A 57,671-nucleotide genomic window follows, 5' to 3' on the forward strand; every position below is an offset into this window, starting at 1 on the left:
AGCGCTTGATCAAACAAGACTTGCGTCCACTCATCAAAATGCTGGTTATCTGATTTCAACTTGAGGAGCAAAGGATGCTCAGGATTGATTTCGAGAATGGGTTTTGTGTCTGGCGCTTGCTGTCCTGCAGCCTTGAGCATCCGTAATAAATTACCGGAGAGCTCATTCTCATCAGAAACTAAACATGCTGGAGAGTCAGTCAAGCGGAAAGTGACACGCACATCCTTGACCTTGTCTTCCAAGGCAGCTTTCATACGATCGAGCAGATCCTTGAAATTCTTTTCAGTTTCTTCATGCTCTTTCTTTTCATTCTCATCACTAAGATTGCCCAGATCAAGTCCGCCCTTAGCTACTGAAGTCATGTGCTTGCCATCAAACTCTGTAAAGAAAGAAAGCATCCATTCATCCACACGGTCAGAAAGTAGCAAAACTTCAACGCCCTTCTTGCGGAAGATTTCTAAGTGGGGGCTGTTCTTGGCAGCGTTAAATGAATCGCCAGTGACATAATAAATTTTGTCCTGACCTTCTTTCATTCTGGATATGTAGTCTGCCAATGAAACTGTTTGCTCAACTGAGTCAGAGTGCGTACTTGCAAAACGCAAGAGTTTCAAAATGCGCTCTTGGTTCACTTGATCTTCGCCAACACCCTCTTTCAGTACTTGTCCAAACTGCGCCCAGAAAGTGCGGTACTTTTCTTTTTTGGCCTCATCATCGCTATTAGCCAACTCTTCCAGCATGCTCAGCACACGCTTAGTTGAACTCTCCCGAATAACCTTCACATCACGCGACTCTTGCAGAATTTCACGAGAGACATTCAATGGCAAATCTGTTGAGTCAATCACACCAGTAACAAAACGTAGATACATAGGCATCAGTTGCTCAGCATCATCCATGATGAATACTCGCTTTACATACAACTTGATTCCACCATGTTTATTACGATCCCACAAATCAAATGGTGCCCGCGCTGGAACATACAACAGTTGTGTAAATTCGCTACGGCCCTCTACCCGATTTAATGAATAGCAGAGTGGGTTTTCATAATCATGGGATAGATGCTTGTAGAACTCGTTGTATTGCTCTTCGGTAATTTCTGATTTGGAGCGCGCCCATAAAGCACTGGACTGATTAATACTCTCAAGCTCATCCTTGATTACCTGCTCTTTTTTATCTGCATCCCACTCTTCTTTATTCATCTGAATAGGCAAAGAGATGTGATCGGAATATTTGCGAATAATTGACTTCAGCTTGTGCGTAGAAAGGAAGTCATCTTCACCATCGCGCAAATGCATAGTGATAGAAGTGCCGCGTTGTGGGCGATCGATACTTTCTACAGTGAACTCACCTGAACCATCAGATTCCCAGCGCACACCGTCAGCAGCTGGCAAACCAGCTCGACGAGTTTCTACAGTAATGCGATCGGCAACAATAAATGCTGAATAAAAACCAACACCAAACTGACCAATCAAAGCTGCATCTTTTTGCTGATCGCCAGAGAGTTTTGAGAAAAATTCTTTCGTTCCGGATCGAGCTATCGTTCCTAGATTGGCAATCACCTCATCTCGACTCATGCCAATGCCATTATCAGAAATAGTGACGGTTCTAGCGGCCTTATCAAAACTGACCTTGATCTTTAAATCAGGATCATCACCATACCAATCTGGATGCTCAATCCCCTCAAAGCGGAGCTTGTCTGAAGCATCAGACGAATTAGAAATTAACTCACGAAGAAAAATTTCCTTGTTGGAGTACAAGGAATGAATCATCAACTGCAATAATTGCTTTACTTCGGCCTGAAAGCCCAAAGTCTCTTTACTAGCAACAGTCATATAGCTACCCCCTTAATGAATACCAATCAACTAGATTGACCCTAGATGGGGTCAAAATCCAGCATTTCAAGGCTCAAAATGGGGTGGACTAGGCAGAATGGGGTTTTGGGTGCTTTTCAGCCACGGTAAGTCCGGCCTTTTTCCAGGCGCCAAAACCGCCCTCTAAGTGGCAAACACGGGGAACTCCCATTTTTTGAAGGGTTTCGGTGGCCAAGGAGGACCTCCAAGCCGAGGCGCAATAAAGCACTAAACGCTTACCCTCACCAAAAATCGGCTTGAAATAGGGGCTTTTAGGATCCACCCAAAACTCCAGCATCCCCCGGGGAGCATGAAAAGCACCGGGAATCATGCCTTCGCGCTCTAATTCCCGAACATCCCGAATGTCGACAAAAACAGTATTTTCATCATCAAGCAGGGTTTCGGCCTGATCCAAGGGCACCGTTTCAATCTGAGCCATCGCATTGGCGATTAAATCCTCATAACCCAGAATTAAACTCATATTTACCCCTATACAGATAGTGATTAATGGCAGTTAAACAAAAATCGAATTAGTTAAAACTACAGTCTGATAATATCTTCCCATGAACTTTACCCCTACAGAACTCGGTGCCAGTATTATTTTTGCGATAGCAGTACTGCACACCTTTAGCACTTCCTATTTTGAAACTCTAGCGAAAAAGTCTCGCCTGCATTCGGGCTTATGGCACCTACTTGGCGAAGTAGAAATTGTCTTTGGTTTCTGGGCAGCAGTACTACTAATTTATATCGGTTTTACGACTGGCCTTGATAGCGCCAGAGAATACGCAAGCAAGCGTAATTTCACAGAGCCGCTTTTTGTATTCGCTATCATGGTGGCTGCGGGTAGCAAGCCTATCCTGACTTTTGCAACCCACCTTCTTTATAGCTTGGGCAAGTTTTTACATGTGGCTTTACGAACTCGCGAAGCCCCCATGCTGTACTTCCTCACCTTGTTCTTAACACCATTGCTAGGTTCATTTATTACTGAGCCAGCAGCGATGACTCTTGCAGCCTTCTTATTACGTGATTTGGTTTACAAACATAAATGCTCAACCCCCTTACTCTTTGGAACCTTAGGGGTACTTTTCGTCAACGTCTCGATTGGTGGCACTCTGACCAATTTTGCTGCGCCGCCCGTACTGATGGTAGCTTCTACCTGGGGTTGGTCAAGCAGTTTCATGTTCTTCAACTTTGGCCTGGCATGTAGTGCTGCGATCTTTGTCAACTCACTAATCCTGACGCTGTTGTTCCACCGCCAGCTCGTTGAACCAGAAGAGAAAAAGATTCCTGAAAAAATTCCGTTCACCGTTACTTCAGTTCATTTGCTGTTCTTAGCGGGCATTGTTTACTTCGCACATGACCCAGTTATTTTCATGTGGCTCTTGTTATTCTTTATTGGCTACACCACTGCTTATCCAAAACATCAAAGCCCATTGATTTTGCGTGAGGCCTTATTAGTTGGATTCTTCCTTGCCGGCTTGGTAGTCTTAGGCGCCCTACAAGGTTGGTGGCTGCAACCACTCCTGGAGAAGATGAGTCCAACCGCGGTCTTCTATGGAGCGACAGCGCTTACTGCGATTACTGATAACGCGGCGCTGACTTATCTTGGCTCCCTTGTCACTGGAACCTCTCCAGAGTTCAAGCTGGCTTTGGTTGGTGGCGCGGTAGCTGGTGGCGGCTTAACCGTGATTGCTAACGCACCTAACCCAGCTGGTTTGGCGATCTTACGTAGCCACTTCCCGAATGGCGCGGTTTCTGCGCTGTATCTCTTCCTAGGCGCATTACCTCCAACGATTGTTGCTATTTTGGCTCTGCGCTTGCTGTAATTTGTTTTTTGTAAAATTTGAGCTTGGCCCCCAGTTATAAACCTGAGAACGGCGTATGAAAAAGCTCTATATCAAAACCTTCGGCTGTCAAATGAACGAGTATGACTCGGGAAAGATGGCCGATCTCCTACATGCCGATGAGGGCATGGTCATGACTGACACGCCTGAAGATGCAGATGTCGTTCTACTGAACACCTGCTCTATTCGTGAAAAAGCAGAAGATAAAGTATTTTCCGATTTAGGTCGCTTGCGTGAACTCAAAAAAACCAAACCCGATTTATTAATTGGTGTTGGAGGTTGCGTTGCCAGTCAAGAAGGTCAACAAATTATTAGCAGGGCGCCTTATGTTGATGTCGTCTTTGGTCCGCAAACATTACATCGCCTATCTGATCTGATCGCTCAACGTCGCGAAACCGGTAGATCTCAGGTAGATATTTCTTTCCCGGAGATAGAAAAGTTTGACCACCTACCTGCCTCGCGCCAAACTCGTGGTTCTGCTTACGTCTCCATCATGGAGGGTTGCTCAAAGTATTGCAGCTATTGCGTTGTTCCTTACACTCGTGGCGAAGAAGTATCGCGTCCGTTTGATGATGTATTAACTGAAGTAGCAGGCCTGGCTGCGCAAGGCGTAAAAGAAATTGTGCTGCTCGGTCAAAACGTTAACGCCTATTTGGGCAAAATGGGTGATACAGAAGAAATCGCAGACTTTGCACTCTTGATTGAATACGTTGCAGAGATTCCAGGTGTTGAAAGAATTCGCTTTACCACTAGCCATCCCAAAGAATTTACCCAGCGCTTAATTGATGTCTATGCCAAAGTTCCCAAGTTGGTGAGTCATTTACATCTTCCAGTACAACACGCATCTGACTCGGTTTTATCCGCCATGAAACGTGGCTATACCGCTCTAGAATACAAAAGCATTATTCGCAAGATGCGCGCAGTGAGGCCCGACTTGACGCTCTCTAGCGACTTCATTGTGGGCTTTCCAGGCGAGACCGATGAGGATTTTGCAAGGCTCTTGAAGATGGTGGAAGAGCTCAATTTTGATAACAGCTTTTGCTTTATTTTCAGCGCACGTCCCGGTACACCCGCTGCCAATCTGAGCGATGACACGCCTTATGAGGTCAAACTCAAGCGACTACAAACATTGCTTGCCCTAGTGGAGTCACAAGCAAATCAAATTAGTAAAAACATGTTGGGCAATACTGAGCGAGTACTCGTTGAAGGCCTAGCAAAAGATGGTGTAAATCTACAAGGTCGCGCTGCCAACAATCGCGTGATTCACTTTGCTGCACCAAATAAAGATATTGAATCACTCATAGGTGAAATGGTAGACATACGCATTACTGAAGTGCTTAACTACACTCTCCGTGGTGAGCTTATTAGCGAACTCGCTTCAACCTATACCCATTAAGATGGCAATCAAGCAAGCGACTTCCTCTAAATTGGAAATTGATATTCAATTTGCTAGTGCTCCCATTGAAGATAAAGTGCTTACGATTGCCTCTTTAGCAGCAATTAAAAAATGGGTGAAAGCCAGCACCCACCTGAGCGGCCTCGTCACCTTGCGCTTCGTTAATGCTGCTGAGGGTAAAAAGTTGAATTTTGCTTTTCGGAACAAAGATTACGCGACCAATGTGCTCACCTTTCCATATGAGCTAACTAAAAAGACATTGACTGCCGATATTATTTTTTGCCTGCCCGTAATTCAAAAAGAGGCGAGGGAACAAGCTAAGACTGCTCAGGCTCACTTAGCTCACCTCATTATTCATGGATGCTTGCATGCCCAAGGACTTGACCATGAGAGCAATGCTGAAGCAAGCAAAATGGAGAGTAAGGAAATCGCTATTCTCAAATCCTTGGGTTTTAGAAACCCTTACGCACCCGTTTAAAGCATCCTCAACACCTCGTTCACTGAATTTACATATTTTTACGATATTCTTATTACATGCCTGACCCCAATAAATCCCTTTTAGAACGCTTGGCCGATTTTTTAACGCCACAGCCAACCAGCCCAGCAGAACGTCGCCAAGAACTCATTGAGACCCTCAGAGAAGCACAGTCCGAGGGCTTGATTGATGCGGATGCCCTCTCCATGATCGAGGGTGTATTCCAAGTGGGGCAACTGTGTGCTCGCGATATTTTGATTCCTAGAGCTCAGATTGATTGGATTGATATCAACCAATCACTGCCTGAAATTATCCAGAGTGTAATTACTGCAGCCCACTCACGCTTTCCAGTGTTTGAAGGTAGTCGCGACAATGTCATTGGCACCTTGCTAGCAAAAGACTTATTGCGTCACTCCTCTGAAAAAGATTTTCAGGTACGCGATTGGCTCCGCCCCGCAGTTTTCATTCCAGAATCTAAACGTTTGAGCGTTTTACTGCGCGACTTCAAAGACAACCGAAATCACTTAGCGATTGTTGTAGATGAATACAGCGGCGTAGCTGGAGTGATCACGATTGAAGACGTGCTTGAGCAAATTGTTGGTGATATTGAAGATGAGCATGATATTGACGAAGAAGCAGACAATCTAATCTCTTTAGATAATGGCGATATTCGTGTCAAAGGCATTACGGAGTTAGAGCAATTTAATGAGGCTCTAGGCACTCAATTCCACGATGAAGATATTGAAACTATTGCCGGCTTAGTCATTCAACATCTTGGTCGAGTACCGAAGATGGGTGAACTGATTGAGATTGACGGAATTGAATTTGAGGTTCAGCGCGCCGACCCAAGACAGATACATATTCTGCTCGCAAGACAACTCCCTAAAAAACTTCCCTGAGAATTAATTTGATTGATCAGCAATCAACCAGGTTTGGTAATGGCATCAATGTGTTGCTGCTATTTTTTCTGGGAGCCTTGCTAGCCGCTGCTGCTGAGCTAACTTATGGTGGCTGGATACAAATCCCGATTCTGAGTTTGATTTGGTGGCGGATGAGCCAGCAAGCAAGACCGTCCATTAAAAATCAATTTATCTCTGGAATGTCTTTTGGTCTAGGCTACTTTGTTCTGGGCTTATGGTGGATCTATATTAGCCTGCATGATGTCGGTGGTATGCATGCAGCCGCTTCTGGTTTAGCTGTTTTCTTACTAGCAGCAGGAATGGCTTTATTTTTCTCCTGCGCCTCCCTCGCTCTCTGTTTACCTAGACGCAAGTACTTAACAGGCTTGGTGCTAGCAGCATCTTGGGTGCTAATTGAATACCTTCGTAGCGTAGTCTTAACTGGCTTTCCTTGGATGGGGCTTGCTGAAGCCCAATTCAACGGCCCCTTCGCACCGGTGGCGCCATTCTTCGGTGGCCTAGCCTGCACATTTTTAGTGGTGTGGGTCTCTTGGGAAATCAGTCAGTTAAAGAAAAATATGTTCTTTAGCAGTGCTTGCATTATTTCTACGATTGCACTTGCACAACTCGCGAGCTTGTGGACTTTCACAAGCCCAATTGGCGAGCCACTCAGTGTGCGTTTAATTCAAGGTAATTTTGAGCAAAGCCTCAAGTTCAACCCCAAATCTATTGAAGACCAGTTTAGTTTTTATACCAATGCTATTGAGAGTCAATCGGCTGATCTCATCATTACTCCAGAGACCGCATATCCTTGGCCACAAAGCAATCTTCCAACTGGATTACTGGGATCTCTCCAACAGTTTTCCACGAATACCTCTAGCAATGTTTTGCTTGGTTTGATTGGAGAGGTGGCTGGCTCTAGTAATCCGAAGTACACCAACCGGGCTCTTGGACTTTCTCCTAATGCTCCAAGCTATCAATATGACAAATCCCACTTGGTACCCTTTGGTGAATTTATTCCGCCTGGCTTTCATTGGTTCGTGAATGCTTTCCATGTTCCTATGAGCGACTTTGCACGCGGCACATTAGATCAAGCCCCCTTCACCATCATTCGTTCCGGGAAGGAATCAATTCATGCAGCAATCACGATTTGCTATGAGGACGTCTTTGGCGGGGAGCTAGCGTCCCGAATTGATCAGAGCAGTAAACCTGTTAACTTGTTGATCAATATGACTAATCTGGCTTGGTTTGGGGACTCTCAAGCACCAGCGCAGCAATTAAGACTATCCCAGCTACGATCCCTAGAGACGGGCCTCCCAGCGCTACGTGCGACAAATACGGGCATTACAGCAGCCCTTGGTCCAGACGGGAAAGTACTATCTCAGCTTGGCGAATTTACCCAAGGCACGCTCAGCCTGAAGATTCAAGCCTACTCTGGCAAAACCCCTTATGTCATTTGGGGAAATGCCCCCATTTTGGGTCTTTCTTGCCTCTTGCTCATACTGGGTCTGATTCGTCATAAACGAAACTAATCGCGATTTCATAGTTCACCTGCTTAGCCATGTAAAATCAAAGGCTTAGCCAGGTAAATCATGCTTACTTTTCAGCAAATCATTCTCAAACTCCAAGATTACTGGGACCAACAAGGTTGCGCCCTATTGCAACCTATTGACCTTGAGGTCGGTGCCGGTACATCTCATACAGCCACTTTCTTGAGGGCCATTGGCCCTGAGCCATGGAAAGCGGCTTACGTCCAACCTTCACGTAGACCAAAAGATGGTCGCTATGGAGAAAATCCAAACCGTTTGCAGCACTACTACCAGTACCAGGTGGTGCTTAAACCAGCGCCAGAAAATATTCTTGAGCTCTACTTGGGCTCGCTTGCTGCCTTAGGCCTTGATCTTCAAAAAAACGACGTCCGCTTTGTTGAGGACGATTGGGAAAACCCAACCCTGGGTGCGTGGGGCTTAGGATGGGAAGTTTGGCTTAACGGTATGGAAGTAACTCAGTTCACTTATTTCCAGCAAGTGGGTGGCATTGATTGCAAACCTGTTTTAGGCGAAATCACCTACGGCATTGAGCGCTTAGCGATGTACATCCAAAATTGCTCCAACGTATATGACCTCGTTTGGGCCGACGGCATCTCTTATGGTGATGTGTATCACCAGAATGAAGTAGAGCAATCTTGCTACAACTTTGAACACTCCAATACCGACCTCTTGTTTGCAAACTTCGCCAATTACGAGAGTGAAGCCAAGCGTTTGATGGAAGTACCTTTAGCCTTACCCGCTTACGAAATGGTACTCAAGGCTGGACACACCTTTAACTTACTGGATGCGCGCGGCGCTATTTCAGTGACTGAGCGTGCTGCTTATATCGGACGCATCCGTAACCTATCTCGTGCAGTAGCGCAGGCTTACTTTGAGTCTCGCGAGAAGTTAGGTTTCCCGATGTGCGAACGTCAATCCAAAGCCTAATCAGCTCGATCTAATTATGAGTACACCGAATTCCCTCTCTCAATCAGACAATCTTCTGATTGAAGTATTTACAGAAGAGTTGCCACCAAAATCATTACGCCGCTTAGGTGACGCCTTCAGTGATGGTATTTATTCCACACTGAAGTCCGCTGGCCTCTTAAGTGAAAATTCTGTTGCTACTGGCTTCGCTACACCGCGCCGCCTTGCTGTTCAGGTTACGAATGTCTTGAGCCAAGCGCCAGACTATCCAGTACGCGAAAAATTACTGCCAACCAGCATTGCTTTTGATGCAGAAGGCAAAGCTACTGCACCCCTACAAAAGAAATTAGCCTCTTTAGGTTACGCTGATATCAATCTCTCCACCCTGGAAAAATCAGGTGAAGGGAAAAATGAAGCGCTATATCTCAATGTCGTCGCTAAAGGCGCAGCATTAGAGCAGACTGCCCAACAAGCGCTTGAGCAAACACTCAGCAAATTACCCATCGCCAAAATGATGCACTATCAAGTGCTACAAAAAAATAGTGAATTAGCAGACGTTGAGTTTGCTCGACCAGCACACCGCATCATTGCCCTGCATGGCAAACAAGTTCTTAATATCAGCGCACTAGGAATTGACGCAGCCAATCAAACTGAAGGTCATCGCTTTTTAGCTCCTGGTCTTATTACGATCGCCTCCGCAGATCAGTATGAATCCGATCTCAGCACTAATGCCAAAGTATTGCCAAGCTTTGATAAGCGTCGTGCATTTATCGAATCTGCATTATTAAAAGCTGCTGGTACTGATTTAGTGTTAATGCCAGATAGCCTATTGGATGAAGTAACCGCTTTGGTTGAGTGGCCAGCAATTTATGAATGTCATTTTGATCAAGAGTTCTTGGAGGTTCCTCAAGAGTGCTTGATTCTGACGATGCAGACCAATCAAAAATACTTTGCATTGACTGATAAGCAAGGCAAGTTACGCAATCGCTTCCTCATTGTTTCTAATATCGAGACTGATAAGCCAGAAGCGATTATTTCTGGTAACGAACGTGTGGTACGCCCGCGCCTATCCGATGCGCGCTTTTTCTTCCAACAAGATCAAAAGCGCCCGTTAGCATCCCGTGTAGCTGATCTTGGAAAAGTGGTTTATCACAATCAGCTTGGCAATCAATTGGATCGCACTAAGCGCGTTCAAGGAATTGCAGTAGGTATTGCCAAAGCCTTATCAGCTAATGAGCCCTTAGCCAGTCGCGCCGCTGAAATTGCTAAAACCGATTTACTAACCGATATGGTTGGCGAGTTCCCAGAGCTTCAAGGCATCATGGGTCGCTACTATGCAACGCATGATGGCGAAGATACCGAAGTTGCGTCCGCTTGCAGCGAACACTACATGCCCCGCTTTGCTGGTGATGCGCTGCCACAAACTCAAATCGGCACCATTCTCGCTATTGCAGACAAGCTAGAGACATTGGTCGGCATTTGGGGTGTTGGTCTTGCACCGACAGGTGACAAAGATCCATATGCCCTGCGTCGTCACGCTTTAGGTATTTGCCGACTCTTACTGGAAAAGAATCTAAGCCTGAGCCTGCCTGAGTTAATTGATCTGGCTCGCAAACAATTTCCGCAAAAAGATGTTCAAGAAAAAGCTAAGGGCGAAGATATTTACGCCTTCATCATTGATCGTCTACGTGCTTACTTACGCGACCAATCAGTTGCTGGCAAGCCATTTACCACCGAAGAGATTGAGGCTGTATTAAGTCAGTCACCCGATCAACTCAATGATTTAATTGATCGCTTATCTGCATTGCGTGAATTTAATGCCTTAGCGGAAGCTGCTCAGTTAGCAGCTGCCAATAAACGCATCAGTAATATTCTCAAAAAGAATGTAACTACTATACCGGCAGCTTGTTCCAGCAAGCTCTTACAAGTTCCTGCTGAAATCGCCCTCCATCAGGCGCTTGAGAAACTCACCCCAACACTGAGTACCGCCTATGAGCAGCGTCAGTTCGTAGATCTATTGAAGGCACTCGTGGCTCTCAGCGCCCCGATTGATCAATTCTTTGCTGATGTGATGGTGATGGATCCAAATCCAGAGCTACGTGATAACCGACTAGCTCTCCTGCAACAACTTCACCAGAAAATGAATCTCATTGCCGATCTCGGCAAATTAGCATGAGCATCAGCTCCTCTAAACTCATCATCCTGGATCGCGATGGTGTGATCAATGAAGATCGAGATGATTATGTGAAGTCGAGCGATGAGTGGGTTCCACTGCCTGGCAGCCTTGAGGCAATTGCACTACTCAATCAAGCTGGCTATCAAATTGCTGTAGCGACGAACCAGTCTGGTTTGGCACGAGGATATTTCAACATTAATGATCTCCATGCCATGCATTCCAAGATGGATAGACTCCTCAAACCCTTGGGTGGCCATATCGACAGTATTTTCTTTTGCCCACATACCGATGCCAATGCATGCGATTGCCGCAAGCCTTTGCCGGGAATGATGAAAGAAATTGCACTACGTTATAAAAAAAATCAGAGCGACAGCCCTTTATTAGGGGTACCGATTGTTGGCGATTCCTTGCGCGACCTTCTAGCGGGCATCGCCTTAGGTGCTAGCCCGCATTTAGTCTTAACCGGCAAAGGTAATAAAACTTTGGAAAAGGGTGGCCTCCCTGAGGGGACACAGATTCATGCAGATTTGATGGCATTTGCGACCGCACTCCTGCAAGATAAGGTTTAATAGAAATATGATTTTTATTCGCTCAGCCCTATTTACGCTCTTCCTGCTAATATTCACGCCGATCTGGTCGGTACTCTGTATTCTCGTTTTTCCTTTCCTAAATCCTGAGAACCGCTATCGCTTTATCGGTCTGTGGAATAAGGTAGTGATCTGGATTTTGCAACCTCTCTGTGGCATTCGTTACGAAATTCGGGGTATGGAAAACATGATGGCAGTTTTGGATAAACCGGTTGTTGTATTGAGTAAACATCAGTCCGCCTACGAAACCATTTTTTATATTGCTAAACTTCCTAAGCAGGTCTGCTTCGTTTTCAAAAGAGAATTGCTTTGGATTCCTTTCTTTGGTTGGGCCTTGGCTTTGCTCAAGATGATTCACATTAATCGCAATAGCAAAGAAACTGCCGCCCTCTCCGTTGTTGGTCAGGGTAAAAAACGTTTGAGTGAAGGCAAATGGATTTTGTTATTTCCAGAGGGTACCAGAACACCGACCGGATCCCACCAGCCATATAGCAAAGGTGGCGCAAGACTGGCGAGTGCTACTGAGGCACTGGTAATACCCATTGCTCATAATGCAGGTCGATGCTGGCCCAAGAATAGCTTTCTAAAGCAACCTGGAACAGTCATCTTCTCAATCGGACCTGCCATCACCTCCGTCGGAAAAACAGGCGGACAACTGCATCAAGAAGTAGAGAAATGGATTGAGGCTGAAATGCGCTTGATTGATCCTAGCGCTTACCAACAAAACTAGGAACTTAGTGAGCTAAAGTTTTAGCCCACTCAATATAGCGCTCCACCGGAATATCCTGGGCACGCGCCTTTAACTCCGATTCAGATAAAGAGAGTCGATCTGCAAAAGCTGATAGGTTGGTGCGTAGCATTTTTCTTCTCTGAGAAAACGCTGCGGCCACGACCTTTTCCAAGGCATGCCACTGCGCATCACTTAAGTTGAAGTCGCGTCGCGGAATCATGCGCACGACTGCTGAATTGACTTTAGGTTGTGGGTCGAAAGCTTCTGGCGGGACTTCCAAAACCTGCTCCATATCATAGCGAGCTTGCAGCATGACAGATAGCCGGCTGAATTCAGAACCGCCAGCCTTAGAGACCATGCGCTCAACCACTTCAGCTTGGAGCATGAATACCTGCTCATCAATCGCATGGGCAGCAGAAACAAGATGAAAGAGTAATGGCGAGGAAATGTTGTAAGGCAAGTTACCAACCACCTTACACAGGCTACTATTAGCTGGACGCGCGTTTGCCCATTCGAGGAAATCAAACTTGAGTGCATCCCCCTCGATGACATTGAGACCCTTGAGACTCTCTTGATTCCAGTACGAGACTAAGTCTCTATCAATCTCTAGAAGGTCTAAATGATCTAGGTTGTTTAATAAAGGTATTGTCAGTGCGCCAAGGCCAGGACCGATCTCAATCACATGCATATTTTCACTAGGATTGATTGCAGCAATAATGGAATAAATTACTCCAGAATCCTGCAGAAAATTTTGGCCAAATCGTTTACGAGCGCGATGCGTCATGTTTTTAAATTCTTTACATTGATAGCCAATTGGTAGGCCAAGCGTAGTGCCTCTAACATGCTGCCTGAATCTGCCAGACCCTTACCAGCAAGGTCTAGAGCTGTGCCATGATCTACTGAAGTCCGGATAATCGGCAAGCCTAAGGTGATATTCACTCCACCACCAAAGCTCACAAACTTAAAAGGCGCCAAACCTTGATCGTGATACATCGCAATAAACGCATCTACGCTATCTAAGGTTTTAGCATCAAACATCGTATCACCTGGATAAGGTCCGCTTACCTGAATGCCTAGATTTTTAGCAACTTTGATAGCAGGTTCAATCACATCAATTTCTTCACGACCGAGGTAGCCTGATTCACCCGCATGAGGATTAAGTCCTGCCACCCGAATCACAGGCTTAGCAATGCCAAATTTTGTCTGCAAGTCCTGATCGACAATCTGAATCGTTTCTAAAAGATACTGTTGATTTAACGCTTTGGGAACTTCTCTCAAAGGTAAATGGGTTGTAACTAAAGCCACTCGGAGGTCGCGACTTTTCTGCAAACCTAAAAAACCTGATGGTAATGTTGCGCATAACATCATTACAACATGCTCTTGATGGCAAAGCTGAGCTAGATATTCAGTATGTCCAGTAAATAAGTCGTCACTTGAAACATTGCCTTCGTTGATAACACTCTTTTGTATAGGCGCGGTTACCATCGCATCAAAACGGCCTTCAAGACATCCCTTAACGGCGGCATCCAGAATATTTAGGACATACTGAGCGTTTTTAGGATTGAGCTGGCCTGCTATTGCTGGGGTAGCTAAAGCAATTGACTCCACACTCAGGCGGTTCGATAACTCTTGAGGAATCTTAGTCGCAGGGATCAAGCTGGGGTCAGCAAGCAAAGTAATCGTGCTTGCGGGCTGCTCTTGCAAGAAGGCTAAAGCAGCTGCAAGAGAAACCTCTGGACCAACCCCTGCGGGCTCTCCAGAACTAATGACTAAGTTAACGAGGGCTGGCTGCTGGATCATCTGCGTTAATGATCTTCACCGTAGCGGTGTCACGTAATTCACGCAACCAATCTTGATAAGCCTGCTCGAACTTACGCTCACGGATTGCCGCACGGGCAAATTGACGCTGCTTTTCCAGAGTTAGTTGCGCTTCACGACGCTCGAGTACCTGAATCAAATGCCAACCAAACTCGGTCTTCACCGGGTTACTCACTTCACCAATTTGCAAGCGATTCATTGCTTGATCAAACTCAGGAACTAAGTCGCCAGGACCCATCCAACCTAGATTCCCGCCATTGGCTGCTGATCCATCTTCGGAATACTTTTTAGCCAGTTCGCCAAAATCAGCAGTCTTTGTGCGAACCTGGTCACGATAACCAGCTAGTCGTCTTTCAGCATCTTGATCAGTTAACCCAGCACGACTGCGCAATAAGATATGGCGAGATAAAGTCTGCGTCACCATAATGCTTTGTGGGGTATTTGCACCTTCTTGGGGAGCAGCTTGCTGCGGCTCAGGAGCGCCGGCAACTAGCGCACGACGATCAAGGACCTTGAGTACGTGATAGCCAGCTGGGCTCCTTACTACTGCGTTAGCGAGTTGCCCACCACCTGTATTTCTCACAGCTTCATAAAATAATTGCGGCAAGCGATCTGGGGTGCGGTAGCCCAAGTCCTGAAACTTAATTTTTGGATTATCTTTTGCAGCCATCGCACCCAGCTGCAAAAAATCGACATCGCCACGTGCTTCACGTAATAAAGATTCTGCCTGCTTCTTTGCTGCAGCCTGGGCACCAGCACCTGCACTCGCATCTACTGGAATAAAAATCTGAGCCACATCTATTTCCTCTGGCTCACCTTTAGCGGCTGAAGTAGATCGTGCCACCCTCCCCCCACCGGCTACTTCGCGATTGCGATCAGTAATGAAATTATCCACCTCTGCATCAGAAATCTTAATCTTGCCTTCTACCTCGCGCTCGCGATAGCGACTAATGATTACATCATCACGCAACATTTGGCGATAGCGATCATAGGTGCTACCAGTCGCAGCAATTTTTACTTTCAGTTCAGCAACTGTTAATTTATTCTTAGCCGCTATATCACCAATAATCTTGTCGAGTTCCTTGTTGCTAACTGCAACACCTTCTTGCTCAGCATTTTGTAGTTGGATCTTTTCAACAATCAGACGCTCGAGCACGGTCTTACGTAAAGTCGCTGCGTCAGGAAGTTTGGTTCCCTGCTTTTGTAAGGCCATGATGCGATCATCAATCTCTTTACGCGTCACGTAGCCTGTATTTACGACCGCTGCAACACCATCAATATTACGAATTTTGCTATCAGCCGCAGTCTTTGAGCCATCTTGTGCAAGCGCGAACTGAGGCATAAGAGCAGTGCCAGCCAAAATCATGGCTGCAAGGGCTTGGTTAAATCGATTCCTACGCATCATTGATAGTTCTCATATATTGAAGGTGGTATAGGCTTGGTGGTAGGCATATATCCAGGAACATTTAGCTTCATGATATCAACTGGATTGCTACCAGCGCTACCAAATCCCCTAAATTCTATTTGGAATAAAACCTGGGTAGTGGTTATTTGTGAGGTATTGAGCATTTGAGAGTAAGCACCGCGTAAGGTCCAGCAATCGCGCATCCACTCCAAGGCCACTAATGTATTCAATGTTTTAGTAGTTAAGGCATCGTAACCCCAGCGCCCCAATACAGATACTTCACGAGTAATGGGCCACTGGCCTGAGAGGTTGTATTGATCAGTGGTAGTGACTGCGGTTGAAACTGGGGTAAGTTGATTGGTTGATCCAAAAACGTTTCGATAACCAAAATTCAAGCTGCGCCCAGGTGTTGGGCGCCAACTCCCCCCAACAGTTGTTTGCATTAAGCGGTTTAATTGAGTGTTGTACTGACCAAACGCATCAGCGCTAAAGTTCCCAAGCAATCTAACCGAACCAGCCCCTAGAGTGTCTGAGTAGGTTGTCGGATTTGTATTTGTAGCCCCGAGAGTCACCTTCTGCCCAGTAAAGTCCTGCCGTTGCGCAAGCGTTACTGTCGCACGTTCTGCACCAGTATTTGCCTCGATCATGCGACTGGTCATACCCATAGTCAGCTTATTGTTATCCGCAATACGGTCATTACCCACAAAGTCATTTTCAGCAAAGATCTGACTTATTCCGAAGCCCGCGTATGCTGTATCGAAAACTGGAGTGTAGGTTTGATTCTGATAGGGCGTGTAAACATAAAAAGCTCTTGGTTCCATTGTGAGCAACATGTCGCGCCCAAAGAAACCCTTTAACTCAGCAGCATCTCTTTCAAATGCCAAGCCTGAATCAAGACTGAATGTGGGTATCGTAAAGCCTTGTACAGCTGGCGCTCCTACAGGGTTATATGGAGTTGCGTTATATGTATTCGACTGAAAACTCACCTTGGGAGTGATGTAATAACCAGGAGTAATTTGTGGCAGCGCCATAGCACCCTTAATCACCGTTCGATCAGCCTCACTGTATATGCCTGGAGCAGTTGCAGCTAAGTTACCGCCAATGTTGTAAGCAAAACGCGTGTAATCCGTTGAAAATGTGGTTGTAGGCCCTGAAGGCAAGGTTATGTATTTGCCACTAGAGTCCGCCACTGTAGGGGTAAGACGATTGTTATATGTTGCCGTTACACTTGGGAGGATGTTGTAAGGAGACTGGACTGTGACCGTTGGATCAGGCTGCAATGTCTGGAAAGTCATCGCTCTTGCGGCAACCGTCCAATTACTTAAACTTCCGGTTAAGTTCTTAGTAGTACCAACCTCTTGACGAAATTGATTGGTAACTGCACCCGCAATACTTTGCGAAAAGTCGGTCGGATAAAGGTTATCTGAAACCCGCGCCACATTGGCATAACCAGTCCAAGCACCAGCAATGGGGATACCACCCATACCCAATAAATCACCACTAAAATTCTGTCTTTGCTGCCAGTCATAACGCCAACGATCAGTTCCAGTCTTACGGTCGTAAGGAAGGTAATCACCCATTAAGTTGCCAGAGTACTGCCGATCCAAAAACTGATACTTAGCGCCTAACTGCACTCCACGTTGGCCCATTACTCGAGGCAGCAATAGCAAGTCACGATTAGGCGCAATATTGGCGTAGTAAGGCGTCGTCACATCAATACCATTATTGGAGTTATAACCAGCTACCGGTGCCAAAATTCCGGAACGCCGTTGATTTGATGTTGGTGCGGTGAAGTAAGGAACATAAGCAATGGGTACATCAAAGAATCGCATGACACCGTTTGTACCAACCATTTCTTTTTGTTCGTTATCAATCTCAAGCGTACTGGCCGTGAAATACCAATCTAAGTTTTCTGGGGTGCAAGTTGTATAAGTTGCTTTATCAAATACAAATACATCTGAAGTTTCAATCGTTAATTTTTTTGCATTGCCACTTGCTCTGTTATCACGCAGTTCGTAATTCGGGGATTCCATTTCACCATTACGAGCATCTACCCGAAAACGTGCCTTTGGTCCTTTGAAAGATGCGTTACCTTTTGAAAATTCAGTATTACCCAATAAGTTAGCTATATCAGAATCAGGATCATATTTAATTTCATCCGCTTTAATCACTGCACCGTTACGACGAATTTGCGCACGTCCTTTTAAGCGCATTTCACGATCGACAATTCCATCAATCGAATCACTGGAAGTAAACGTCAATGCATTACCATCAGCGATAGGCTTACCAACCCGTAATTGATCATCCAACTTTAAGACAGTGACATCGCCACGATCGGGGATTAATACGGAGTTAGCAGAGCTACCTAATGACTGTGATGAAGGAGGTAAAGGTGCAGGTGCCTGAGCCATACTTAAGTGGGCAAATTGCGACAATGCAACCCCCATCATTACGCGTAGGGTGACAGATAAAAAAAGAGGGGCACAAAGGCCAGCGCGACGGCGATAATGACTCATAGATCCAGACCCCGCTATTATACGAATCGACCATGACTGACTCTCGCTTAGACACCCTCCGTAACTGGCTAAAAGGCCTTGAACCTAGCTGGCAATTAGATCTCCCCACTTTAGCCCCCGCCTCGGCAGATGCCAGCTTTCGGCGGTATTTCCGGATTGAGTCCAAAAACCCGGATTTTCCGACTTTGATCGTGATGGATGCCCCACCCCAACATGAACCCTTAGATGCCTTTATTAAAGTCGATTTATTACTTGAAAATGCCGGTTTAAATGTCCCGAAAATTCTAGAAAAAAATGTCGTCGAGGGCTTTCTTTTACTCAACGATCTTGGCACTAAAACTTTCCTTGCAGAGCTCAATTCTCAGAGTGCGGATCATCTCTACAAAGCTGCGACACATGCTTTAGCACAAATGCAGTTAGCGAGCAAACCCGATGTCCTGCCAAACTATGATGAAGCACTTCTACAACGCGAGCTCAATTTATTTCCTGAGTGGTATCTAGGAAAGCATTTGCAGATGGAGTTAACTGAACTTCAAATCTCTCAAATGAAGCAATCATTCGAACTCATTATTCAAAATAATCTTGCTCAAGCAAAAGTCTACGTTCATCGAGACTATCACTCACGCAATCTGATGATTACCGAAAAAAATAATCCCGGTGTTATCGATTTTCAAGATGCAGTTTATGGCCCGATTACTTACGATGCTGCCTCACTCTGGCGTGATGCATACATTGCATGGCCCGAAGAACGCGTGATAGATTGGGTCATTAAATTTTGGGAAGCTGGCCGCAAAGCAGGATTGCCAATGCCAGATGATTTTGGTCAGTTTTATCGTGACTTCGAGTGGATGGGCTTGCAGCGGCACCTCAAAATTTTGGGGATTTTTGCAAGGCTATTTCATCGCGATGGTAAAGATGGCTATCTCAAAGATATTCCATTGGTACTCGAGTACGCGATTGCAAGCGCAAATCGCTATATTGAATTAAAGCCCTTGGCACATATTTTGGAATCGACACGCTCCAAGCAGAATTAGTCATCATCAATCATGAATAAGCGCAATCTCGTTCCTTGCTTTTTACTGGCCGCAGGTCGAGGCGAACGCATGCGTCCATTAACGGATGGGTTGCCTAAACCACTCCTCACCATTAAAAATAAATCCTTACTCGCTTGGCATTTAGAAGCGCTCAGTGCAGCAAGCATTGAGAATGTAGTGATTAATCATGCTTGGCTAGGCAATAAGATTGAGCAAGCCCTAGGAAATGGCAGTCAATTTAATTTGAATATTGCCTACTCTCCAGAAACTATCGCCTTAGAAACAGCAGGCGGTATTTGTAAAGCACTCCCCTTGCTGAACCCTAGCGATTATTTCTTGGTGATTAATGGGGATGTTTTTAGCCCAAATCTACCGATTGCACAGCTTTTGGAGCAAGTTTCCAGTTTACGAAGCATGCCAAATCAACCTTTGGCACATCTTTTGATGGTTCCCAACCCAGTTCAGCACCCTGAGGGGGACTTTTATCTCAAAGGATCCCAAGTAGCTTCCGAATCCCTGGCCGATTCCGAAAAACTGACTTTTTCCGGCATCGGCATCTACCATCGAGACCTTTTTAAAGATCTGGAGTTGGATGTACCTACTAAGTTAGCCCCACTCCTCAGGGAGGCTATGGCCAAAAATCGAGTGTCTGGTGAAAAATATGCCGGTCCGTGGCACGATGTAGGTACACCTCAACGATTACAAGAGCTCAATGCAGCGCATGAATAAGTCCACTATTTACCAACAACGCCGGGTTGAACTTGCAAAGCTGATCTGCGCCAAAACTAGCGGTGGCATTGCCATCATCACTACAGCACCTGAGACTGCGCGCAATCGCGATAGCGAGTTTCCTTATCGTCACGACAGCGATTTTTTCTACCTCACTGGTTTTGAAGAGCCAGGTGCAACGCTCGTATTAAAGATTGCGGGATCAACATCACAAGCACAACTGGAATCACATCTCTTTTGCAGACCCAAAGATGCAGAGCGTGAGATTTGGGATGGCATTCGTTTAGGACCAGATGCTGCACCCTCAATCTTGGGCGTGGAATATGCCTACAGTAATCATGAGCTAGATAAAAAACTGGGTGAGTTATTGGCAGATCAAGATGCGGTCTACATTCGTCTTTCAGAAAGCGCTGAAACAGATCGTCGCTTACGTCATTGGATGAAACAAGTACGGTCTCAGGCACGTGCTGGTGTTAACCCACCATCCGAGTTTCATGATGTAGAAAGTTTGATTCATGAAATGCGTCTCTTTAAAGATGCTCATGAAATCGATATCATGCGCCGCGCCGCCCAAATTTCTGCACGCGCCCACATTCGTGCCATGCAAACCTGCAAACCTGGTATGCGTGAATATCATCTCGAAGCTGAGCTTCTTCATGAATTCCGCTATAGCGGTGCGCAAAGCGTTGCATACAACAGCATTGTTGCTGGTGGTGCCAACTCCTGCATTCTGCATTACCGCGCTGGCGATGCCGAACTGCGTAGCGGTGATCTCTGTTTGATAGATGCCGGTTGCGAGCTGGATGGCTACGCTTCAGATATTACCCGTACATTTCCAGTAAATGGTCGGTTCACAGGGCCGCAACGCGCGCTGTATGACATCACCCTAGCATCACAAGAGGCAGCAATTGCAGCAACCAAACCTGGCAATACATTTATGCAGCCACATGAGGCAGCGTTAAAGGTGCTCACTCAAGGCCTGATTGATGAGAAGCTTCTCAAGCTTGCAGAAGTAGGTTCTTTAGATAATGCAATTGAGGCTGGCGCCTATCGTCGCTTCTATATGCACCGCACCTCGCACTGGTTGGGCATGGATGTTCACGATGTCGGCTCGTATCGCGAACCACTCAGTACATCAACAGATTCCGCTGAAAAACCATGGCGCATTCTTAAATCTGGCATAGTCCTCACCATTGAGCCAGGCCTATACGTTCGCCCAGCAGATGATGTCGATGAACGCTTCTGGAATATTGGCATCCGCATTGAAGATGATGCAGTAGTGAATGACTCAGGATGTGAATTGATTTCTCGCGGCGTACCAGTCAAAGCCGATGAGATTGAAGCACTGATGAAGAATAATTAAGTTGCGAAGCATGTCAGCAAAGAGCTTCGATATTTTGATTCAAGGTGGTGGACCAGTTGGTCTAGCCTGCACAGCATGGTGCTTGCAAAAATTTCCAGAAGCTAAGATTGTCTTGCTCGATCGCAACCCTATGAATGATGCTGATTTAGCTGCTGCCGATAGCAGAGGGATAGCCTTATCACACGGTAGCAAAATCTTGCTAGACACCATTAGCGCATGGCCTACAGATTGTGCGGACATTCATCGAGTTCATGTTTCACAAGCAGGTCGTTTTGGCCGCGCTCTGATGACTCGCGAAGAGCTTGGGCAAGATGCTCTAGGTCACATCGTTCGTTATCGAGATATTCATCTCACACTGCGTCAGGCTTTAAGAGTCATTCAAACAAAGAGTCCCAATTTTGTTTGGGAGCACATCAATGCCGATACCGATACTTCACATATTCAAGCCAAATGCGTAGTGCATGCTGAAGGCGGTTTATTTAAAACCCAAGATTGGGTTGAGTCCGGCCGAGACTATGAGCAATCCGCTTTAGTCGGCTTAGTCGAGGTTGAGAATGAAGCGCCCCATCAAGCATGGGAACGCTTTACTTCCGAAGGGCCTTTAGCAGTTCTGCCGAGTCACTATGGTCGCAATATTCTGAATCTGGTTTGGTGTGGAACGCCAAACTCTTCACAAGCACGTCTTGCTTTAAGTGATGCTGATTTTCTAAAGAGCCTGCAATCCGAGTTTGGTTCGCGTATTGGTCAGTTCCTCAAAATCCAAGATCGTCGTCTATATGAGTTGGGCCTCAACTACCGTAAAGAAATTACTCAGGACAATGAAGTTTGGATTGGTAATGCCGCCCAAACTTTGCATCCCGTTGCAGGGCAAGGGCTTAACCTTGGATTAAGGGATGCCTATCTCCTGGCTGAAAAACTCAGCATCCTCTTCTCCAAATCTGAAGATCAAAAAACTGTAACGGCCATTGAGGCAACATTGCAGGACTATGCTCTAAGCCGTAAGATCGATCGATCCGCCACTATTGGTTTGACCGACTTCATGGCCAGAATCTTCACCTCCAATCTATTTCCCATTGTGGTCGGCCGTGGGTTGGCTTTATCGGCCCTCCAGTGGCTCCCGCCAGTTAAAACAGCCTTAGCCCGGCAGATGATGTTTGGCAGGCGCTAAGAGGCTTAAATAGCCTCCAAAATACAAGCATTCATCATTTGATCTAAATCATGGAATCTGCCTATTTTTTAGGCAGATTTATGCTGAGTTGTGCTAAAGTGACACCCTTTCCCAAGCTCTAGAAGCCCTCCAGAATTCAGCCCACCCCATGAAGATCGGCCCACACCTTCTCGCGAATAGATTATTTGTTGCCCCAATGGCAGGGGTAACGGATCGCCCTTTTCGCCAGCTCTGTAAAAAGCTTGGTGCCGGCTATGCCGTATCCGAAATGATTGCCTCTAACGCTTTGCTGTGGAAAAGTGAGAAAACCCAGCGTCGCGCTAATCACCAAGGTGAATTTAAGCCAATTGCAGTCCAAATCGCTGGTGCCGATCCCAAGATGATGGCGGCGGCAGCCAAACTCAATGTCGATCATGGTGCCCAGATCATTGATATTAATATGGGTTGCCCAGCTAAAAAGGTATGCAATGTTGCAGCTGGTTCTGCACTGTTAAGGGACGAGCCTTTGGTGCAGCAAATTTTGGAAGCCGTAGTTCAGGCAGTGGGCGTAGGTCCTGATGCGGTTCCTGTGACCTTAAAGATTCGGACAGGCTGGGATCGCGAACATAAAAATGCGATTGATATTGCACGTCTGGCTGAAAAATCTGGCATCTCCATGTTGACCGTACATGGTCGTACAAAAGCCGACCTTTATCACGGTGAGGCGGAGTACGAAACGATTACCGCAGTGAAGAATAGTGTTGCCATCCCAGTGGTTGCTAATGGCGATATCACTACTCCAGAAAAAGCAGCATTTGTTTTAAAAGAAACTAACGCTGATGCCATCATGATTGGTCGTGCTGCCCAAGGACGTCCCTGGATATTTCGTGAAATCAATTATTTTCTGGAAACAGGGGGCAAATTACCCACACCGCAGATCAATGAAATTCAAGAAATTATGAATGCCCATCTCATCGATCACTATGAGTTCTATGGCGAGTATGTTGGCTTACGCACAGCGCGTAAGCATATTGGCTGGTACTGCAAAGGCTTACGTGACTCCCATGCCTTCCGCCAAAGAATGAATACTGCCGATGATTGCAAAACCCAATTACAAATGGTGAATGATTTTTTCAATGAAATGAAATCCCATTCTGATCGTTTGTTATTTTTAGAAGCAGCCTAATTTAGTTTTTTATTTAATTTATCCATGACAAATAAGCACCCCATCACAGAATGCATTGAGACCCAACTCCAACGTTATTTGGATGATCTCAAAGGAACCCCTCCGTCTAACTTATATGAAATGGTTCTAGCAGTTGTTGAAAAACCGATGCTGGAGTTAGTCATGCAGCATGCAAAGCAGAATCAATCTTTGGCTGCGCAGTATCTTGGCATCAACCGCAATACGCTTCACAAGAAATTGGTTGAACACCAACTCCTGAAATAAGCTGGGCCCCATACGTAAATTCTTTATTAATTCAACCTTCTGAAAAATATGATCCGCACAGCCCTACTCTCTGTTTCCGATAAAAATGGCATTGTGCCGTTCGCTAAAGCCCTTCATGAGCAAGGTATCAAACTCATTTCTACTGGTGGTACTGCAAAGCTGTTAGCTGCAAATAATTTACCTGTAGTGGAAGTATCTTCACTCACTAAGTTCCCAGAGATGTTGGATGGCCGCGTAAAGACCTTACATCCTATGGTGCATGGTGGCTTGTTGGCTCGTCGAGACTTCCCTGAGCATATGGCTGCTTTGAAAGAACATGGTATCGATACGATCGACATGCTAGTTATTAATCTCTATCCGTTTAATGAGACCGTTGCTAAAGCCGATTGCTCATTTGAAGATGCGGTTGAAAATATTGATATTGGTGGCCCAGCCATGTTGCGTGCTGCTGCTAAGAATCATCAAGATGTGACGGTACTCATTTCACCAGAAGACTACGCGCCTGTACTTGAAGAAATGAGAGGCAATCAGAACGTGGTTTCCTATAAAACTAATTTAGCTCTAGCTAAAAAGGTATTTGCCCATACCGCTCAATACGACGGCGCGATTGCCAATTATTTATCTGCATTAGGTGATGAGCTCGATCACAAGAAACGTTCTGCCTATCCAGAAACCTTACACCTTGCCTTTGAAAAAGTACAAGAGATGCGTTATGGGGAGAACCCACACCAATCAGCTGCTTTTTATAAAGATATCCATCCAGTCGATGGTGCGCTTGCCAATTACAAGCAACTACAAGGTAAAGAACTCTCCTACAACAACATCGCTGATGCTGACTCTGCCTGGGAATGCGTCAAGAGCTTCACTGGCAGTACTGGTGGTGCCGCAGCCTGCGTCATTATTAAGCATGCCAACCCTTGCGGCGTAGCTGTTGCAGCTAACGGCCTCGAGGCTTATCAAAAAGCATTTAAAACCGACCCAAGCTCTGCCTTCGGTGGAATTATTGCCCTCAATGTGCCATGTGACGGTGCCGCAGCTGAGGCAATTTCCAAGCAGTTTGTAGAAGTATTAATTGCGCCTAGTTTTAGCGATGAAGCAAAGGCTATATTTGCTGCTAAACAAAATGTGCGTCTCTTAGAGATTCCTCTGGGCACTGCATTTAATACTTTTGACTTCAAACGCGTTGGCGGCGGATTGCTAGTTCAGTCTCCTGATGCGAAGAACGTCCTTGAAAACGAAATGCGTGTTGTAAGTAAGCGTCTTCCAACTCCAAGCGAAATGCACGACATGATGTTTGCATGGCGTGTTGCCAAGTTTGTGAAGTCAAATGCGATTGTGTATTGCGCTAAGGGCATGACTCTCGGTATTGGCGCTGGACAAATGAGCCGCGTCGATTCCGCTCGAATGGCGAGCATTAAGGCAGAGAACGCAGGTCTGAGCCTCAAAGGCTCCGCAGTTGCTAGCGATGCCTTCTTCCCATTCAGAGATGGCTTGGATGTCGTTGTAAATGGTGGTGCAAGCTGCGCCATCCAGCCTGGTGGCAGCATGCGTGATGATGAAATTATTGCAGCGGCCAATGAGCATGGCATTGCTATGATCTTTACTGGCACACGTCACTTCCGACACTAAGCACTCATGCGCTGGATAGGAATTGACCCAGGTCTACGAACAACGGGTTTTGGCGTTATTGATGTTGATGGCCAAAAGCTGAGCTACGTAGCCTCTGGGACGATTGAGAGTGGCGACCCAGCACAAGGACTCCCTGATCGCCTGGGAATCTTGTATGCAGGCATTAAAGAAGTTCTAGAGACATACCACCCAGAGCAAGCTGCTATTGAAGAAGTATTCCTGAACGTCAATCCTCGCTCTACCTTGATGCTAGGTCAGGCACGAGGTGCAGTGATTGCAGCCCTGGTATCAGACAAGCTCCCTGTTGCAGAGTTCAGCGCACTCAGAGTGAAGCAGTCCATCGTGGGAACCGGCAGAGCCACCAAACCTCAGATGCAAGAAATGGTCAAGCGTTTGCTGCGCCTAAGCCGCGCCCCTGGTACAGATGCGGCCGATGCATTAGGGGTGGCGATTTGCGCTGCGCATCATGCCCAGATTCCGAAAGCCATTACTGCCGCCCTTGCGCCCAAAAAGAGTAGCAAGAAATAACAATATAAACAGGTTAAGATCTTTATATGATTGGTCGCATTCAAGGTATTCTCGTTTCGGTTCACCCACCTCGCCTCTTGGTAGATTGCCAAGGCGTTGGTTATGAGATCGATGTACCCATGAGTACCCTGTACCAGTTACCAGAGACTAATCAAAAAATTACACTTCTCACGCACTTTCAAGTACGAGAAGATGCGCAGCAACTTTTTGGCTTTGCTACAGAAACAGAACGTGAAGCTTTTAGACAACTAATCAAAATTAGCGGTGTTGGATCGCGGACTGCCCTTGCAGTACTTTCCGGCATGAGTGTCAATGAATTAGCTCAAGCCATTGCAATGCAAGAAGCGGGACGCCTGACTCAGGTTCCTGGCATTGGGAAAAAGACTGCCGAGCGTCTTTGCCTCGAGCTCAAAGGGAAGCTAGCTCCAGATTTAGGAATTGTGGGTGGCAAGCCCCAGACAATTGAAGCCAGCAGTGAGATATTGCAGGCACTCTTGGCGCTGGGTTATTCAGAAAAAGAAGCGCATCTTGCCCTCAAACAAATACCGCCTGACACTTCTGTTTCAGATGGTATTCGCATGGGCCTCAAATACCTCTCGAAGTCTTCATAACTAAGTACTCAAACACCACTACACTTGCAGTATGGCAATCCACACCGAAGATCTCAGTTCAATTCCCGAAGATTTACCTGAAGCCAATGACCGTATCGTTAGCGGCGCGGCAGGTAATTCTGAAGCCGTCTTTGAAAGAGCCTTGCGCCCAAAACAGTTGGATGAGTATGTTGGTCAAACCAAGGCTCGCGCTCAACTAGAAATCTTTATTACTGCAACGCGAGCTAGACAAGAGGCTCTCGATCACGTACTGCTTTTTGGCCCTCCTGGCCTTGGTAAAACCACCCTAGCCCATATCATTGCTAGAGAGCTAGGCGTGAACTTGCGCCAAACTAGCGGCCCCGTTCTGGATAGGCCTGGTGATCTTGCCGCATTACTAACCAATTTAGAAGCAAACGATGTGCTCTTTATTGATGAGATTCATCGACTCTCTCCAGTAGTTGAGGAGATTCTCTATCCAGCACTAGAAGACTACAGCCTGGACATCATGATTGGTGAAGGTCCCGCAGCACGCAGCGTCAAAATTGATCTCAAGCCATTTACCTTGATCGGCGCAACTACTCGTGCCGGTATGCTCACTAATCCACTGCGTGATCGCTTTGGTATTGTGGCAAGACTGGAGTTCTACACCACTGAAGAGCTCACCAAAATTATTACGCGCTCTGCCAGCTTACTCAAAGCCGATATTGACCCAGAGGGATCGATTGAGATTGCAAAGCGCGCTAGAGGCACACCACGTATCGCCAATCGCCTACTACGTCGAGTACGTGACTATGCCGAGGTCAAGGGTACCGGCACCATTACCAAGCAAATGGCAGATGCAGCATTAAAAATGCTCGATGTGGACCCAAGTGGTTTTGATGTAATGGACAGGAAATTACTGGAAGCCATCTTGCATAAGTTTGATGGCGGGCCAGTGGGTATTGATAACTTAGCAGCCGCTATTGGCGAAGAGCGTGACACCATTGAAGATGTATTGGAGCCCTACTTGATTCAACAAGGCTATCTACAAAGAACCTCTAGGGGCAGGGTCGCAACACGTCAGGCTTATGAGCATTTTGGCCTAACGCCACCTGCTGGTGATGGCCAGATATCTTGAAATTATTCAGATAAGCTAGAAAAGTTATCAATCCTAGCTTGGTCTATTGGGGTAACTTTTACCAGTTAAATTGCTATAGGCTGCCGCAACCAAAACTAGTATTACAGAATCTATCATTATCGGAAATATTGCATACCGATAATGCATGACATTGCCAAGCACCACAATTAAAGCAATTGCAGCTGCAGGGGGGTGCAAGCAGCGCAAAATAAACATTCCTAAAATAGATAAGCTGGCTGCAAATGACATTGCCATCAGTGGATCGTCCACAAAATGAATTACTGAGATTCCGACTAAAGCAGATAGGGTGTTGCCTGCAATGACTGCCCAAGGTTGGGCCATAGGGCTCTGTGGGAGTACAAAAACCAGTAAAGCGCTGGCACCTAAAGAAGCCATAAGCCATTCATTTACACCACTGAGATCTCCAAGATATCTTGAGATAGTGAGTACAAGTAAAAGACCAGCAAATACTCCAAATACTGATCTAAAGCGCTCTAACCAAGAGACGTGTGGTTGATCACCACCAAAATAAAAAGCATATTTCTTTAAAAGATATTTAAGAGAATGTCTCATCGTGATTCATATTTTTCCCTCAAACATTAATTTCATGTATTGAGTTCTACAGTCAATTTTTTAGTACTACTTAACTAAAGTTACCTTAGCAAACTTACGCTTGCCCACCTGCACTACGTAAGTACCAGCATCAACTTTTAACTGTTTATCGGTAACTGTTGTGCCATCAATCTTTACGCCGTTTTGCTCGATGTTGCGCATCGCTTCAGACGTAGATGGTGCCAAGCCTGCAGCCTTCAAAAGGCTAGCAATCCCCATTGGAGCTTCAGTGAGACTTACTTCTGGGATGTCATCTGGTATCCCGCCTTTAGCGCGATGATTAAAGTCTTCCAAAGCTTTTTCAGCGGCAGCTTGCGAATGAAAGCGTGCGACGATTTCTTGTGCGAGCAGCACTTTGCAATCTTTAGGATTTCTACCGGCAGCTACTTCTTGCTTCATCAAGTCAATCTCCGCCATAGGACGGAATGACAGTAATGTGAAGTAATCCCACATCAAGTCATCGGAGATACTCAAAAGTTTGCCGAACATCTCACCAGCAGGCTCGCTAATGCCAATGTAATTACCTTTGGACTTACTCATCTTATCAACGCCATCCAAACCAACCAGTAGCGGCATGGTCAAAATACATTGAGGCTCTTGGCCATACTCACGTTGGAGCTCACGCCCAACTAAAAGATTAAATTTCTGATCCGTACCGCCGAGCTCTAAATCGCTCTTCAAGGCAACAGAATCGTAGCCCTGCATTAGCGGATATAAGAACTCATGTACAGAGATAGGTACACCACTGCGATAGCGTTTTGTAAAGTCATCGCGCTCTAACATTTGCGCAACGGTGTATCGCGCTGCCAATTGAATCATGCCGCGTGCACCAAGAGGGTCGCACCACTCACTGTTGTAGCGCACCTCAGTTTTAGCAGGATCAAGCACCATACTGGCCTGACGATAGTAGGTCTGCGCATTAACAGCAATTTCTTCGGCAGTCAGTGGGGGGCGCGTTGCATTACGTCCAGAGGGGTCACCAATCATGCTGGTGAAGTCACCAATCAAGAAAATCACGGTGTGACCTAAATCTTGAAGCTGACGCAATTTGTTCAAAACAACCGTATGCCCCAAATGAATATCTGGCGCAGTTGGATCTAAACCCAATTTAATACGCAAAGGTGTGCCTGTAGCCTGGCTTTTAGCTAGCTTCTGGATCCAGTCAGCCTCAACCAATAACTCGTCACAACCCCTCTTAGTCACTTCAAGGGCTGCAAAAACTTCAGGGGTCAGTGGGTATTTTTGTTCTGGTTTAGCCGTCATGCTGATTGGGTTAGCTTAGTGACTTACTTAGTCGGTTAAATTAGTATTTAAATTGCTAAAGCATAATTGTCGCATTCCTGAGAATAAAGCCCTGATACTGCATGAATAAGCCTCAATCCCTCTATATTGGCCTGATGTCTGGCACTAGCCTAGATGGGATAGATGCTGTTCTAGCGAAGATCGATGCCTCAGGGGAGGCTCGCCTTCTGGACTCCGTAAGCACCCCGTTTAGCTCGGAACTGCGTAAGGTCCTTGTTGATTTACAAAGTCCCGGCCCAAATGAAATCCACCGGGAAAATCAGGCTGCAAATGCCCTGGCAGCAGCCTATGCGGATGCGGTCAAAGAGTTGCTTGCTCAAGTCAAGCTTTCCCCTGCAGATATCAACGCCATTGGCGCACATGGTCAGACTATTCGTCACCAAGCGGATCTTGCTCATCACTTAGCTTATACGCACCAGACCCTCAACCCCGCACTTCTTGCAGAGTTAACTGGAATTGATGTCATCGCGGACTTTAGAAGTCGTGATTTGGCGGCAGGCGGTCATGGTGCACCTCTAGTGCCAGCCTTTCACGCACAGCAATTTTCCTCTAATGAAAATGTAGCCGTTCTCAATCTTGGTGGTATTGCCAATCTGACACTGCTTCCCAATAATGGGAATGTAACTGGATTTGATTGCGGTCCAGCAAACATGTTGATGGATGCGTGGATTGCTGATCAGCAAGGTCATGAATTTGATAAAGATGGTAACTGGGCTCTGCAAGGAAACTGTAATCAAGGTCTACTCGAAAGAATGTTGACTGACCCATTCTTTGCAAAATCACCCCCTAAGAGTACAGGCAGAGATGAGTTTCATCTTGATTGGCTGAAAAAATATATTGGTTCAGACAACATCAATGCCGAAGATGTACAAGCCACACTACTGCAATTAACTGTGGACTCAGCCCTGCAAGCTATAGATCGCCATGCCCCGCAAACCCAGACTCTGATTATCTGCGGTGGCGGTGCGCGCAATATCGCGCTACTCAATTTATTTAAAGCCAGAGCTGAAATCTTATTTAAAAACACACTTGAAATTTTGACCAGCGATGCGCTTGGGATTGATCCACAACTCGTAGAAGGCCTCGCGTTCGCATGGCTTGCTTGGTCTCATAAAGAAAAACGGCCAGCAAATTTGCCAGCCGTTACGGGAGCGAAGGGTCCTAGAATTCTAGGCGCTTGCTATCCTGCGTAAATAAATTGCTTTATCTCTTTAAGCAGAGAAAGAAGATCCGCAGCCACAAGTAGTTTGGGCATTTGGATTTTTGATTACGAACTGTGATCCATTGATATCTTCTTTGTAATCAATCTCAGCACCAACTAAATATTGGAAGCTCATTGAATCTACCAATAATGTCACGCCATTTTTTTCAAAGAGTGTGTCATCTTCATTTACAGCATCATCAAATGTGAAGCCATACTGAAACCCTGAGCAGCCACCACCTTGAACAAACACGCGTAGTTTTAATTCAGGATTGCCTTCTTCAGCAATCAAGTCAGCCACTTTTGCAGCAGCACTATCCGTAAACACCAATGGAACTGGTGGCTCAGCTAAATCTTGTACAGTATCTTGCGTAGCTAATTGGGTCATGATTTACTCCTAATTCAAAAGGCAATGATCTATTTTAGGCTTTTAATTCCAAGCGTGCTGAAGGGTCTTTCCCGGTAGCCACATTAAGGTGAAACGGCAATCTGGGTCAATCCAGTGGTCTCAGGCAAGCCAAACATCAGGTTCATACATTGAACACCTTGGCCTGAGGCACCCTTCACCAAATTATCTTCCACCACCAAAATGACTAAAGTATCTCCATCGCCTGGACGGTGAATGGCAATCCGCAAGCCATTGCTACCCCGCACAGACCGAGTCTCTGGATGACTGCCAGCAGGCATCACATCCACAAAAGGCTCACCTTTGTAGAAATCCTCATATAGCTTCTGGAAATCCACCTTCATACCAGCTTCAGTCAAGCGAACATACAGGGTTGAATGAATACCCCTAATCATCGGCGTCAGGTGTGGCACAAATGTCAGACCAATCTGATCGTGACCAGCAATCGCTTTTAAGCCTTGGACAATTTCTGGAAGATGGCGATGTCCTTTAACTCCATAAGCCTTGAAGTTATCTCCAGCCTCAGACATTAATGTACCGATCTCTGCCTTACGTCCAGCACCAGAAGTGCCTGACTTAGAGTCAGAAATAATATGCGTGCCATCAATCAGCTGTTTACCACCGGTAGACTTCGGTGAAAGCAATGGAGCAAGCCCAAGCTGTACAGAAGTAGGATAGCAGCCCGCTAAACCAACTACGCGAGCTTTTTTAATTTCTTCACGATTGATTTCAGCCAAACCATAAACTGCCTCCGCCAAGATTTCTGGGCAACCATGTTCCATGCCATACCACTTAGAAAATTCTTTAACGTCTTTCAAACGGAAGTCAGCAGCAAGATCCAAAATCTTCACATTGTTAGCAAGCAATTCTTTTGCTTGTGCCATAGCCACGCCATGAGGAGTTGCAAAGAACACTACGTCGCACTCATTCAACTTAGCTTCATCAGGAGTCGTAAATTTGAGATCAATTCGGCCACGTAAAGAGGGAAACATCTCAGCTACTGGCATACCAGCTTCTGTGCGAGATGTAATGGCCTGGATCTTGACTTCGGGGTGTTGCGCTAGCAGGCGCAGTAATTCCACTCCGGTATATCCAGTGCCACCTACGATACCAACTTTAATCATGTCATTCTCCAAAATGCCGACTGATGAATTTTATTCCTTGAATACCTTAATTGTAGAAACAAAAAGGGCCGCTTGCGCGACCCTTTCGATAAAACTGAAGCGACTGAAAGAAATTAGCGCTTGCTGAACTGCTTACGACGACGCGCGCCATGCAGACCAACTTTTTTACGCTCAACTTCACGAGCATCGCGAGTTACCAAACCTGCTTTAGACAGGGCTGGCTTCAAGGCGTTGTCGTAGTCGATCAATGCACGAGTAACGCCGTGACGAACTGCACCAGCTTGGCCAGTTTCACCGCCACCACTAACGTTTACTTTGATATCAAAGGTTGTTAGATGGGCTGTGAGAGCCAAAGGCTGACGAGCGATCATGCGTGATGTTTCGCGAGCAAAGTAAGCATCGATAGGTTTACCGTTAACAGTAATCTCACCTTTGCCAGATTTAATGAATACACGTGCAACAGAGCTCTTGCGACGACCTGTACCGTAATTCCAATTTCCGTAATTAATAGCCATTTGGTTTCCTTAAATCTCTAACGCTTTTGGCTGTTGAGCCGCATGCGGATGACTGGCGTCGCCATAGACTTTCAATTTCTTGATCATGGCATAGCCTAGTGGGCCTTTTGGCAACATACCCTTCACAGCCTTCTCCAAAGCGCGACCTGGGAAACGGTCTTGCATCTTGTCGAAGTTAGTCGAGCTAATACCACCTGGGTATCCGCTGTGACGGTAATAAATTTTGTTCAAGCCTTTTGTGCCTGTAACACGTAGCTTAGAAGAGTTGATGACAACAATAAAGTCGCCAGTATCAACGTGTGGGGTGTATTCAGGCTTGTGCTTGCCGCGTAGACGGAGTGCCACTTCACTGGCGACACGACCGAGGACTTTGTCCGTAGCGTCAATCACGAACCATTCATGCACTACCTCATGGGATTTTGCAGAAAAAGTTTTCATGATTTCTCAAATTGTTATGGTCAAAAAAATTACCCCAAGCAAATTACGTCCACCTTGGCCCTGCTTATGTTTGCAAGCTCGCAGATTCTGCAATTTAACTGGTACAACAAATTACCGCTGACCGGCTCGGTAATCTAGTAAAGCCTTGAATTGTAACCCAAAAAAAACCCAGGAACGAGTCCTGGGTTGGAATCCACCTATGTTTAAGTGGAGGAGACACTGGGAGGCGCATCGATCTCTTATATAAGACTGACAGCCAATATGGTTATTCTACACAAGAAATATGGTGCAACGCAAGAATATTGACCAAAATCAATTTTGTGATGTTTTTTAGCAAAACTAATCCCAAAACAAAGCTCCATCATTATTGGTAAACTATTGATAATATTGATTAATTTACTAATTTAGGGGCCACTAACATGGAATGTCGAGTATCTTGGTTGGGTATTGGCGGAATGGCGTTTTCAGCAGAAACCGGAAGTGGCCATCAGGTCACCATGGATGGGCCGCCAGAGGCTGGAGGTAAAAATAGTGCCCCAAGGCCTATGGAGCTTATTTTGGCTGGAACTGGGGGTTGTTCCGCCTTTGATGTAGTTTTAATCCTACAAAAGGCGCGCCAAGAGATCAGTGCCTGTGATGTCAAGCTAACTGCAGAGAGAGCTGAGACCGAGCCCAAGGTATTTACCAAAATTAACCTGCATTTCACGGTTAAAGGTAAAAATCTCGATTTAAGCAAGGTTGAGCGCGCCGTGAAGCTATCACATGAAAAGTACTGCTCAGCTACAACTATGCTCGCTAAAACAGCCGAGATCACTTATTCCATTGACGTTCTAAATGACGAATAAATAATTGGAAAGTGCAGAGTCAATCGATAAGCCGGATTCTGTCGCCTAGATTTGCATCTAGGGGCAATCATTCCTCTAGGCCGGCAGTTACCTGACGGCTCAAGCTCCCTACCCGCAGACTCAGCGGGACGCCTCATCGCCTGCTTACTTGGGATTGCTCCAGGTGGAGGTTACCGCGTTTCACCGTAACTAAATACGCTCGTCTCTGTGGCCCTATTCCTCACGTCACCGTGGATGGCCGTTAGCCATCACCCTTCCCTATGGAGTCCGGACTTTCCTCCCCCTCAATAAAGAGGCGGCGATTGCCCAATTGACTCTGCGCCTGCAGTCTAACGCAGTCGCAGAAATTTAGTCTAAAAATGAATTAGGGAAGTGCTGAACAACTTAAGCCAAAGTCCAAGCGATGGTCTCACCAGCACGCAGCGGCACAATCGTGGCATCACCCAAAGGAAGTTCTGCTGGAATGCTTTGTGCCTGTTTCACCAAAGTCATTTTCTTGGTATTACGGGGCAGTGAATAAAAGTCTGGTCCGTAAAAACTAGCGAAACCTTCAAGCTTATCCAACTTGTCAACACTCTCAAATGCCTCAGCATATAAACCTAAGGCATTGAAAGCGCTGTAACAACCAGCACAACCACAAGCAGCCTCTTTAGCACCCTTGGCATGTGGCGCACTATCGGTGCCCAAGAAAAATCTCGGACTGCCACTCGTTGCCGCCTCTAGTAAAGCAACGCGATGCTCTTCACGCTTCAGTACTGGCAAACAATAATTGTGTGGACGAATGCCGCCAGCAAAAATCGCATTGCGATTCATGAGTAAATGTTGTGGAGTAATGGTTGCGGCTAGTGTATTTTTTCCAGCAGTTTGTGCATCACGCACATAGTGTGCAGCTTGCTTAGTAGTGATATGTTCAAACACAATCTTCAGCTCAGGAAAATCTTTACGCAAAGGCTCGAGCACTTGATCAATAAATACTGCCTCACGATCAAAGATATCAATATGCGCACTAGTGACCTCACCATGCACTAACAAGGGCATACCGACAGACTGCATTGCCTCAAGCGCAGCATAACAACGCTTGATATCGCTGACCCCTGCATCACTATTGGTTGTTGCGCCAGCTGGGTAAAGTTTAAATCCAACAATGCCAGCCTCTTTTGCCTTGCGCACCTCATCAGCTGATGTGTTGTCAGTGAGATATAAAGTCATTAAGGGAGTAAAACTAGTCACACCCAATGATTGAAGACTTGCTTCAATCCGAGCGCGATAGGCGTTTGCCAAATCGACTGTCGTCACAGGTGGCTTCAAGTTCGGCATGATAATAGCGCGGGCAAATTGGCGCACAGTATCTGCCAATACATCTTTCATGACTTCACCATCACGAATATGTAAGTGCCAGTCGTCCGGCTGAATCAGTTGAATCTGTAATGGGCTAATGGTCATAATTAAGTATCAAGCAAGATGATGCGGAAATCATTTACATTCGTCAGTGTAGGGCCAGTTTCCACCAATGCATCTAATTGTGCAAAAAAATCGTAGCAATTGTGCTGAGTTAAATACTGCTCAGGAATGAGACCTTCCTTCCTTGCAGCCAAGCGAGTCTCGGGAGTAAACCACGCACCGGCATTCTTCTCACTCCCATCAATCCCATCAGTATCGGCCGCCAATGCCGCCAATTTAGGAAACTCCTGAGAGGCGGCAAACAGTGAGAGTAAATATTCGCTGCAGCGCCCACCACGACCTTTTATTCCATTGGGAATAGTGACGGTGCACTCACCACCTGAAATGAGGGCAATGGGTTTACCAGTCTTAGCTGACAAATGTTGACGCACCAAAGTCGCTTGCTCAACACCAACATCCCTAGCCTCACCAGTAACGGTATCACCCAAGATCACCGGCTCATAGCCTTGTGTACGGACGTAATCTGCTGCAGCCTCAAGACTCTTATACGCAGTAGCAATCACATGATTGTTTACTAGAGCGCCCTTTAGATCAGCTTCTTTTAAAGTCTCAGGAACTTCACCAGCAAGACCACGCTTTAAGTGGGATAAAACAGATGCTGGAATAGTATCGGCACTGAGCTCATGCTTATCCAGAATATCCAAGGCATCTTGATAGGTTGAGTAATCAGGAGCACAAGGGCCACTGGCAATATCCGCGGGTGTATCTCCTGTGACGTCAGAGATCAGCAAAGCCTCAACTCGGGCACCCCGTGCTATCGCCAGTCTTGCTAAATTACCGCCCTGAATCGCTGACAAGTGCTTACGAACAATATTCATCTCTTCGATCGGTGCACCAGAACGCAAGAGTGCCTCGGTTGTCTTACGCATATCGTCAATACTGATCCCAGCTTGGGGTAAGGTGAGCAAGCTTGAGCCACCACCAGAAATCAAGGCAATCAAAATATCACCAGCCTGTAGCTCAGCAACCAAGCGATAGATTTCTTTAGCACCATCCATACCAGCCTGATCAGGCACGGGGTGACCCGCTTCAATAATTTGAATGTGGCTCGTTGGAGAGTGGTGCCCGTATCGGGTTAATACAACACCTTCAAGAATTGCATCAGACCAATGACTCTTGGCATGAGACTCTAGAGCTGTTGCCATAGAGGCACTGGCCTTACCAGCCCCCACCACCAAACACCTTCCCTTAGGCTCTGAACCTGGGGCAAAGATCTTGCTGAGATACTCTGGCACGATTTTCTTAGGGTCAGCAACCTCTAAAGCTGCCGCAAAAGCATTTTTGAGAATAGTTTCTTGCTGGCTCATACGGATATTCTAATCAAGAGTACTTCGCTCTTGCATTTGCCACATCTCAGCATATCGGCCATTAGCAGCCAAGAGTTCAATATGGGTTCCGCGCTCCACAATTTGGCCATGATCCATGACCAAAATTTGATCGGCATGAACAATGGTCGAGAGCCTGTGTGCGACGATCAAAGTTGTACGGTTTTTAGCGAGACTAAGCAATTCTTCCTGAAAGGCTCGCTCCGTTTTGGAATCTAGCGCCGATGTTGCCTCATCAAAAATGAGCATCGCTGGTTTTTTGAGTAGGGTGCGCGCAATCGCAACACGCTGCTTCTCGCCACCTGACAGCTTTAAGCCACGCTCACCTACTTGGGTGTCATAGCCATCTGGTAGATGTTGGATAAAGCGATCTATCTGTGCAGCTCTAGCAGCCTCGTGCACTTCTTCAATGGAGGCATTGGGATTGCCATAGGCGATGTTGTAGCCAATCGTGTCGTTGAATAGAACTGTATCTTGCGGAACGATACCAATCGCCTTGCGCAAGCTCAATTGAGTGACATCAACAATATTTTGATCATCGATCAGGATCTTGCCAGATTGAACATCATAAAAACGAAATAGCAAACGTGCCAAGGTACTCTTACCCGCACCACTCTGTCCCACGACGGCAGTAATTGTTCCTGCAGAAATATTAAAACTCACGTCTTTCAGAATTTCACGCTTGGCATCGTAATGAAACGAAACATTTTCAAAGCGAATATCGGGTCCACGGCTTTGATTCGTAATTTGTAAAGGTTTCGCATTAGGCGCATCAGCAATCTCTTTCTCGGTGTTAAGGAGTGAGAACATGCGATCCATATCTGTGAGAGCCTGCTTGATCTCACGATAAATCACTCCTAAGAAATTCAATGGAATGTATAACTGAATCATCAGGGTGTTTACCAAGACTAAATCACCTAAGGTCATAGACCCGTCAATCACGCCCAAGGTAGCACGCCACAAGATCATGACTAGGCCAACTGCAATAATCGTCTGCTGACCAAAATTCAGGAGTGCTAAAGATTTCTGGGACTTCACTGCAGCTGCTTGATAACGCACTAAATTTTGATCGTAGCGACTCGCTTCAAAAGCCTCATTACCAAAATACTTGACGGTCTCAAAATTGAGGAGAGAATCAATCGCCTTCTGATTAGCCTTGGAATCCATGTCATTCATGGTGCGACGGAAATGTGTCCGCCATTCAGTCACGACAACTGTAAAGCCGATATAGAGAACTAAAGCAACCAGCGTAATGGCAGCAAACCAAATATCGTAGGCATAAGCAAAGTAACCAAGCACTAAACAAAACTCAATTAAAGTTGGCAGGATGCTATATAGGGAATAAGAAATCAGAGACTGGATGCCACGAGTACCACGCTCAATATCTCGACTCACCCCGCCAGTCTGACGAGCCAAATGAAAGCTCAGGGCCAAAGAATGCAAATGCTCAAAAACTTGTAGCGCTACTTTACGCACCGCATTTTGGGTAACGCGTGCAAAGAGAGACTCACGCAACTCAGTAAACAAAGAGGCGGAGATTCTTAAAAGGCCATAGGCCAATATCAATCCGGCCGGGACTACCAACAATGCTTGCGGAGAATCTGCCTTGATATTGAGAGCATCAATCAATTGCTTCATCAAAATCGGAATACCAAGGTTGGCAACCTTGGCCGCTACCAAACAGGTCAGCGCAATGGCAACCCTAAATTTGTATTCCAACAAATAAGGGAGTAAATCTCGAATGACTTTCCAGTCACTCCCCTGTGATAGTTTTGAATCGCCTGCTGAATGATGATGCCCTGATGAATGTCTCATCACTCTATCTTAGTCACTTCTGCACTAAGGTGCAGAGAACAATTGCAGAATGGCTGCACCATTGCTAGGAGAAAAACACTTTTTAGCAGCATCTGTAAATGGAAGCCACTGATAAGCGACATGCTCCCGAGGAGCTAATTGGACTTGAGTATCGTTCGGCACCAGTAGTGAAAACCAATGCTCAGTATTTCTAGTGACATCAGGAGCATAGCGAAGACGCCACTGCGGATAAATCTCGTACTCGATGTGATGCTGCATATCTCGTAAAGAGTCTGCTGGGAGAGATTGAACATCAATACCAGTTTCTTCAAGGACTTCGCGCGCAGCTGCGACACGAAGGTCTTCATCAGCGAAATCAACACTTCCGGTAACAGATTGCCAGAAGCCCGATTTATCGGCCCGCTCTATCAGCAAGACCTCCCCATTCGATTTGTAGATGACAACTAAAACCGAAATGGGGATTTTCAAGATACTTTAAATACTCTTTTGCTTAAGCAGCCGGAGCAGCCTGGCGCAAGCGAATGTGTAGCTCTTTCAACTGACGCTCATCTACTGGGCTAGGAGCTTGAGTCAATAAACACTGTGCACGCTGCGTTTTAGGGAAGGCAATCACATCACGGATAGATTCAGCACCAGTCATCATGGTGACAATGCGATCCAAACCAAACGCAATACCGCCATGCGGAGGCGCGCCATATTGCAAGGCATCCAATAAGAATCCAAATTTAGCCTGCGCTTCTTCAGCACCGATCTTCAATGCACGGAATACCTGGCTCTGAACTACCTCCTGGTGAATACGAACTGATCCGCCACCAATCTCGCTACCGTTGAGAACCATGTCATAGGCTTTAGCCAAGCACTTGCCAGGGTTGGATTCGAGATACTGCATGTGCTCATCTTTAGGGCTAGTAAATGGATGATGACATGCAACCCAACGGGCGTTGTCTTCATCGTATTCAAACATTGGGAAATCCACTACCCACAATGGCTTCCAACCCTCGGTAGAGAGGCCATGCTCTTTACCCCAAGCAGAATGGCCAATCTTCAGGCGCAATCCACCGATGGCGTCATTCACCACTTTTTCTTTATCAGCGCCGAAGAAAATGATGTCGCCATCTTTAGCGCCAGTGCGCTTCAAGATGCCTTCAATGGCAGCATCGTGCAAGTTCTTCACGATGGGTGATTGCAAACCATTGCGACCTTCGGCAACAGAGTTCACCTTGATCCAAGCTAAACCTTTGGCACCATAGATTGCTACAAATTGAGTGTAGTCATCAATTTCACTACGGCTAATTTCAGCACCACCAGGTACGCATAAACCAACTACACGACCACCTTCTTGATTTGCAGCGCCAGAGAACACCTTGAAATCGACATCCTTCATTAAGTCAGTCAACTCAGTAAATTCAAAATTCACACGTAAATCAGGCTTGTCAGAACCAAAGCGTGCCATACCTTCTGAATATGGCATTGTTGGGAATGGATTTGGCAACTCTACATTCATCGTGGTTTTGAAAATATGGCGAATCATATTTTCAAATAAGTCACGAATTTCTAATTCATCCAAGAAGGCAGTTTCACAGTCGATCTGAGTAAATTCAGGTTGGCGATCAGCACGCAAATCTTCATCACGGAAACACTTCGTAATTTGGTAGTAGCGATCAAAGCCAGCCACCATCAATAACTGTTTGAACAACTGGGGAGACTGTGGCAGTGCAAAGAACTGGCCATCATGAACACGTGAAGGGACTAAATAGTCGCGCGCACCTTCAGGAGTGCTCTTCGTCAACATCGGCGTTTCAATATCAATGAAACCAGCAGCATCTAAGTAGCGACGACACTCCATAGCGACGTTGTAACGCAAACGTAAATTCTTTTGCATCTGTGGGCGACGCAAATCGAGTACGCGATGGGTTAAGCGAGTGGTCTCAGATAGATTCTCATCCTCTAATTGGAATGGAGGAGTGATAGATGCATTCAAAATCACCAAGCTATGGCAGAGCACTTCAATCTTGCCACTCACTAAATCATTATTCTCAGTACCAGCTGGACGTGCACGAACCAAGCCTTTGATCTGAATACAAAACTCATTACGAACCTGCTCAGCTAAAGCGAACATTTCCGGACGATCCGGATCGCACACCACCTGCACAAAACCCTGGTGATCACGTAGGTCAATAAAAATTACGCCACCGTGGTCACGGCGTCGATTTACCCAACCAGACAGGGTAATTTCCTGACCAATGAGTGATTCAGTTACCTGACCGCAGGTATGGCTTCGCATCGACATAACAATTTCCTATAAATCAAAGATGACGGTTTGGCCCAATCGCGGGCAAACCAGTTGAACTGGTAGGAGGAACAGACCCCATTGAAACAATGTGCTTGAGCGCCGCTTCGACACTCATCTCTAATTCAATAGTGTTTGCACGAGGGACAATCATAAAAAATCCAGATGTCGGATTTGGTGTGGTTGGTAGGAATACGTTGACATAGTCCTCACCCAACTTCGCGGCTACTTCTTTAGCTGGCATACCAGTCTGAAATGCAATCGCCCAAGAATCTGCATGGGGATAGCGAATTAATAATGCTTTGCTAAAAGCTTGGCCGCTACCAGAAAATAGTGTGGAGGAGACCTGCTGAACGCTGGAATAAATTGATCGCACAATAGGAATGCGATTCATGAACTGGTGCCATATCTTTAGCCACCATTGCCCTGCAAAACTAATTGCAAGCAATCCAGTAAGCATGATGACTGCAACAACGATCAGAATGCCGACACCCGGCAACTCACGGAAATGCCTTAAATCCCCAGCAAACTGATTGGGGAAAATGGTGATGAGGGCTTGCATAACAGAGCCAAAAACACCGTCGAGCAGGCCCAAACCCCATGCAATCACCCAAATGGTGACTGACATTGGTGCCCACACCAGAATGCCTGCGATGAAGTATTTTTTCATTTGCCTATGCTTGAACTTTGCCTAACCTGACATTTTAGCGGTTTAAGCGCCGGCAGGCGACAGACTAGTAAAGACCAAGGCCGATTATCAGAATCCCAGCCAAAAAACCGCCGGCAAATAGCAAAGCCCCTGCCAAGAGGCGATGAGTACGCCTTTCCTGCAATAAAAGGCCTTTTAAGACCTCCAATTCAGCATTTGACTCTCTTCGAGGGATACGCGCCTGCGCCAAACTCTCGGCAATCAAACGCGGCAGGGTCGGCAAAATTTGCGCCCAACTTGGCGCCTCAGCCTTAATGCCATCAACTAAAGCCCGCCAACCAAGCTGCTGACTGACCCATTTTTCCAAAATTGGCTTTGCAGTCTTCCAGAGATCCAAGTCTGGGTCAAGCTGACGCGCAAGACCTTCCACGTTCAACAAGGTCTTCTGAAGCAAAGTGAGTTGCGGCTGAATTTCCACCTTAAACCGTCGGGAAGTTTGGAATAAGCGCATCAGTACGATCCCTAAAGAAATTTCTTTCAGTGGGCGATCAAAGTAAGGCTCACAAACGGAACGCACCGCTCCCTCAAGTTCTTCAACACGTGTGTTTGCCGGAACCCAACCAGACTCGATATGCAATTCAGCAACGCGACGGTAATCGCGATTAAAGAAGGCGAGGAAATTTAATGCCAAATAACTCTTATCAGACTGGCTCAGCGCGCCAACAATACCGAAATCCAAAGAAATAAATCTACCAAATGTTTCTGGCTCAAGACTGATCATGATGTTGCCAGGATGCATGTCCGCATGAAAGAAGCCATGCTCGAATACTTGGGTGAAAAATATTTCTACGCCATCGGCTGCAAGCTTTTTGAAGTCAACGCCAGCAGCACGTAAATCTGCTGTTCGTCCAATCGAGATGCCATCCATCTTCTCCATCACAATGACATTCGTATGACATAAATCCCAATACATCTCTGGAATCATCAGCTTCTTTGAATCGACAAAGTAGCGACGCAACTGACTTGCGTTTGCTGCTTCACGCATCAGATCTAATTCATCATGCAAGTGCGTATCAAACTCAGCAACATTTTCACGAGGCTTTAATCGACGCCCATCCTCGGAGAGTCTCTCAATTATTTTTGCTAAGTCATAAAGCAAAGCAAGATCGCCATCAATGATTGGCAAAATGCCAGGGCGCAAAACTTTAATTGCAACTGCGCGGCCCTCCCACTCTGGATGCTTCTCGGTTCCACGTAATAAGCCAAAGTGCACTTGGGCTACAGAGGCACTAGCCACGGGAGTTGCATCAAAACTAATAAATACTTCCTCGATGGATTGTCCAAGCGCTTGTTCAATGAGGCGGCAAGATTCTTCATTAGAAAATGGCGGGACTTGATCCTGTAATTTCGCCAACTCGTTGGCAATGTCTTCAGGCAATAAATCGCGACGCGTAGAAAGTACTTGCCCAAATTTCACGAAGATTGGACCCAATGCCTCTAGGGTCAAACGAATCCGCTCACCTCTAGGTAAAGATTGGCCTGGAGAGGTCCAACAAATGACAGTCAATATGCCACGACGAATACCAGGCTTCAGAATATCGCGCAGCAATGGCAACATGCCATAGCGCCATGCAGTAAAGAAAATAAAGGAAAGGCGGGCTAGACGACGCACAATGAATTAACCTTTTCGCTCTAAAATTTGGATGCGCTTTTCTATACGATCAACTGCATCACGCAAAGCGTTTAATTCATCTTTATGAATCATAAAATCTCGTTTATTCAAAAGTACTCTTCTTTCCTCGCTGACATACTCAATGACATTCTCAAGTAAGTCAGTCGCTGCAGCTTTCCCAGCAGAAACGAATTTCTTACCTTGGCGTACGGCAAAATTAGCAGGCGCATCCCCGATGAAGCGCGCCAGATCTTCTTCATACTCCCACCGAATTTGTCCTGCCAAGCGACCTAATAATTGCGCTAGGTCAGCATCGCCAGTGATCTTGACGGACTTCATAGCCTGCTCTCGTAAATTACCTGAACCTCCAGCTAAAACGCTCAGCACTTCAGAAGAGACTTCCAGCTCAAGAGATGGAGCATCAATATTGCTCACAGCAACCAAAGAGCCCTCAGGCGCTATCTCAAAACACAAGTTGCCGATTGGCAAACCCAGCAAAATTACTTTGCCAGCATGTCGAGCCAACTCTGCCATAGCCCATGGCTCGGCTTTAAGCACGTGATTAATGCCTTGAGAGGCAGCAGAAGCGGCAATGTGATGGGTAGCAGAAGAAGCGGTAGTCATAAGCGTAAAAAACCCGCACAAGTGCGGGCTTTCAAGGGAAAGTACCTCAAGCTTAAACTAACTGAGAAATACCCGCTAGTACCCAGCCTCCAGGACCGCTTACAGGCTTACTTAAGTTCCAGATTTCAGAAAAATTATTTGCTTGTGCGCCTGCTTGTTCACGAATCATGCCCGTGAACTGAACGCTACAGTAATAAGTATTGTCTGCCGTTTCAATTCCCAATAACTGTGCATTGAGGGTAACTACATCAGTTTGGTTAGCACTATCGGCACGACCTGATAGGTCTTGCTCAATCGTTGCAAACATTTCAGGTGTGGTGTACTCACGCAAAGCAGCTAAATCACCCTGATCCCATGCTTTTTGCAGGGTGGAGAAATATTGCTTTGCGTTATCGAGAAATGCATATTCATCAAAACCGGGTGGCAAGGTGGATTGGAATGGCGCTGGTTCACTAGCAATACCGCCAAATGCATTTGCAGCCGGTGTAAAAGCAGGCTCCTGCCTAGGTGCCTGATCCATATTGGCACGCTGCATTCCCTGGGAAGCCACTTGAGGACCTTTATTAGCACCAGATAAAGCAGGCATCATTCTTCTCATTACAAACATGATGGCAAAACCTGCTAGGGCAGCAATCAATAATCCAGTAATCAATGAAGCGGCGCCCTCACCCAAACCAAAATGAGATAAGAGGTAACCGATACCAAGTCCCGCAGCAAGTCCGCCGAGAATTCCACCCATACCGCCAAAGCGACTAGGTGCTGGTGCCTTAGGAGCCGTGGCCGCTGTAGCTGGCTGAGCTTGTTGAGCCGGTTTTTGTGCAGGAGCAGCTTGTTTTTGCATTGGTGTACTTGGTGCCTTACCAACACTTCTACCGCCACCCAAACGAGCGGCATCAGCATGACCAACGGTAGCAAAAATTAAGCTGACACTTAATAGAGTTGCCTTGAAAAAATGCTTATTCATCTTTTAATCTCCTATGAAACTACTTTAATTCTGGACTGCTAAAAACTACAAATTCACTAGTATTTAATACCAATATGGAGCGCAACGATACCCCCAGTCATCCTATGGGTATCTACCTCATCAAAACCGACCTGCAACATCATTTCCTTCAAGGTTTCAGCATCTGGGTGCATCCGAATGGATTCGGCCAAATAACGGTAGCTCTCAGAATCCTGGGCAATTTTTTCACCCAACCAAGGTAAAACCTTGAATGAGTATGTGTCATAGACTGGCTGTAAAAAAGCATCTGGCTTAGAAAATTCCAGCACCAGAACTCGACCACCTGGCTTAATGACACGCAACATCTCTGCCAAGGCAACATCTTTGTGAGTCATATTGCGCAAACCAAAGGCTACGGTCACCACATCAAAATGATTATTGGGAAAAGGGATTTTCTCTGCATCAAACTGAACACAGGGCAAAGCCAAGCCTTGATCTAGAAGACGATCGCGACCAACTCCAAGCATGGAAGCATTAATGTCGCTTAACCACACTTGCGCCTCTAGGTTATGACCCCATCCTGCCGCGCGTGCAAATGCCGCAGCCAAGTCACCTGTACCACCAGCGATATCTAAAACTTTTTGCCCAGGACGAACTTGCGCACGAGCAATGGTGACTTTCTTCCACAAGCGATGAAGACCGAATGACATTAAGTCATTCATCACATCGTATTTACCAGCTACAGAGTGAAATACCTCTGCGACCTTACCTGCTTTTTCAGCCTCATCAACGCTTTGGTATCCAAAGTGAGTCTTACTCATATTCTTTGCTCTATCTAATGAAATACTCAATGACTACCGCAAGACTTGCCACCAGCAACGCCCATTGGAGCATCTCGGTCTAATCCAGCAGCAGCTAATTTATCTAAATGCTCTTTCCAAAGCGCTTCATGGTTCTCACACAAAAATTGCAAGTAATCCCATGAATACAAACCAGAATCATGACCATCAGAAAAAGAAGGCTTCAATGCGTAATGGCCTACCGGCTCAATATTGGCGATGAGGACTTCACGTTTACCAGTTTGCAAAGTCTCCTGTCCAGGCCCGTGGCCTTGAACCTCAGCAGAGGGCGAAACTACTCTTAAGAACTCAAAAGGAAGGCGATAAGTATTGCCGTTCTCATAAGACAGCTCTAAAACTTTTGACTGCTGATGTACTACAACATTCGTTGGAATCATTAAACCAATACCCTTTCAATACCGCCTTGATTTGCCTTGATCACATAATCCTGCATCCAATCAGGACCCAATAATTTTTGCGCCATTTCAACTACGATGTAATCAGCAGTCGTACCACTATCCGCATCAAAGCGGGTAAGGCCTTGCAGGCAAGAAGGGCAGCTTGTTAGCACTTTGACATCGCCAGTGAAATCGTCTTTACGTAATTCATTGGCAGCCTTCTCCATCTCGATCTGCTTACGGAAGCGGACCTGAGTTGAAATATCGGGGCGAGTCACAGCAAGCGTTCCAGACTCACCGCAGCAGCGATCATTCTTCTGAATAGCTTTGCCATCTTCGAGCTGAATCAACTCATTCACTGTCTTGAGTGGATCCTGCAACTTCATCGGTGAGTGACATGGATCGTGATACATATATTTCACGCCAGTCACGTTTGAGAGCTTAACGCCCTTCTCGAGCAAATACTCATGAATATCCACAATGCGGCAACCCGGGAAGATCTGTTCAAACTGATAACCCGCCAATTGGTCATAGCAAGTACCACATGAAACTACAACCGTCTTGATATCTAAGTAGTTCAGGGTGTTAGCAACGCGATGAAAGAGAACGCGATTATCTGTAATCATCTTCTCCGCTTTATCGAAGTCGCCATTGCCGCGCTGTGGGTAACCACAGCAGAGATAGCCTGGCGGTAATACCGTCTGTACACCTACATTCCACAGCATTGCTTGCGTGGCCAAACCCACTTGCGAGAACAAACGTTCAGAGCCGCAACCTGGGAAATAAAACACCGCTTCAGTATCTGCAGAAGTCGTTTTTGGATCACGAATAATTGGTACGTAATTTGCGTCCTCAATATCTAAAAGCGCACGTGCTGTTTTCTTCGGCAAGTTACCAGGCATCTTCTTATTTACAAAGAAAATGACCTGCTCTTTTATATTGGGCTTGGTAACCGTTGCAGGTGGATGAGCAGTTTGCTTACGCGCCAGCTTACGGAATACATCATTGCCCAAACGCTGAAGCTTATAGCCCCAACCAATCATGGTCTTACGTGCCAACTTGATTGTGTCTGGATCAGTGGCATTCAAGAAGAGCATGGATGCCGCTGTTCCTGGATTGAAACGCTGTTGACCCATCTTACGCAATAAGTTGCGCATATTCATGGTGACATCACCAAAGTCAATTTTGACCGGGCATGGCGTTAAGCACTTATGGCATACAGTGCAATGCGCTGCAACGTCATCAAACATTTCCCAATGACGAATAGATACGCCACGGCGTGTCTGCTCTTCATACAAGAAGGCTTCGATTAACAGCGAGGTTGCCAAAATTTTGTCGCGTGGACTGTAAAGCAAATTTGCGCGCGGCACATGTGTAGAACACACCGGCTTGCACTTACCGCAGCGTAAACAATCTTTCACGCTATCTGCAATCGCACCAATATCACTTTGCTGCATGATGATGGACTCATGACCCATCAAACCAAAGCTCGGAGTGTAGGCGATGCTGAGATCCGCATGCGGCATTAACTTGCCTTTGTTGAAGCGGCCTTCAGGATCTACACGTTTTTTGTAAGCGCGAAAATCTTTGAGCTCTTCCTCAGTCAAATACTCAAGCTTCGTAATGCCAATCCCATGCTCACCCGAAATCACGCCATCTAATGAGCGGGCCAATTTCATAATCCGATCGACTGCACGATGTGCATCTTGCAACATCTCGTAGTCATCCGAGTTCACCGGAATATTGGTATGCACATTACCGTCACCAGCATGCATATGTAAGGCCACAAAAACACGCTTACGTAAGATGTTTTTGTGAATAACTTCTAATTCATTGAGGATCGGCTCAAACGCCAAGCCGCCAAAAATGATTCTCAGTTCAGCACGAACCTCAGTCTTCCATGAAGCACGCAAACTGTAATTCTGCAGATCTGGGAAGTACGTATCCATCTGTGTCAGCCAGTCTGACCAACGCGCCCGTACTTTAGCAATCATTTCTAACGCTTGCTGAACACGATCACCTAAGATTTCAGCGCTAGGGATCTCATAATCTTCGTCATTCTTACCAAGCGGCAAGGCGCTCTTTGTCAAAAATGCTTCGAGACCATCTAAAACTTGTAATTTATTTTTAAGCGAGAGTTCAATATTGATGCGCTCGATGCCCTCGGTGTACTCACCCATACGTGGCAATGGGATCACCACGTCTTCGTTGATCTTAAAAGCGTTCGTATGGCGAGCAATCGCAGCAGTACGCGCACGATCCAGCCAAAACTTCTTACGTGCTTCGGCACTAACTGCCACAAAGCCTTCGCCCACTCGGTTGTTAGCCATGCGCACAACTTCACTAGTCGCTGCAGCCACCGCCTCTTCATCATCGCCGGCAATGTCGCCAATTAGTACCATCTTAGGCAAAGCATTACGCTTGGACTTCGTGGAATATCCGACCGCTCTTAAGTAACGATCATCCAAATGCTCTAGGCCAGCAAGGATTGGTCCACCATCTTTACTCAAGCCATCGAGATAGGCTTTGATTTCTACAATGCTTGGGATCGCCTCTTGTGCTTGGCCAAAAAACTCTAAGCAAACCGTACGCATGTATTTAGGCATGCGATGCAAAATCCAAGAAGCACTGGTAATTAAACCGTCGCAACCTTCTTTTTGAACGCCAGGTAAGCCTGATAAAAACTTATCAGTCACATCTTTACCCAAGCCTTCTTTACGGAAGCGCTTACCTTCCACTTCCAAAGTTTCTGTTTTAAGAATGCGTTCGCCGGGTTCACTCAAACCATCAGACCAAGTCAGTTGAAAACGCACTTTATCTACTACGTGAATTTTTCCCAGATTGTGGTCAAGACGTTCGATATCTAGCCAATTACCCTCTGGATCGACCATGCGCCAGCTAGCTAAATTATCGAGCGCAGTTCCCCATAGAACCGCCTTCTTACCGCCAGCGTTCATGGCAATGTTGCCGCCAATACAACTCGCATCAGCTGAAGTTGGGTCGACTGCAAACACCAGCCCAGAGCGCTCTGCAGCATCTGAAACTCTACGAGTGACTACACCAGCCCCAGTAAAGATCGTAGAAACTTCATGATCTACACCCGGTAAGCGTTTGAGCTTGACGGCATCAATTTGCTCAAGCTTCTCAGTATTAATCACTGCAGACATAGCGTAGAGAGGGATGGCACCGCCGGTGTAACCCGTACCACCTCCACGAGGAATGATGGTTAAACCCAACCCAACACAGGCTTTCACCAAACCAGGGATTTCAGATTCGTAATCTGGCTTTAGCACCACCAGCGGAAATTCAACGCGCCAGTCTGTTGCATCAGTCACATGCGCTGCACGTGAGACACCATCAAAGCAAATATTGTCAGAGGCAGTAATGCGGCCCAACTCCTTACGAGCGCGCTTACGAATTTCAGTAACTTCCTTAAAGCCCTGCTCAAAACTTTCAACCGCATGATGTGCGGCTTTCAACAAAACCTGAACTTGCTCAGCAGATTCACCACTAGATCTTTTCTTCACCTCGCCAAGACGATGCCATAAAGCATCGATCAACAATTTGCGACGATTGGCGTTATCCAATAAGTCATCTTGTAGGAAAGGATTGCGTTGCACTACCCAGATATCACCCAGAACTTCGAATAGCATGCGGGCCGAGCGGCCAGTGCGACGCACTCCACGCAAATCATTCAGAACGCGCCAAGACTCCTCACCCAACAAGCGAATAACGATTTCACGATCGGAAAAGGAGGTGTAGTTGTAGGGGATTTCGCGGAGGCGGGGTGAGCCCGCTTCGGCATCCAACAACTGGTTCAAAGCTAATGGAGCATTCATAGCGTCATATTTGATAAATATGCATTTTAATTGAGGGATCCTGATATTGGCAGGAAACCAAGAAAGATGTTGGTCTAAGGCGATAAACCCTTGCAAATCTAAGGGCTTAGAGCCCATTCATGGTACGCTCATCGCATGGCAACGAACTATTTAAAGAAAATTTTATCGGCCCGAGTCTACGATGTGGCCAGGGAAACAGAGCTCCAAGTAGCCCCCGAACTCACGAAGCGCTTAGGTAACCAAGTTTTACTCAAAAGAGAGGATAACCAGCCGGTTTTCTCATTCAAACTGCGTGGCGCCTATAACAAAATGGCCCATTTACCCCCAGAAGCCCTAAAACGGGGGGTTATTGCAGCTTCAGCCGGCAATCATGCTCAAGGCGTGGCCTTGGCGGCAGCCAAAATGAAGTGCAAGGCGGTCATCGTGATGCCCCTCACCACTCCCAGCGTCAAAATTGATGCAGTTAAGGCGCGCGGCGGGTCTTGGGTTGAAGTCATCTTGCATGGTGAGTCCTATAGCGATGCCTTCCAATACTCTGAATTATTGGAAAAAAAACGGGGCTTAACTTTTGTCCATCCTTTTGATGACCCTGATGTCATTGCTGGACAAGGAACGATTGCCCAAGAAATTTTTCAGCAGTATCAAGATCCTATCGATGCCATTTTTGTCGCTATCGGTGGTGGTGGCCTGATTGCGGGCATCGGTGAATACGTCAAGGCAGTCAGCCCTAAAACAAAAGTGATCGGCGTTCAGTCGGTTGACTCAGATGCAATGAGAAGATCGCTCGAAGCCAATAAGCGCATCGAGATGAAAGATGTCGGCCTCTTTTCCGATGGCACCGCAGTCAAACTCGTTGGTAAAGAAACTTTCCGCATCTGCAAACGCGTAGTTGATGACATCATCACCGTTGATACAGATGAAATCTGCGCTGCCATCAATGATGTTTTCACAGATACCCGCAGCATTCTGGAGCCGGCTGGCGCTTTAGCCATTGCCGGTATGAAGAAGTATGTCGAGAAGCATCGCCTGAAAAAGAAAACATTGGTAGCAATTGCTTGCGGTGCGAATATGAATTTCAGTCGCCTGCGCTTTGTTGCCGAACGCGCTGATGTTGGCGAATTCCGCGAAGCCGTTTTTGCAGTCACCATTCCAGAGGAGCGTGGCTCATTCAAGCGCTTCTGCGAGTTACTTGGTAAGCGTAATGTCACTGAATTCAACTACCGTATTGCCGACCAAAGCGAAGCGCATATTTTTGTTGGTATTGGCACTCAAAAGGCTACTGATAGCACCGCTATTGCGAAGCATTTTCGCAAAGCAAAATTTGCAACCATCGATCTGACGCATGATGAGTTAGCAAAGTCTCACCTGCGCCATATGGTGGGTGGACGCTCATCTCTTGCTCAAGATGAATTGCTCTATCGCTTTGAATTTCCGGAGCGTCCAGGCGCTTTGATGAAGTTCCTGACCAGCATGGCACCCAACTGGAATATCAGTCTTTTCCATTACCGCAATCACGGTGCAGACTATGGTCGCATCTTGGTTGGCCTTCAGGTTCCCAAAAATGAGCAGAAGAAATTTCAAAACTTCTTGGCTTCGCTTGGTTACCCACACTGGAATGAAACTGATAATCCCGCTTATCGCCTGTTCCTTAAATGAGATGTAATCCGTAAATGTCATACACACTCACCGGAAAACTTGTCGTTGCGATTTCATCGCGCGCCTTATTTGATTTCGAAGAAGAAAATCGTATCTTCGAATCCACAGATGACAGCGCCTATATGAAACTCCAATTAGAGCGTTTATCTAAAGCCGCTCAAACAGGCGTTGCCTTTCCATTGGTAAAGAAGTTACTCGCTTTCAACGAAGAGGGTGAGCAGCGTGTTGAGGTAGTGATTCTTTCTCGCAATGATCCAGTGAGCGGCTTACGCGTATTCCGCTCGGCCGAACATCATGGCCTTCATTTGGAGCGTGGTGTATTTACCAGGGGGCGCCCACCTTATCACTACCTTCGCTCGCTACATGCCAACTTATTTCTATCAGCTAACGAAGACGATGTGCGTGCCACGATTGACGCAGGTTTTCCTGCTGCACGTGTTTATCCAGAATCTAGTAAGACTGCAGAGTCTCATCCCAATGAAATCCGCATCGCTTTTGACGGAGATGCTGTTTTGTTTTCTGATGAAGCGGAGCAAGTATTTCAGAGTGAGGGCCTGGTTGCCTTTGTAGATCACGAAAGTAAAAAAGCTGCGATCCCTCTGCCACCGGGCCCATTTAAACCTTTGCTAGAAGCGCTGCATCGCTTGCAACGCACCACTAGTGAGAAGGGCATGCGCATTCGCACCGCTTTAGTCACCGCTCGCTCAGCGCCTGCACATGAGCGTGCTATTCGTACGCTCATGGCTTGGGGTATTGATGTTGATGAAGCCATGTTCCTCGGTGGACTTTCCAAAAGTGAATTCCTGCGCGAATTTGAGCCAGACTTCTTCTTTGATGATCAAACAGGTCACTGCCAATCTGCTGCATCAGTAGCCCCTACTGGTCATGTCGTATCTGGCGTATCCAATAAACCTAAAAGCTAATGTCCACACTTTCTCTTGGTCAAGCAACGCAATATCCCGATCAATACGATCCGAGTTTGCTCTTTCCTATTCCGCGTTCAGAGAATCGCCTTAAGCTTGATATCAAGCCCAATCAAGCCTTACCTTTTGTTGGTGTTGATATTTGGAATGCCTTTGAGCTTGGCTGGCTCAATAAAAAAGGGAAACCCCAGATTGCTCTAGCGGAATTTCAGATACCAGCTGACTCTCCGAACATGATTGAGTCCAAATCATTCAAGCTCTACTTAAATAGCCTGAATAACGCTTGCTTTGAAGATGAAGCGGAAATTCGCGAAAGATTAATTACGGATTTATCGGCAGTAGCTGGCAGCAAGATTGCCACTCGCATCAATCCCACTGAAGCAGTTGCTAAAAAAGGAATGCAAGAGATGAGTGGCGTTCTCATGGACCGTCTGGATATTGAAATTGATCCGAGCCTATCTGCAGATCCTGGCTTGCTTGAAGTAAATGAATCCTTTGGCCCAATTGAGCAATGCTTGGTTTCGCATTTACTCAAATCCAATTGTCCGGTGACAGGTCAACCCGATTGGGCGAGCGTACAAATTCGCTATCAGGGTCGTCCCATTTTGGAAGAAGGTTTATTGCGCTATCTAATTGGATTCAGACAAAAGGGTGAGTTTCATGAGCACTGCGTTGAAACCATCTTCACTGACATCAAGCGCCAGTGCAAACCGGAGAAACTTTCCGTCTACGCTCGCTACACACGGCGTGGCGGTTTAGATATCAACCCATTCCGCACCGATCATAATGCGCCCTGGCCAGACAATACGCGCCACGCGAGACAGTAAAAAGTAAGTAAATAAAAAGCCCTTCGAAAAGGGCTTTTTACATTAGGCAAAACTCATTCACGAAAAGCTTAAAACGGAATATCGTCATCCATTGCGCCTAGGGATGCAGCATTTGAGGATGCTGGTGCAGACTGCTCAGCCGGCTTTGAGCGGCTATAACTTTCACCACCATCACCACTACCACCCACTGGCTTACCACCCAGCATTTGCATTGTTTCTGCAACGATCTCGGTGGAATATTTTTCTTGGCCACTGGCATCAGTCCATTTACGCGTACGTAAACGACCTTCTACATAAACTTGTGAACCTTTTTTGAGGTATTGACCAGCGATCTCTGCAAGCTTGCCAAAGAATGCAACGCGGTGCCATTCTGTGGTTTCTTTCATTTCGCCAGACTGCTTATCTTTGTAACGATCTGATGTCGCTACTGAAATATTGGTTACTGCGTCGCCGCTTGGCATATAACGTGTTTCTGGGTCGCGCCCTACGTTACCTACGATGATGACCTTATTTACCGAAGCCATGTTGTCTCCCGAAGAAAAATACTACTGTTATTACTACTGAAAAATAAACTACTCGCTTTAATTAAACCAATGAAGCTACGGTTATGCCTTTGCCGCTACATCCTTTGAAACGACTACTTTCGCAGGCAATTCACGCATCGACCAAGCAATTATAAGCCAGCATAAAAGCAATACTGCACCCATAACAAAGACCGATAAATCACCGTGGCTATCCATCAAATATCCTCCAATGACAGCACCTGTAAAGAGGCCTATCGACTGAGTAGTGTTGTAAACACCCAATGCTGTGCCCTTAGATTCTTTGGCAAAACGAGAGACTAATGATGGCTGTAATGCTTCAAGTAAGTTAAAGCCTACAAAATAAATCAATAAAGCAATAGCAATGCCAATAATGGAGTGCGTGCTTGTAAATACAAATTCAGCAATCAGGAGCAACACAATCGCGACTAATAAGATGGTTCTTAGTTGCTGCTTCTTTTCACCAAAAATTAGAATCGGCGCCATTAGGAAAAAGGAGAGCAAAACAACAGGGAGATAAACCTGCCAATGTGATGGTAAGGGCAAGCCTGCTTGCACCAATAAACGCGGCACCACTAAGAACATCGCTACTTGAGTTGCATGCAAAACAAACACGCCGGCATTAAGACGCATTAACTCAGGACGCAAAAAGACTTCCTTCAGGCTTGCTTGTTGCACCCTTGGCTCGGGCTTAGAACTTGGCAGAATGTAATAAGCAACAAACATCGCACCAATACCTAATACCGCTAAGACTACAAAAATTCCGCTCAAACTAATTAATCGATAGATTGGTGCAGCAATCACTAGCGACAAAGCAAAAGACAGGGCAATGCTGCCCCCCACCAAGGCCATAGCCCGAGTGCGTACCTGCTCACGCGTTAAATCGGCAACCCAAGCGGAGATCGCAGCTGAGACCGCACCAGCGCCCATTACCCCGCGGCCAATAGCAATCCAAAGAAGATCGTCTTGAGCAGCGCAAATTAAGGCACCTGCGACGAATAAAGACAATCCCCACAAAACGACAGGTTTTCGGCCAATTCGGTCAGAAAGCCGGCCTAAAGGGATATAGAAGCAGGCCTGGACAATATTGAATATTCCCAGGGTTAATCCAACCCATAGAGCATGCTCGCCGCCCGGCAAACCGTGCGCATGAATGCTGAAAACCGGCAAAAGCAGAAATAGGCCCAGCATACGGAGGCCAAAGATGCCTGCTAAGGCCAGAGTGGAGCGAAGTTCAGAAGGATTCATGGGAAAGGGCTATATTAACAAGTTACGCTAAAAAATCATGAATAACGAAATTAAGATCCGCGGTGCACGCACGCACAACCTCAAAAACATCAATCTAGATATCCCTAGAGAGAAACTGGTCGTTTTGACTGGCCTGTCTGGCTCAGGCAAAAGCTCATTGGCTTTTGACACCCTATATGCCGAAGGCCAACGTCGCTATGTAGAGTCCTTATCGGCTTACGCACGCCAGTTTTTGCAGTTAATGGAAAAGCCTGATGTCGATACGATAGAAGGCCTCTCCCCGGCAATCTCAATTGAGCAAAAAGCCACTAGCCATAATCCGCGCTCAACCGTAGGTACGGTGACAGAAATTCATGATTACTTGCGCTTACTCTTTGCCCGCGCTGGTACCCCGCATTGCCCAGACCACGATCTGCCATTGGAGGCGCAAAGCGTCTCTCAAATGGTGGATACGGTTTTAGCAATGCCTGAAGATACCAAGCTCATGATTCTGGCTCCGGTAGTTAGTGAGCGTAAAGGCGAATTCGTTGACTTATTCCAAGATCTCCAAGCCCAAGGCTTTGTTCGCTTTCGTGTGCGCTCTGGTGGCGGCACAACCAATACTGCCAAAGCAGAGATCTTTGAAGTGGATCAATTGCCGACACTGAAGAAGAACGACAAGCACTCCATTGAAGTAGTGGTAGATCGCATCAAAGTGCGTCCAGATATTCAGCAACGTGTGGCGGAATCCTTCGAGACAGCTCTACGTCTTGCTGATGGCAAAGCCATGATTGTCAATATGGACACCGGCAAGGAAATGATTTTCTCCAGCAAGTTTGCTTGCCCCATCTGCTCGTATTCATTACAAGAGCTAGAGCCACGGCTCTTCTCATTTAATAACCCAATGGGTGCGTGCCCATCTTGCGATGGCCTAGGTCATCAGTCTTTTTTTGATCCTAAACGCATTGTTGCGCACCCTGATTTATCACTTGCATCTGGTGCTATCAAAGGCTGGGATCGTCGCAATCAGTTTTACTTCAAGCTCTTACAGACACTTGCAAAGCATGGCGGCTTTGATGTCGAAAAACCCTTTGAAACTTTAAATAAGAAACAGCAAGATCTCATTTTGCTGGGCTCGGGTGATGTCACTATTCCATTTGAGTACATCAATGAGCGTGGCAAAAACAGTATTCGCAAGCATGCCTTCGAGGGCATTGTTGCTAACTTTGAGCGTCGCTATCGTGAGACTGACTCAGCAACAGTTCGGGAAGAATTATCACGCTACCAAAATGTACAAACCTGTCCATCATGCAACGGTAGTCGTTTACGCAAAGAGGCTCGCTTTGTCAAAGTAGGTGACGGCAAGCAGTCTCGCGCCATTTATGAAATCAGCGCCCTACCTTTAAAAGAAGCGAAAGAATATTTTGAATCTCTAGAACTCAAAGGCGCTAAACGAGAAATCGCCGACAAGATTGTTAAAGAGATTGGCTCACGTCTGCGCTTCCTCAATGATGTGGGTTTAGATTATCTTTCCCTAGAACGCAGCGCAGATACGCTCTCTGGTGGCGAAGCGCAGCGTATTCGCCTGGCATCACAGATTGGCTCCGGCCTAACTGGTGTCATGTATGTGCTAGATGAGCCTTCGATTGGTCTACATCAGCGTGACAACGATAGACTCATCGGAACACTCAAGCATTTGCGTGATTTAGGTAACAGCGTACTAGTAGTTGAGCATGATGAGGACATGATTCGTGCCTCTGACTATGTGATTGACATTGGTCCTGGCGCAGGTGTACATGGTGGTGAAGTTGTAGCTGAAGGCACTCCTGCAGAAGTAGAGGCCAATCCGAAGTCATTAACTGGCGCCTATTTATCTGGTCGTGAGTGGATTGCAGTTCCAGAAAAACGCATTCCAGTAAATGACAAGTTCTTAGAAATCATTGGCGCGCGTGGCAACAACTTGCAATCCGTTCATGCCAAGATTCCAGTCGGTCTATTAACCTGTGTCACTGGTGTATCTGGCTCTGGCAAGTCGACGCTGATTAACGACACACTGCACCACGCAGTTGCACAGCATATTTACGGATCAAATGCTGAGCCTGCAGCACATGATGCGATTAAGGGCTTAGAAAACTTTGACAAAGTCATCAGTGTCGACCAATCTCCAATTGGTAGGACGCCACGCTCTAACCCCGCTACTTACACCGGATTATTTACGCCGATCAGAGAACTGTTTTGTGGCGTCCCTGCTGCGCGTGAACGTGGCTATGAAGCGGGCCGCTTTTCATTTAACGTCAAGGGCGGTCGTTGCGATGCCTGTGAAGGTGATGGCGTTATTAAAGTCGAAATGCACTTCTTGCCAGACGTCTATGTACCTTGTGATGTCTGTCATGGCAAACGCTATAACCGCGAAACTTTAGATATTCGCTACAAAGGTAAGAATATTCATGAAGTGCTGT

At 46.4% G+C, this 57,671-nt stretch carries 51 protein-coding genes and 1 other RNA gene (2 of these 52 cut by a window edge); 25 read left to right on the forward strand and 27 right to left on the reverse strand.

All coding sequences use genetic code 11. The features are described from left to right. Together htpG and GQ359_RS08985 are read right to left on the reverse strand one after the other, a co-directional pair. A protein-coding gene (htpG, locus tag GQ359_RS08980; protein WP_215386804.1) for a molecular chaperone HtpG crosses the window boundary here: on the reverse strand, window positions 1-1,829 show its 5' portion. The gene continues 73 nt to the left of window position 1, outside the view; only the first 1,829 of its 1,902 coding nucleotides appear in the window; it begins with the start codon at window positions 1,827-1,829; its stop codon lies off the left edge, out of view. An 88-nt stretch (window positions 1,830-1,917) separates the two neighbouring features. After that, the gene (locus tag GQ359_RS08985; RefSeq protein WP_215386806.1) at window positions 1,918-2,328 is read right to left on the reverse strand and encodes a rhodanese-like domain-containing protein; all 411 of its coding nucleotides are present in this window, start codon (window positions 2,326-2,328) and stop codon (window positions 1,918-1,920) included. 82 nt (window positions 2,329-2,410) lie between these two features. Between GQ359_RS08985 and GQ359_RS08990 the strand changes: the two genes are divergently transcribed. Genes GQ359_RS08990 through GQ359_RS09030 form a run of 9 tightly spaced genes read left to right on the forward strand, consistent with a single transcriptional unit; the run spans window position 2,411 to window position 12,410 of the window. Next, window positions 2,411-3,673 (forward strand): putative Na+/H+ antiporter, encoded by a 1,263-nt coding sequence (locus GQ359_RS08990; protein ID WP_215386808.1) that lies wholly within the window; start codon window positions 2,411-2,413, stop codon window positions 3,671-3,673. 55 nt (window positions 3,674-3,728) lie between these two features. Then, complete coding sequence (gene miaB / locus GQ359_RS08995; protein WP_215386810.1) at window positions 3,729-5,087, forward strand: tRNA (N6-isopentenyl adenosine(37)-C2)-methylthiotransferase MiaB; 1,359 nt, start codon at window positions 3,729-3,731, stop codon at window positions 5,085-5,087. A 1-nt stretch (window position 5,088) separates the two neighbouring features. Further along, window positions 5,089-5,565 (forward strand): rRNA maturation RNase YbeY, encoded by a 477-nt coding sequence (ybeY, locus tag GQ359_RS09000; protein ID WP_215386818.1) that lies wholly within the window; start codon window positions 5,089-5,091, stop codon window positions 5,563-5,565. A 56-nt stretch (window positions 5,566-5,621) separates the two neighbouring features. After that, window positions 5,622-6,461, forward strand: coding sequence for an HlyC/CorC family transporter (locus GQ359_RS09005; protein ID WP_215302073.1), 840 nt, complete (start codon window positions 5,622-5,624; stop codon window positions 6,459-6,461). 8 nt (window positions 6,462-6,469) lie between these two features. After that, a complete protein-coding gene (gene lnt / locus GQ359_RS09010; RefSeq protein WP_251367867.1) occupies window positions 6,470-7,993 on the forward strand; it encodes an apolipoprotein N-acyltransferase in 1,524 nt (507 codons plus the stop codon). Window positions 7,994-8,053: 60 nt separating this feature from the next. Further along, window positions 8,054-8,938, forward strand: coding sequence for a glycine--tRNA ligase subunit alpha (gene glyQ, locus GQ359_RS09015; RefSeq protein ID WP_215386820.1), 885 nt, complete (start codon window positions 8,054-8,056; stop codon window positions 8,936-8,938). Between the two features lie 16 nt (window positions 8,939-8,954). Then, a complete protein-coding gene (glyS, locus tag GQ359_RS09020; RefSeq protein WP_215386822.1) occupies window positions 8,955-11,093 on the forward strand; it encodes a glycine--tRNA ligase subunit beta in 2,139 nt (712 codons plus the stop codon). Then, window positions 11,090-11,662 (forward strand): D-glycero-beta-D-manno-heptose 1,7-bisphosphate 7-phosphatase, encoded by a 573-nt coding sequence (gene gmhB / locus GQ359_RS09025; RefSeq protein ID WP_215386824.1) that lies wholly within the window; start codon window positions 11,090-11,092, stop codon window positions 11,660-11,662. Before glyS ends, gmhB begins: the two co-directional genes overlap by 4 nt. Window positions 11,663-11,669: 7 nt before the next feature. Beyond that, window positions 11,670-12,410: a 1-acyl-sn-glycerol-3-phosphate acyltransferase gene (locus tag GQ359_RS09030; protein ID WP_215386825.1), complete on the forward strand. Its 741-nt coding sequence runs from the start codon at window positions 11,670-11,672 to the stop codon at window positions 12,408-12,410. Between the two features lie 4 nt (window positions 12,411-12,414). On the opposite strand, the gene rsmA is transcribed toward GQ359_RS09030, so the two are convergent. Genes rsmA through GQ359_RS09050 form a run of 4 tightly spaced genes read right to left on the reverse strand, consistent with a single transcriptional unit; the run spans window position 12,415 to window position 18,149 of the window. Then, on the reverse strand, window positions 12,415-13,194 hold the full coding sequence (gene rsmA, locus GQ359_RS09035) for a 16S rRNA (adenine(1518)-N(6)/adenine(1519)-N(6))-dimethyltransferase RsmA (RefSeq protein WP_215386827.1): 780 nt from the start codon (window positions 13,192-13,194) through the stop codon (window positions 12,415-12,417). Further along, window positions 13,191-14,210: a 4-hydroxythreonine-4-phosphate dehydrogenase PdxA gene (pdxA, locus tag GQ359_RS09040; RefSeq protein WP_215386829.1), complete on the reverse strand. Its 1,020-nt coding sequence runs from the start codon at window positions 14,208-14,210 to the stop codon at window positions 13,191-13,193. The genes rsmA and pdxA overlap by 4 nt, the downstream gene beginning before the upstream one ends. Continuing rightward, a complete protein-coding gene (locus tag GQ359_RS09045) occupies window positions 14,185-15,633 on the reverse strand; it encodes a peptidylprolyl isomerase (protein WP_215386831.1) in 1,449 nt (482 codons plus the stop codon). Before GQ359_RS09045 ends, pdxA begins: the two co-directional genes overlap by 26 nt. Further along, the gene (locus GQ359_RS09050) at window positions 15,630-18,149 is read right to left on the reverse strand and encodes an LPS-assembly protein LptD (RefSeq protein WP_215386839.1); all 2,520 of its coding nucleotides are present in this window, start codon (window positions 18,147-18,149) and stop codon (window positions 15,630-15,632) included. Before GQ359_RS09050 ends, GQ359_RS09045 begins: the two co-directional genes overlap by 4 nt. A gap of 32 nt (window positions 18,150-18,181) precedes the next feature. Between GQ359_RS09050 and GQ359_RS09055 the strand changes: the two genes are divergently transcribed. From GQ359_RS09055 to ruvB, 10 genes are all read left to right on the forward strand, one after another. After that, the gene (locus GQ359_RS09055) at window positions 18,182-19,183 is read left to right on the forward strand and encodes an aminoglycoside phosphotransferase family protein (RefSeq protein ID WP_215386841.1); all 1,002 of its coding nucleotides are present in this window, start codon (window positions 18,182-18,184) and stop codon (window positions 19,181-19,183) included. A 12-nt stretch (window positions 19,184-19,195) separates the two neighbouring features. Then, the gene (gene murU, locus GQ359_RS09060) at window positions 19,196-19,912 is read left to right on the forward strand and encodes an N-acetylmuramate alpha-1-phosphate uridylyltransferase MurU (RefSeq protein ID WP_215386843.1); all 717 of its coding nucleotides are present in this window, start codon (window positions 19,196-19,198) and stop codon (window positions 19,910-19,912) included. Further along, on the forward strand, window positions 19,905-21,275 hold the full coding sequence (locus GQ359_RS09065; RefSeq protein ID WP_371822440.1) for an aminopeptidase P N-terminal domain-containing protein: 1,371 nt from the start codon (window positions 19,905-19,907) through the stop codon (window positions 21,273-21,275). Before murU ends, GQ359_RS09065 begins: the two co-directional genes overlap by 8 nt. A gap of 10 nt (window positions 21,276-21,285) precedes the next feature. Next, the gene (locus GQ359_RS09070; protein WP_215386846.1) at window positions 21,286-22,443 is read left to right on the forward strand and encodes an FAD-dependent monooxygenase; all 1,158 of its coding nucleotides are present in this window, start codon (window positions 21,286-21,288) and stop codon (window positions 22,441-22,443) included. Window positions 22,444-22,591: 148 nt separating this feature from the next. Beyond that, window positions 22,592-23,608: a tRNA dihydrouridine synthase DusB gene (gene dusB, locus GQ359_RS09075; RefSeq protein ID WP_215386848.1), complete on the forward strand. Its 1,017-nt coding sequence runs from the start codon at window positions 22,592-22,594 to the stop codon at window positions 23,606-23,608. A gap of 24 nt (window positions 23,609-23,632) precedes the next feature. Continuing rightward, complete coding sequence (locus GQ359_RS09080; RefSeq protein WP_215302090.1) at window positions 23,633-23,872, forward strand: helix-turn-helix domain-containing protein; 240 nt, start codon at window positions 23,633-23,635, stop codon at window positions 23,870-23,872. A gap of 48 nt (window positions 23,873-23,920) precedes the next feature. Continuing rightward, window positions 23,921-25,501, forward strand: a complete 1,581-nt coding sequence (gene purH, locus GQ359_RS09085; protein ID WP_215386850.1) for a bifunctional phosphoribosylaminoimidazolecarboxamide formyltransferase/IMP cyclohydrolase — start codon at window positions 23,921-23,923, stop codon at window positions 25,499-25,501. A gap of 6 nt (window positions 25,502-25,507) precedes the next feature. Further along, complete coding sequence (ruvC, locus tag GQ359_RS09090; protein WP_215386852.1) at window positions 25,508-26,029, forward strand: crossover junction endodeoxyribonuclease RuvC; 522 nt, start codon at window positions 25,508-25,510, stop codon at window positions 26,027-26,029. A 26-nt stretch (window positions 26,030-26,055) separates the two neighbouring features. Further along, window positions 26,056-26,640 (forward strand): Holliday junction branch migration protein RuvA, encoded by a 585-nt coding sequence (gene ruvA, locus GQ359_RS09095; protein WP_215386853.1) that lies wholly within the window; start codon window positions 26,056-26,058, stop codon window positions 26,638-26,640. Window positions 26,641-26,671: 31 nt separating this feature from the next. Continuing rightward, complete coding sequence (gene ruvB / locus GQ359_RS09100) at window positions 26,672-27,739, forward strand: Holliday junction branch migration DNA helicase RuvB (RefSeq protein WP_215386855.1); 1,068 nt, start codon at window positions 26,672-26,674, stop codon at window positions 27,737-27,739. 33 nt (window positions 27,740-27,772) lie between these two features. Here ruvB and GQ359_RS09105 read toward each other — a convergent pair whose 3' ends face one another. Together GQ359_RS09105 and tyrS are read right to left on the reverse strand one after the other, a co-directional pair. Continuing rightward, window positions 27,773-28,312: an HPP family protein gene (locus GQ359_RS09105; RefSeq protein WP_215386857.1), complete on the reverse strand. Its 540-nt coding sequence runs from the start codon at window positions 28,310-28,312 to the stop codon at window positions 27,773-27,775. Window positions 28,313-28,378: 66 nt separating this feature from the next. Next, window positions 28,379-29,614, reverse strand: coding sequence for a tyrosine--tRNA ligase (gene tyrS / locus GQ359_RS09110; RefSeq protein WP_215386858.1), 1,236 nt, complete (start codon window positions 29,612-29,614; stop codon window positions 28,379-28,381). Window positions 29,615-29,715: 101 nt separating this feature from the next. Between tyrS and GQ359_RS09115 the strand changes: the two genes are divergently transcribed. After that, window positions 29,716-30,846, forward strand: coding sequence for an anhydro-N-acetylmuramic acid kinase (locus GQ359_RS09115; RefSeq protein WP_215386859.1), 1,131 nt, complete (start codon window positions 29,716-29,718; stop codon window positions 30,844-30,846). Window positions 30,847-30,864: 18 nt separating this feature from the next. Here the strand turns inward: GQ359_RS09115 and erpA are convergent, their stop codons facing one another. From erpA to rplM, 4 genes are all read right to left on the reverse strand, one after another. Next, a complete protein-coding gene (gene erpA, locus GQ359_RS09120) occupies window positions 30,865-31,242 on the reverse strand; it encodes an iron-sulfur cluster insertion protein ErpA (protein ID WP_215375908.1) in 378 nt (125 codons plus the stop codon). Window positions 31,243-31,325: 83 nt separating this feature from the next. After that, the gene (gene argC / locus GQ359_RS09125) at window positions 31,326-32,384 is read right to left on the reverse strand and encodes an N-acetyl-gamma-glutamyl-phosphate reductase (protein WP_215386860.1); all 1,059 of its coding nucleotides are present in this window, start codon (window positions 32,382-32,384) and stop codon (window positions 31,326-31,328) included. A gap of 113 nt (window positions 32,385-32,497) precedes the next feature. Then, window positions 32,498-32,899 (reverse strand): 30S ribosomal protein S9, encoded by a 402-nt coding sequence (gene rpsI / locus GQ359_RS09130; protein ID WP_076023685.1) that lies wholly within the window; start codon window positions 32,897-32,899, stop codon window positions 32,498-32,500. A gap of 9 nt (window positions 32,900-32,908) precedes the next feature. Beyond that, window positions 32,909-33,337 carry a 50S ribosomal protein L13 gene (gene rplM / locus GQ359_RS09135; protein WP_015422034.1) on the reverse strand — a complete coding sequence of 143 codons (429 nt, stop codon included), beginning with the start codon at window positions 33,335-33,337 and terminating at the stop codon, window positions 32,909-32,911. A 419-nt stretch (window positions 33,338-33,756) separates the two neighbouring features. Here rplM and GQ359_RS09140 point away from each other — a divergent pair, with 419 nt between their 5' ends. Further along, window positions 33,757-34,182, forward strand: a complete 426-nt coding sequence (locus GQ359_RS09140) for an OsmC family protein (RefSeq protein ID WP_215386861.1) — start codon at window positions 33,757-33,759, stop codon at window positions 34,180-34,182. 11 nt (window positions 34,183-34,193) lie between these two features. On the opposite strand, the gene rnpB is transcribed toward GQ359_RS09140, so the two are convergent. The 13 genes from rnpB to GQ359_RS09205 form a co-directional block, all read right to left on the reverse strand. After that, an RNA gene (gene rnpB / locus GQ359_RS09145) (RNase P RNA component class A) lies at window positions 34,194-34,500 on the reverse strand. A 66-nt stretch (window positions 34,501-34,566) separates the two neighbouring features. After that, the gene (gene pyrC, locus GQ359_RS09150; protein ID WP_215386862.1) at window positions 34,567-35,625 is read right to left on the reverse strand and encodes a dihydroorotase; all 1,059 of its coding nucleotides are present in this window, start codon (window positions 35,623-35,625) and stop codon (window positions 34,567-34,569) included. 2 nt (window positions 35,626-35,627) lie between these two features. After that, window positions 35,628-36,950: a glycerate kinase gene (locus tag GQ359_RS09155; RefSeq protein WP_215386863.1), complete on the reverse strand. Its 1,323-nt coding sequence runs from the start codon at window positions 36,948-36,950 to the stop codon at window positions 35,628-35,630. A gap of 9 nt (window positions 36,951-36,959) precedes the next feature. Continuing rightward, a complete protein-coding gene (locus GQ359_RS09160; RefSeq protein ID WP_215386864.1) occupies window positions 36,960-38,783 on the reverse strand; it encodes an ABC transporter ATP-binding protein/permease in 1,824 nt (607 codons plus the stop codon). Between the two features lie 24 nt (window positions 38,784-38,807). Then, entirely contained in the window at window positions 38,808-39,251 is a 444-nt protein-coding gene (nudB, locus tag GQ359_RS09165; RefSeq protein ID WP_215386865.1) for a dihydroneopterin triphosphate diphosphatase, read from the reverse strand. A 22-nt stretch (window positions 39,252-39,273) separates the two neighbouring features. Further along, window positions 39,274-41,073, reverse strand: coding sequence for an aspartate--tRNA ligase (gene aspS / locus GQ359_RS09170; protein WP_215302103.1), 1,800 nt, complete (start codon window positions 41,071-41,073; stop codon window positions 39,274-39,276). Window positions 41,074-41,089: 16 nt separating this feature from the next. Beyond that, entirely contained in the window at window positions 41,090-41,743 is a 654-nt protein-coding gene (locus GQ359_RS09175) for a DUF502 domain-containing protein (protein WP_215386866.1), read from the reverse strand. Window positions 41,744-41,807: 64 nt separating this feature from the next. Next, window positions 41,808-43,394: a ubiquinone biosynthesis regulatory protein kinase UbiB gene (ubiB, locus tag GQ359_RS09180; RefSeq protein ID WP_215386867.1), complete on the reverse strand. Its 1,587-nt coding sequence runs from the start codon at window positions 43,392-43,394 to the stop codon at window positions 41,808-41,810. A 6-nt stretch (window positions 43,395-43,400) separates the two neighbouring features. Then, complete coding sequence (locus tag GQ359_RS09185) at window positions 43,401-44,018, reverse strand: SCP2 domain-containing protein (protein ID WP_215386868.1); 618 nt, start codon at window positions 44,016-44,018, stop codon at window positions 43,401-43,403. A gap of 52 nt (window positions 44,019-44,070) precedes the next feature. Continuing rightward, window positions 44,071-44,982, reverse strand: a complete 912-nt coding sequence (locus tag GQ359_RS09190) for a Tim44 domain-containing protein (RefSeq protein WP_215386869.1) — start codon at window positions 44,980-44,982, stop codon at window positions 44,071-44,073. A 56-nt stretch (window positions 44,983-45,038) separates the two neighbouring features. Continuing rightward, window positions 45,039-45,782: a bifunctional demethylmenaquinone methyltransferase/2-methoxy-6-polyprenyl-1,4-benzoquinol methylase UbiE gene (ubiE, locus tag GQ359_RS09195; protein WP_215386870.1), complete on the reverse strand. Its 744-nt coding sequence runs from the start codon at window positions 45,780-45,782 to the stop codon at window positions 45,039-45,041. Window positions 45,783-45,808: 26 nt separating this feature from the next. Continuing rightward, the gene (locus GQ359_RS09200) at window positions 45,809-46,198 is read right to left on the reverse strand and encodes a gamma-butyrobetaine hydroxylase-like domain-containing protein (protein ID WP_215386871.1); all 390 of its coding nucleotides are present in this window, start codon (window positions 46,196-46,198) and stop codon (window positions 45,809-45,811) included. After that, window positions 46,198-50,037 (reverse strand): FAD/FMN-binding oxidoreductase, encoded by a 3,840-nt coding sequence (locus GQ359_RS09205; RefSeq protein ID WP_215386872.1) that lies wholly within the window; start codon window positions 50,035-50,037, stop codon window positions 46,198-46,200. Before GQ359_RS09205 ends, GQ359_RS09200 begins: the two co-directional genes overlap by 1 nt. 135 nt (window positions 50,038-50,172) lie before the next feature. Between GQ359_RS09205 and ilvA the strand changes: the two genes are divergently transcribed. Genes ilvA through queF form a run of 3 tightly spaced genes read left to right on the forward strand, consistent with a single transcriptional unit; the run spans window position 50,173 to window position 53,443 of the window. Beyond that, window positions 50,173-51,693 (forward strand): threonine ammonia-lyase, biosynthetic, encoded by a 1,521-nt coding sequence (gene ilvA / locus GQ359_RS09210; protein ID WP_215386873.1) that lies wholly within the window; start codon window positions 50,173-50,175, stop codon window positions 51,691-51,693. A 14-nt stretch (window positions 51,694-51,707) separates the two neighbouring features. Then, a complete protein-coding gene (locus GQ359_RS09215) occupies window positions 51,708-52,616 on the forward strand; it encodes a 5'-nucleotidase (RefSeq protein WP_015422050.1) in 909 nt (302 codons plus the stop codon). Then, complete coding sequence (gene queF, locus GQ359_RS09220; RefSeq protein ID WP_215386874.1) at window positions 52,616-53,443, forward strand: NADPH-dependent 7-cyano-7-deazaguanine reductase QueF; 828 nt, start codon at window positions 52,616-52,618, stop codon at window positions 53,441-53,443. The genes GQ359_RS09215 and queF overlap by 1 nt, the downstream gene beginning before the upstream one ends. A 68-nt stretch (window positions 53,444-53,511) precedes the next feature. On the opposite strand, the gene ssb is transcribed toward queF, so the two are convergent. Both ssb and GQ359_RS09230 read right to left on the reverse strand, forming a co-directional pair. Beyond that, a complete protein-coding gene (gene ssb, locus GQ359_RS09225; RefSeq protein ID WP_215333974.1) occupies window positions 53,512-53,967 on the reverse strand; it encodes a single-stranded DNA-binding protein in 456 nt (151 codons plus the stop codon). Between the two features lie 81 nt (window positions 53,968-54,048). Continuing rightward, complete coding sequence (locus GQ359_RS09230; protein WP_215386875.1) at window positions 54,049-55,233, reverse strand: MFS transporter; 1,185 nt, start codon at window positions 55,231-55,233, stop codon at window positions 54,049-54,051. A 37-nt stretch (window positions 55,234-55,270) separates the two neighbouring features. On the opposite strand from GQ359_RS09230, the gene uvrA reads away from it, so the two are divergent. Beyond that, window positions 55,271-57,671, forward strand: partial view of an excinuclease ABC subunit UvrA gene (gene uvrA, locus GQ359_RS09235; RefSeq protein ID WP_215386876.1) — the 5' portion only. The gene runs 488 nt beyond the window's last position; only the first 2,401 of its 2,889 coding nucleotides appear in the window; it begins with the start codon at window positions 55,271-55,273; the stop codon falls past the right edge of the window.

The sequence above is a fragment of the Polynucleobacter sp. AM-7D1 genome (assembly GCF_018688455.1).
Classification (GTDB): Bacteria; Pseudomonadota; Gammaproteobacteria; order Burkholderiales; family Burkholderiaceae; genus Polynucleobacter.

What these genes read in the sequence shown, in the direction of transcription:
- GQ359_RS08985 (WP_215386806.1), bottom strand. Translation starts at nt 2,328, where the DNA reads ATGAGTTTAATTCTGGGTTATGAGGATTTAATCGCCAATGCGATGGCT.
- GQ359_RS08990 (WP_215386808.1), top strand. Translation starts at nt 2,411, where the DNA reads ATGAACTTTACCCCTACAGAACTCGGTGCCAGTATTATTTTTGCGATA.
- miaB (WP_215386810.1), top strand. Translation starts at nt 3,729, where the DNA reads ATGAAAAAGCTCTATATCAAAACCTTCGGCTGTCAAATGAACGAGTAT.
- ybeY (WP_215386818.1), top strand. Translation starts at nt 5,089, where the DNA reads ATGGCAATCAAGCAAGCGACTTCCTCTAAATTGGAAATTGATATTCAA.
- GQ359_RS09005 (WP_215302073.1), top strand. Translation starts at nt 5,622, where the DNA reads ATGCCTGACCCCAATAAATCCCTTTTAGAACGCTTGGCCGATTTTTTA.
- glyQ (WP_215386820.1), top strand. Translation starts at nt 8,054, where the DNA reads ATGCTTACTTTTCAGCAAATCATTCTCAAACTCCAAGATTACTGGGAC.
- glyS (WP_215386822.1), top strand. Translation starts at nt 8,955, where the DNA reads ATGAGTACACCGAATTCCCTCTCTCAATCAGACAATCTTCTGATTGAA.
- gmhB (WP_215386824.1), top strand. Translation starts at nt 11,090, where the DNA reads ATGAGCATCAGCTCCTCTAAACTCATCATCCTGGATCGCGATGGTGTG.
- GQ359_RS09030 (WP_215386825.1), top strand. Translation starts at nt 11,670, where the DNA reads ATGATTTTTATTCGCTCAGCCCTATTTACGCTCTTCCTGCTAATATTC.
- rsmA (WP_215386827.1), bottom strand. Translation starts at nt 13,194, where the DNA reads ATGACGCATCGCGCTCGTAAACGATTTGGCCAAAATTTTCTGCAGGAT.
- pdxA (WP_215386829.1), bottom strand. Translation starts at nt 14,210, where the DNA reads ATGATCCAGCAGCCAGCCCTCGTTAACTTAGTCATTAGTTCTGGAGAG.
- GQ359_RS09045 (WP_215386831.1), bottom strand. Translation starts at nt 15,633, where the DNA reads ATGATGCGTAGGAATCGATTTAACCAAGCCCTTGCAGCCATGATTTTG.
- GQ359_RS09050 (WP_215386839.1), bottom strand. Translation starts at nt 18,149, where the DNA reads ATGAGTCATTATCGCCGTCGCGCTGGCCTTTGTGCCCCTCTTTTTTTA.
- GQ359_RS09055 (WP_215386841.1), top strand. Translation starts at nt 18,182, where the DNA reads ATGACTGACTCTCGCTTAGACACCCTCCGTAACTGGCTAAAAGGCCTT.
- murU (WP_215386843.1), top strand. Translation starts at nt 19,196, where the DNA reads ATGAATAAGCGCAATCTCGTTCCTTGCTTTTTACTGGCCGCAGGTCGA.
- GQ359_RS09065 (WP_371822440.1), top strand. Translation starts at nt 19,905, where the DNA reads ATGAATAAGTCCACTATTTACCAACAACGCCGGGTTGAACTTGCAAAG.
- GQ359_RS09070 (WP_215386846.1), top strand. Translation starts at nt 21,286, where the DNA reads ATGTCAGCAAAGAGCTTCGATATTTTGATTCAAGGTGGTGGACCAGTT.
- dusB (WP_215386848.1), top strand. Translation starts at nt 22,592, where the DNA reads ATGAAGATCGGCCCACACCTTCTCGCGAATAGATTATTTGTTGCCCCA.
- GQ359_RS09080 (WP_215302090.1), top strand. Translation starts at nt 23,633, where the DNA reads ATGACAAATAAGCACCCCATCACAGAATGCATTGAGACCCAACTCCAA.
- purH (WP_215386850.1), top strand. Translation starts at nt 23,921, where the DNA reads ATGATCCGCACAGCCCTACTCTCTGTTTCCGATAAAAATGGCATTGTG.
- ruvC (WP_215386852.1), top strand. Translation starts at nt 25,508, where the DNA reads ATGCGCTGGATAGGAATTGACCCAGGTCTACGAACAACGGGTTTTGGC.
- ruvA (WP_215386853.1), top strand. Translation starts at nt 26,056, where the DNA reads ATGATTGGTCGCATTCAAGGTATTCTCGTTTCGGTTCACCCACCTCGC.
- ruvB (WP_215386855.1), top strand. Translation starts at nt 26,672, where the DNA reads ATGGCAATCCACACCGAAGATCTCAGTTCAATTCCCGAAGATTTACCT.
- GQ359_RS09105 (WP_215386857.1), bottom strand. Translation starts at nt 28,312, where the DNA reads ATGAGACATTCTCTTAAATATCTTTTAAAGAAATATGCTTTTTATTTT.
- tyrS (WP_215386858.1), bottom strand. Translation starts at nt 29,614, where the DNA reads ATGACGGCTAAACCAGAACAAAAATACCCACTGACCCCTGAAGTTTTT.
- GQ359_RS09115 (WP_215386859.1), top strand. Translation starts at nt 29,716, where the DNA reads ATGAATAAGCCTCAATCCCTCTATATTGGCCTGATGTCTGGCACTAGC.
- erpA (WP_215375908.1), bottom strand. Translation starts at nt 31,242, where the DNA reads ATGACCCAATTAGCTACGCAAGATACTGTACAAGATTTAGCTGAGCCA.
- argC (WP_215386860.1), bottom strand. Translation starts at nt 32,384, where the DNA reads ATGATTAAAGTTGGTATCGTAGGTGGCACTGGATATACCGGAGTGGAA.
- rpsI (WP_076023685.1), bottom strand. Translation starts at nt 32,899, where the DNA reads ATGGCTATTAATTACGGAAATTGGAATTACGGTACAGGTCGTCGCAAG.
- rplM (WP_015422034.1), bottom strand. Translation starts at nt 33,337, where the DNA reads ATGAAAACTTTTTCTGCAAAATCCCATGAGGTAGTGCATGAATGGTTC.
- GQ359_RS09140 (WP_215386861.1), top strand. Translation starts at nt 33,757, where the DNA reads ATGGAATGTCGAGTATCTTGGTTGGGTATTGGCGGAATGGCGTTTTCA.
- pyrC (WP_215386862.1), bottom strand. Translation starts at nt 35,625, where the DNA reads ATGACCATTAGCCCATTACAGATTCAACTGATTCAGCCGGACGACTGG.
- GQ359_RS09155 (WP_215386863.1), bottom strand. Translation starts at nt 36,950, where the DNA reads ATGAGCCAGCAAGAAACTATTCTCAAAAATGCTTTTGCGGCAGCTTTA.
- GQ359_RS09160 (WP_215386864.1), bottom strand. Translation starts at nt 38,783, where the DNA reads ATGAGACATTCATCAGGGCATCATCATTCAGCAGGCGATTCAAAACTA.
- aspS (WP_215302103.1), bottom strand. Translation starts at nt 41,073, where the DNA reads ATGTCGATGCGAAGCCATACCTGCGGTCAGGTAACTGAATCACTCATT.
- GQ359_RS09175 (WP_215386866.1), bottom strand. Translation starts at nt 41,743, where the DNA reads ATGAAAAAATACTTCATCGCAGGCATTCTGGTGTGGGCACCAATGTCA.
- GQ359_RS09185 (WP_215386868.1), bottom strand. Translation starts at nt 44,018, where the DNA reads ATGACTACCGCTTCTTCTGCTACCCATCACATTGCCGCTTCTGCTGCC.
- GQ359_RS09190 (WP_215386869.1), bottom strand. Translation starts at nt 44,982, where the DNA reads ATGAATAAGCATTTTTTCAAGGCAACTCTATTAAGTGTCAGCTTAATT.
- ubiE (WP_215386870.1), bottom strand. Translation starts at nt 45,782, where the DNA reads ATGAGTAAGACTCACTTTGGATACCAAAGCGTTGATGAGGCTGAAAAA.
- GQ359_RS09200 (WP_215386871.1), bottom strand. Translation starts at nt 46,198, where the DNA reads ATGATTCCAACGAATGTTGTAGTACATCAGCAGTCAAAAGTTTTAGAG.
- GQ359_RS09205 (WP_215386872.1), bottom strand. Translation starts at nt 50,037, where the DNA reads ATGAATGCTCCATTAGCTTTGAACCAGTTGTTGGATGCCGAAGCGGGC.
- ilvA (WP_215386873.1), top strand. Translation starts at nt 50,173, where the DNA reads ATGGCAACGAACTATTTAAAGAAAATTTTATCGGCCCGAGTCTACGAT.
- GQ359_RS09215 (WP_015422050.1), top strand. Translation starts at nt 51,708, where the DNA reads ATGTCATACACACTCACCGGAAAACTTGTCGTTGCGATTTCATCGCGC.
- queF (WP_215386874.1), top strand. Translation starts at nt 52,616, where the DNA reads ATGTCCACACTTTCTCTTGGTCAAGCAACGCAATATCCCGATCAATAC.
- ssb (WP_215333974.1), bottom strand. Translation starts at nt 53,967, where the DNA reads ATGGCTTCGGTAAATAAGGTCATCATCGTAGGTAACGTAGGGCGCGAC.
- GQ359_RS09230 (WP_215386875.1), bottom strand. Translation starts at nt 55,233, where the DNA reads ATGAATCCTTCTGAACTTCGCTCCACTCTGGCCTTAGCAGGCATCTTT.